Below are 56061 nucleotides of genomic sequence, written 5' to 3' on the forward strand. Positions count from 1 at the left end.
CACGGATGCGGCTCCGACCCGACGGTGTAGCAGAATTTCGTCCGCCGGGCCTGCGGGCTCCGGATCCCGCGCGTTTCACGGGAAACATCGGGTTCCGTTCACGCCAGATCTTCGATCCCGGCCCGAAGAACGCCCGGGATCATCACGGACCATCCCGCATGGACGATGGCGGATCGGCCGGGTCAGCCCCTGCGCGACCTGATGCCAGGCCGGACTTCGATCAGGCCTGCATCCCCCAGCGCCGGATGGTCCGCCGCTCGATCGTCTGGAAGATCAGGTTCTCGACCACGAGGCCGATCAGGATCACGGTGAGCAGGCCGGCGAACACGTTCGGGATGTCGAGCATGTTCTTGTTCTCGAAGATGAACCAGCCGAGCCCGCCCGCCCCGGAGCTGACGCCGAACACCAGCTCGGCGGCGATCAGGGTGCGCCACGCGAAGGCCCAGCCGACCTTCAGGCCGGTGAGGATTGAGGGAAACGCCGCCGGGATCAGGATCTTGGCGATCAGCCGCGGACCCGACAGGCCGTAATTGCGTCCGACCATCTGGAGCGTCCGGCTCACCGACAGGAAGCCGGAATGGGTGTTGAGCGCGATCGCCCAGGTCACCGAGTGGACCAGGACGAAGATCAGGCTGCCGTTGCCTAAGCCGAACCAGATCAGCGCCAGCGGCAGCAGCGCGATCGCCGGCAGCGGGTTGAACATCGAGGTCAGGGTCTCGAGGAGGTCGGTGCCGATCCGCGACGCGATGGCGATGCCGGTGAGCAGGGTCGCCAGCACGATGCCGGCGGCGTAGCCCATCAGCAGCACCTTCAGCGAGCTCCAGGCCCGGGCCGGCAAGGTGCCGTCGGCGACGGCCCGGAAGAACGCCTCCATGGTGGCCGAGAAGGTCGGGAACAGCAGGTCGTTGTCGAGGTAGCGCCCATATGCCTCCCAGATCCCCGCCAGCAGGACCAGGATCAGGATCTTGCGCAGCCAGGCCTGGTTGTAGAGGCGCTCGAAGGCCGAGAGCGGCTTCTCCACCACCGGGGCGCCGTGGGCCTGGCCGGTCTCCCGCACGATCTCGGGGCGGACCGGCTCAACGGCGGCCGGGCGCGGCGGCACGGCCGGGGGAGCATCGGTCAGAAGGGGCGCGCTAGACATTCTCGGCCTCTTGGATCTCCTCGGAGAACAGCATCTGCTGGATGCGGTTTTCGAGCCGCAGCGCCGCTTCCGGGGTGGCGGCGCTGTTGAGCTCGGCCTTGACCTCGCCGGGATGGGGCGAGAGCAGCAGGATGCGCGAACCGAGCTTGATCGCCTCGGGGATCGAGTGCGTGACGAACAGGACCGTGAAGCGCGTCTCCTCCCAGAGCATCATCAGCTCGTCCTGCATGCGCCGCCGGGTGAGCGCGTCCAGCGCCGCGAACGGCTCGTCCATCAGCAGGATGTCGGGCTCCATGGCCATGCCGCGGGCGATGGCGACGCGCTGCTTCATGCCCCCCGACAGGGTGTGCGGGTAGCTGTCGGCGAATTTCGTGAGATTGACCTTGTCGATGTAGAGGTTGGCCCGCTCCAGCGCCTCACGGCCTTTCAGTCGGCCCGAGGCTTCGAGGGCGAAGACCACGTTCTGCCGAACCGTCTTCCACGGCAGGAGCTGGTCGAATTCCTGGAACACCATCATCCGGTCGGGCCCGGGCTCGGTGACCGAGCGGCCCTTCAGCCGGATCTCCCCCTCGGTGGGCGCCATGTAGCCGCCCACCGCCTTGAGCAGGGTCGACTTCCCGCAGCCCGATGGTCCGAGCAGGACGAACCGGTCCCCGGGCCAGACCCGAAAACTCACCCGATAGGTGGCCGTGACGAGGTGGTCGGGCGTCTTGTAGCGAAGCGTGACGCCGTCGACCTCCAGCAGAGGCTGACCCGTACCCATCCATCCTCCCTGGCGCCGCGGCTTGGGCCGCGTGTCGCTGATCGCCCGGAGATGGTCCGGGCCTCACGGCAAAGTGTAGGGTCGATGCGGAGAGGCTGTAAAGCGGTGTATTCTTGATACACTAGGATTGCTGTCCGGATTGAGCCGGTTGTTTTGTCGATCTTGAGCTAATGCGTGGATTCGAAATCAGCCTCGATGCCGACGCGGACGCGTCGCTGAAGGCCGTGTTTCCTACGGCCGCCAGCCGGATCGCTCGGTCAATGATCCTACACCGTCATCGCGAGCGCAGCGAAGCGAGCCAGGGCAGCGTACGATCTCCGAAAGTAGCGTTTCCCTAGGTTGCTTCGCTGCGCTCGCAATGGCGGTGCAGTGTGAACCCTTCGGTGAGAAACCGCATCATCACCACGTCAAACCGGGTGCCACCACTTACCCCGCAGCACAACGCCCTCAGAAAAAATCCGCTGGGCGCCGGTCATGTGCTCGCCCCGCGTGTCCACGTAATCGAACGCCCCGTCCTGCACCGACAGCACGGTGGCGTCGCCGAGCGCCCCGACCTTCAGGGTGCCGTATTCCATCCGCTTCACCGCCACCGCGGCGTTGACCGTGGAGGCGGCGATGACGTCGTGCAGGCTCATGCCGAGGCAGAGCATCTTCGACATGGTGGTGACTTGGTCGAAGGCCGGCCCGTCGATGCAGAGCTGGTGCACGTCGGAGGAGATCGTGTCCGGCAAAAAACCGCCCGCCAGCATGGCCCGGGCGGTCTTGAACGCGAACGAGCCCTTGCCGTGGCCGATATCGAACAGCACGCCCCGGGCCCGGGCCTGGCGGAGCGCCGGCTTGACCGCCCCCTGCGCGGTCACGGGCGAGTTCGGGAACGGCCGGAACGCGTGGGTCAGCACGTCGCCGGGGCGGAGCATCGCCAGAACCTCCTCGTAGCTCGGCGGCGGCTCGTCGATATGGGCCATCAGCGGCAGGCCGGTCTCCTCCGCGACCTGGAGGGCGATGTTGAGCGGCGCAGTGCCCTGGTCGCCGGAGGAGTTGCGCCCGACCCGGACCTTGATGCCGATGATCACGTCGCGGTTGGCCTCGGCGACCTCCACGGCCTCGCGCGGCGCCATCAGCCGCGGATCCTGGCTCTCGCCGACCATAATCGTCTTCGAGAAGGCGTAGATGCCGGCGAACGACACGTGCAGATAGGCGAGGATGCGCGCCTCAGAGCGGTCGATCACGTGCTTGCGAAAGCCCGCGAAATTGCCCGGCCCGGCACTGCCGGTATCCACCGAGGTGGTCACCCCGGAGGTGCGGCAGAAATCGTCGGCGTCGATGCCGATCGAGGTGCCGCCCCAGTAGACATGGGTGTGCAGGTCGATCAGCCCCGGGGTCACGATCGCGCCGCCTATGTTCCGAACCTGCGTCCCCGGGCCCGCGACCAGGTCGCGGCCGAAGCCGGAGACGCGGCCCTCCGCGAAGGCGACGTCGCAGACGCCATCGTGGTTCTGCGACGGGTCGATCACCCGGGCGCCCTTGAGGATCAGGTCGTGCTGCACGGCGGTCTCCGGTGGGATGTCAGGCCGCGACCGCCGGCGCGGCCGCGTCGTTGAGGTGGCAGGCGGCCAGATGGCCGGCGCCGACGGTGTCGAGGCGCGGCTCCTCGACCCGGCAGCGGTCGAAGGCCTGCGGGCAGCGGGTGTGGAAGCGGCAGCCGCTGGGCGGGTCGATCGGGCTCGGAACGTCGCCCTTGAGCACGATGCGGGTGCGTCCGGCCCCGGGCTCCGGGATCGGCACCGCGGAGAGCAGCGCCTGCGTGTAGGGGTGCTTCGGCGCCAGGAACAGCGCCCGGCGCGGGCCGATCTCGACGATCTTGCCGAGATACATCACCGCCACCCGGTGGGTCATGTGCTCGACGATGGCGAGGTCGTGCGAGATGAACAGCATCGCCAGATCGAGCTCGCGCTGCAGGTCGCGCAGCAGGTTGACGATCTGGGCCTTCACCGAGACGTCCAGCGCCGAGACCGCCTCGTCGCAGATGATCAGGTCCGGCTCGGCGGCGAGCGCCCGGGCGATACCGATGCGCTGGCGCTGTCCGCCCGAGAACTCGTGGGGCCAGCGCCCCAAGGCCTCGCGCGGCAGGCCGACCCGCTCCATCAGGGCGGCGAGCTTCGCCTCGAGGTCGGCCGAGCCCTTAGCCAGCCCGAAATTGCGGATCGGCTCGGCCAGGATCGCCCGCACCCGCATCCGCGGGTTGAGCGACGAGAACGGATCCTGGAACACCATCTGCATCCGCCGCCGCAGGGGCCGCAAAGTGCCGGCCGAGAGATCGTCGATGCGCCGGCCAGCCAGCACCACCTGCCCGGCCGTGGGGGCGTAGAGGCGCATCAGCGCCTTGGCGACGGTGGACTTGCCGCAGCCGGATTCCCCGACCAGCGACAGGGTCTCGCCCCGGTCCACCGTGAAGGACAGGCCGTCCACCGCCTTGAGCACCCGGGTCGATCGGCCGAACAGGCCGCCGCCGAGCGGGAAGTGTTTTTTCAGGTCGTTGACCTGCAGGAGGGTGCGGGCGGTCGTCGTCACGGGCGGGTCTCCGTGACGAGACGAGGAAAGGCGCGCGCAGCGCGTCCCCTCCCCCCTCTGCGGGGGAGGGAGGACGCGCCGCGCGTTGCGCCAAGTCACGAAACAGCATACGGTTAGGGCGTGGTGCGGCGCCTGGCGGGGAGTGTGCAGGGGGACGGGCGGCGAGCTGGCGGCCTGGGATACAGGGTGGGCCACAACGGACGCTAGAGGGGGTCGGGAGAGGGGAGCGACGGTGCAGGATGAGGCGGTGGCCTTCATACCGGCTCGGCCTTGTCCTGAAGCCGGGTTCCCCTCTCCCGCCCCCTGCTGACGCAGGGGCCACCCTCCCCCGCAGAGGGGGGAGGGAAGACGCGCCGCGCGTTGCGCCAAGTCACAAAACATCATGCCGCGAGCGCCTCCTGCGGCGCGTAGTGGCAAGCGGCGAGGTGGCCCGGCGCCTTCGGCTCCAGGGCCGGGGCGTAGCTGCGGCACAGGTCGGTCACGTCCGGGCAGCGGCCCGCGAAGACGCAGCCCTCGATCCGCTGCTTCAGGCTCGGGACCATGCCGGGAATCTCGGCGAGCCGTTCGGTGGCGCCGTGCTCGACCGCGCCGAGCTTGGGCACCGCCCCCATCAGGCCGCGGGTATAGGGATGGCGCGGCGTCCGGAACAGGTCGCGGACCGAGGCCTCCTCGACCTTCCGGCCGGCATACATCACCACCACCCGGTCGGCGACCTCGGCGACCACGCCGAGATCGTGGGTGATCAGCATGATCGCGGCGCCGACCCGGCGCTTCAGGTCGCGCATCAGGTCGAGGATCTGGGCCTGGATGGTCACGTCCAGCGCCGTGGTCGGCTCGTCGGCGATCAGGAGTTTCGGCGAGCAGGCCAGCGCGATGGCGATCATGACCCGCTGGCGCATGCCCCCCGAAAGCTGGTGCGGATATTCCCGCACCCGGCGCACCGGCTCGGGGATGCCGACCAGCGTCAGCATCTCCACCGCCCGCGCCTCGGCCTCGCGCCGGCTCAGGCCCTGGTGCAGCCGCAGGGTCTCGCCGATCTGGTGGCCGACGGTCAGCACCGGGTTCAGGCTGGTCATCGGCTCCTGGAAGATGACGCTGATGTCGTTGCCGCGGATCTTGCGCATTGCCCGGATCGGCAGGTCGAGGAGGTTTTGTCCCTCGAACCGGATGGCGCCGGCGATGGCGGCCGGCGGCTCGGGCAGGAGCCGCAGGATCGACATCGCGGTCACCGACTTGCCGCAGCCGGATTCGCCGACGATCGCCAGGGTCTCGCCGGCCTGGATCGCGAAGGACACGCCGTCCACCGCCCGGTTGGCCCCGTCGGGGGTGCGGAAATGGACCTGCAGGCTCTCGATCGACAGGAGGGGGGTGCCGCTCACGCTGCTGGTCCTCATGCGTCTTTGGCCATGCGGGGGTCGAGGGCGTCGCGCAGGCCGTCGCCGACGAGGTTCACCGCGAGCACCGTCATGGACAGGAAGATCGCCGGGAACAGGATGATGTAGAACTTGACCTGCCAGAGGGCCCGGCCCTCGGCCATGATGTTGCCCCAGGACGGCGTCGAGGGCGGCACGCCCGCGCCGATGAACGACAGGATCGCCTCGGTGATCATCGCGGAGGCGCAGATATAGGTCGCCTGCACGGTCATGGGCGCCAGGGTGTTGGGCAGGATGTGGCGCCAGATGATCGCCGGCATGCGCGTGCCCGTGGTCACGGCGGCCTCGACATAGGGCTGCTCGCGCAGCGACAGCACGACGCCGCGCACCAGCCGGGCGACCCGCGGGATCTCCGCGATGGTGATCGCCACGATCACGTTCTGGACCGAGCCCCGGGTGAGCGCCATCAGGGTGATGGCCAGCAGGATCGGCGGGATCGACATCATCCCGTCGACGATCCGCATGACCAAGCCGTCGAGCCAGCGCACCATGCCCGAGATCAGCCCGACCGCGAGCCCAGCCACCGAGGCGAGGAGCGCCACGGAAAATCCGACGAGCAGCGAGACGCGGGCGCCGTAGACGACGCGCGAGTAGATGTCCCGGCCGAGCATGTCGGTGCCGAACCAGTACTGGGCCGAGGGCACGCGGGTGCGCTTGGCCGGAGCGAGCGCGGTCGGATCGACGGTGCCGAGATAGGGCGCCAGCAAAGCCATCAGGAACACGATCAGCAGCAGCAGGCCGCCGACCACGATGGTCGGGTTGCGGCGGACGTAGCCCCAGACCGGCCCCCGGCGTTTGCGCGCCGGGATCACGTCCGGCATTGGCGTGGCGACGGCGAGGCCCGCGGGGGGCGGCCCCTTGGGCGGCGGGTCCGTGGGCGACGGGTCCCTGGCGAGGGACGGACCGGAAAGAGGCGCGACGGTCGCGGTCAATAGCGGATCCTCGGGTCGAGCAATGTGTAGAACAGGTCGATGGCGAGGTTCACCAGCACGTAGACGAAGCTGAACAGCAGGACGACGCCCTGGATGACCGGGTAATCACGGCGCAGGATGGCATCGACCGTGAGACGACCGAGGCCGGGAATCGCGAACACCGTCTCGGTGACCACCGCACCGCCGATCAGGAGCGCGATGCCGATGCCGATCACGGTGACGATCGGCACCGCGGCGTTCTTGAGGGCGTGGATGAACAGCACCGGCCCCTGCGCCAGACCCTTGGCCCGGGCGGTGCGCACGTAGTCCTGGCTCAGCACGTCCAGCATGGTCGCCCGCGTCACCCGGGCGATCAGCGCGATGTAGACGAGGCCGAGCGTCACCGCGGGCAGGATCAGGTTCGAGAACCACGGCCACAGGCCCTGCTCGATCGGCGTGTAGCCCTGCACCGGCAGCCAGCCGAGTTCGAGGGCGAATACGTAGGCCAGCACGTAGCCGACCACGAAGACCGGCACGGAAAAACCCAGCACGGCGAGACCCATGACCAGCCGGTCGATCAGGCTGCCGGCCTTCCAGGCCGCCACGACGCCCAACGGCACCGCCACCACGATGGCCAGGACCAGGGTGACCAGCATCAGCGACACGGTCGGCTGGATCCGCTGCCCGATCATCGTGGTGACCGGCAGGTTGGTGAAGATCGAGGTGCCGAGATCCCCGTGGAGGATCTGCCAGGACCATTCGCCGAACCGCACCAGGAACGGCCGGTCGAGGCCGAGCGAGGCGCGGATGCGGGCGACGTCGTCCGGCGTCGCCTGATCGCCCGCGATGATCGCGGCCGGATCGCCGGGGGCGAAGTACAGGAGGCTGAAGACGAACAAGCCGACCACCGCCATCACCGGGATGGTGGCCAGGATGCGCCTGCCGATATAGCCGAGCATGGATCCTCCGCTATGGCGTAGGCTGGGTGTTGCGGTGGGCTCGACGCAGTCCCCTCCCCCCTTTGCGGGGGAGGGTGGCCCCCGAAGGGGGTCGGGAGAGGGGAGCGACGGCGCAGAACGAAGTGGTGGCCTTCATGAGGGCTGCACCCTTCCCGGCAGCCGGTTTCCCCTCTGCCGACCCCTGCTGACGCAGGGGCCACCCTCCCCCGCAGAGGGGGGAGGGAGCGCGCGGCACGCGTGCCACATGACAACCACCCGCCCCATCACGCCTTCGACACGCCCCAGGTGAACGGGATCGGCCCCTTGACGATGCCGGAGACGGTCTTGCGCCAGGCCTGGTAGCCGAGGAAGAACCCGGTCGGGACGTAGACCACGCCCTCGCAGGCGGCGGCGTTGACCTTGTCGATGGCGGCTTTCTCGGCGGCCGGATCGGCCGCGTCGAACCACTCGGTGATGGCCGCCTCCACGGGCGGGACGTTCGGCCAGCCGAACCAGGCCTTGTCGCCGCCGGCCCGGACCGCGGGGTAGCCCGCCGGGTTGATGCAGTCGGCGCCCGCGTGCCAGGTATGGAACATGTTCCAGCCGCCTTGGGCGGGCGGCGCCTTGGAGGCCCGGCGGGTGCCGGTGGTGCCCCAGTCGGTGGCGACGAAATCGACGTTGAAGCCCATCTGCTTCAAGAGGTCGGCGGTGATGTCGCCCTGCGCCTTGGTGATCGGCTGGTCCTGCGCCACGATGCAGACCACGGGCTCGCCCTTGTAGCCGGCTTCCTTGAGCAGCTTCTGGCCGAGCTTGATATCGCCCTTGCCGACCTGGGCACCGCCGGCGTCGCTGAACAGTGGCGTACCCGGAGTGAAGAAGCCCGGCAGCTTCTTCCACAGGCTGTCGTCGTCGCCGACGATCGCCCGCATGTAATCCTCCTGGCTCATGGCGGTGAGCACGGCCTGGCGGATCTTCGGGTTGTCGAAGGGCGGGTACAGGTGGTTCATCCGGAACGACCCGACATTGCCCAGCGGGTCGGCGATATCGACGTTGAGGTTGGCGTTCTTACGCAGGAGCGGCACGAGGTCGGAGATCGGGTTCTCCCACCAGTCGACCTCGCCGTTCTGCAACGCCGCCGAGGCGGTGGCGGCGTCGGGCATGATCACCCACTCGACCCGGTCGACCAGGATCTGCTTGCCACCCGCCAGCCAGGAATTCGGCTCGTCGCGGGGTTTGTAGTCGGCAAATTTCTGGAAGACGGCGCGGGCGCCCGGTACCCATTCGTTGCGCACGAAGGTCATCGGGCCGGAGCCGACATACTCGCTGATCTGCGTGAACGGATCGGTCTTGGCGATCCGCTCCGGCATGATCAGGGCCATCGGGGCATTGGTCTTGCCGAGCGCGTAGAGCAGTTTTGGGAACGGCTTCTTCAGGCGCCACCGGAAGGTCCGGTCGTCGACGGCGGCGAGGTCGTCCTGGATCGCCCGGATCATCAGACCCAGCGGGTCGCGGGCCATCCAGCGGGTCAGGCTCACCACGACGTCCTTGGCGAGCACCGGCTCGCCGTCATGGAATCTCAGGCCGGGACGCAGCCGGAAGGTCCAGTTCAGCTGGTCGCCCGAGAGCTCCTCGGACTCGACCATCTGGCGTTGCGGCTTCAGCTGGGCGTCGACCCCGTAGAGCATGTCCCAGACGAGGGTGCCGGCGTTGCGCACGACGTATTGCGTGCCCCAGATCGGATCGAAATTGGCGAGGTTCGCCTGAGGCACGAAGCGCAGCACCTTGGCGCCCTGCGCCAGAGCCGGCCTCGCGATCTGCGGGGCTGCCAGCCCGATTGCGGCCGAGCCCTTGAGGAAGGTCCTGCGGTCCATCGTGATCTCCCTGGCCGGTGCGGGCCTGCATCGCGGATGCGGCGTGTGACGGGTTCGACGGCGAAGGTGCGGTATCCCGGCCGTGGCTCAGGGCCAGGACAGGCTGAGTTTCACGGAAGCGGCAGCATGCGCCAGTTTCCCGCTATCGCAAGACGGTTTTGGAGAATCGAATTCTGGTTTTCCGCGTCAGGCACACGCCTTCGCGCCCGTCGGGGGCGGGACGACGGCTGAAACGGAAGGCGGGGCGCAGTCGGATCGGCGGTCATCATGCTCACGGACGCCGTCTCGCAAGCCTCGCGCCATCGGGAGCGAAAAAGAATTCAATATGCGGTGCGACCGCCCGGTCGGGTTCATGGGCTCACGCACCTGCGCCGGCAGCCGAAGGTTTGAGGGACGCGCCCCCTACCCCTTGTGGACTATCGGATCACACACCCCGGATGTCGCGCGGGTCCCCTCTCCCGCACGGGAGAGGGGGCGCGTGGCGCCTTTCGCAAGCCGTTGTGTGAAACAGCGTCGCTCTGCGGGGGCGGGAGAGGCGCGTCTGGCCCGGCTTCAGCCCACCTGGCGCAGGTGTGCGCCGCGGGTGCCGGCTTCGGCCTGCTGGGCGCGAATGAAGGCGGCGATCCGCGGGGCGATGACCGTGCGGTAGCGGGAGCCGTTGAACACCCCGTAATGCCCGACGCCGGCCTGGAGGTGATACGCCTTGCGGGCCTCCGGCAGGTTCGGCGTCAGGTCGAGGGCCGCCTTGGTCTGGCCGACCCCGGAGATGTCGTCGTTCTCGCCCTCGACCGCCAGGATGGCGCAGCGGCGGATAGCCCCGAGATCGACGCGGGTGCCGCGGTGGCGCATCCGCCCCTTGGGCAGGGCGTGGTCGACGAAGACCGTTTGCACGGTCTGGAGGTAGTATTCCGCGGTGAGGTCCATCACCGCCAGGTACTCGTCGTAGAAGTCCCGGTGCTTCTCGGCCGAGTCGCCGTCGCCCTTCACCAGATGGTCGAACATGTCCGAATGGGCGGTGACGTGGCGGTCGAGGTTCATCGCCATGAAGCCGGAGAGCTGCAGGAAGCCGGGATAGACCCGGCGCCAGGCACCCGGGAACACGGGAGGCACCAGGCTGATCGTGTTGCGCTCGAACCAGGCCTGGCCGCGCTCCTGGGCCAGGCAGTTCACCGCGGTGGGCGAGCGACGGGTGTCGATCGGGCCGCCCATCAGGGTCATCGAGGCCGGCACCATGGGTGCGCCCTTGGCTTCCAGGAGCGCCACCGCCGCCAGCACCGGCACCGCCGGCTGGCATACCGCCATGATGTGCAGGTCCGGCCCAAGGACGGCAAAGATCGCTTGGAGATAGTCGATATAGCTGTCGAGGTCGAAGCGCCCTTCCATGAGGGGCACCATCCGGGCATCGGTCCAATCGGTGACGTAGACCCGGTGGTTCGGCAGCATCGCCTCCACGGTGCCGCGCAGGAGCGTGGCGTAGTGGCCCGACATCGGCGCGACGATGAGCAGCTTCGGCTGTGGCTCGGCGGGCGGAGTGATGAAGGCGCGCTCGAACGCGACCAGGCGGCAGAACGGCCGCTCCCAGACGACGCGCTCCGTGACCGGGACGGCTGTCCCGTCGACCAGCGTCTCGGTGAACCCGAAGGCGGGCTTGCCGTAGCGGCGGGTGGCGCGCTCGAACATCTCGCAGCCGGCGCTGACCGCCCGGGCGTAGGGCCCGTAGGCGAGCGGATTGCCGGGCATCTGGAGGGCGTGGCGGGTCAGGTCCGCGGCGACCCGGGCAGGCGCCATCATGGCGCGGGCGCCCTCGAACATCGCGTAAGCCAGAAGCATCGCCACCTCCCGTCCCGCGGCTGCCGGCGTACCGCCGACAGGCGAAAAACCTGCGGCAACCAGGCCCGTAGGATAAGGTTCCACCCTGAACGATCACGGAACATCCCCGGCCCCGGGCGACTTGCCCGTGACCACGCCGTCGGCGCGACGGATCCGGCGCCTCGCCCGGACGCCGTGCCGCGGCCTTCATCGAAACACCCTGCGCCGGCGAGGCCTCACCGGTGCTGCACCGATGCCTGCATGCCCGACAGCAACCTCAACGGCCTCGTCCGCAACTCGCGCCATCTCCGGCTCGACACCTTCGTCCGCCTGCGCTGGCTCGCCATCACCGGCCAGAGCGCCGCCGTGGTCGGGGCGCAGTTCGGCCTCGGTCTGGCCCTGCCGTTCGGCTGGTGCTTCCTAGTGATCGCGACCTCGTCCTGGCTGAACCTGGCCCTGCGCATCCGCTTCCCGGCGAGCTACCGGCTGAGCGACGATTCCGCGGCCCTGCTGCTCGCCTTCGACATCGTGCAGCTCGCCGCGCTCCTGTTCCTCACCGGCGGCCTCCAGAACCCGTTCTCGTTGCTGTTCCTCGCCCCCGTGCTGATCTCCGCCACCGCGCTGCCGCCGGAGCGGACCCTGGCGCTCGGCCTGCTGGCCGTGGGGCTGGCGACGCTCCTCGCCCTGGTCCACCGGCCGCTGCCCTGGTTCTCGGACGGGCGGATCGAATTGCCGTTCCTCTACGTCTCGGGGGTCTGGACCGCGATCCTGCTGGGAACCGCGTTCACGGGCGTCTACGCGTGGCGGGTCGCCGAGGAGACCCGGCTCCTCGCCCAGGCCCTGGCGGCCACCGAGCTGGTGCTCGCCCGGGAGCAGCACCTGTCGCAGCTCGATGGCCTCGCGGCGGCGGCGGCCCATGAATTGGGCACGCCGCTCGGCACCATCATGCTGGTGACGAAGGAGCTGATCCGCCAGCTCGGGCCGACCGCCTCCCCGGCGGTGGCTGAGGACCTGAACCTCCTGCGCGAGCAGGTCGACCGCTGCCGGGGCATCCTCGGCAAGCTCACCTCGCTCGACGGCGACGGGGTCGGCTTCCTGGAGACGGTGACGTTCAGCCATCTGGTGGAGGAACTGGTGGCGCCCCAGCGCGCCCTCGGGGCGGTCCTGGACATCTCCAGCCAGGGCGACGGGCCGGAGCCCGCCTGCCGCCGCAATCCCGGGGTGATGTTCGGGCTGGCCAACATCCTCGACAACGCCGTCGACTTCGCCGATTCGCGCGTCGCCGTGGAAGGGCGCTGGACCCAGGAGCGGGTCTGGATCGAGATCCGCGACGACGGCCCGGGCTTCTCCGGCGAGGTCCTGCTGCGAGCCGGCGAACCCTACGTAACCACCCGCAGCGCCGACCGCTCGCAGACCGGGGGGACCGTGGGGGCCGGACTCGGCCTCGGCCTGTTCATCGCCAAGACCCTGATCGAGCGCTCGGGCGCCCAGATCGCCCTGATGAACGTCTCGGCGCCGGAGGCGCACGGGGCGATCGTGCGCGTTTCCTGGGCCCGGCACATCTTCGAGCGGGGGGCAGCCCCGCGCCATTCGCCGGAACTCAATATCCGCGCGCCCCTGCCCCCGGGCGATGTCGTGCCTATATGAGGATCAGACCAAGAACTGACTTAGTAATTCCCTGACAAAAACCCGAAAGGAGTGCCGGATGCTGACGCAGCCCGGGACCACGGCAGCGATCGACCCCGCCGTGATCAACGAAGCCGATCCGCTCGCCGCCTTCACCGACCGCAGCCTGCTGATCGTAGACGACGACAAGCCGTTCTCGACGCGGCTCGCCCGCGCCATGGAAAGCCGGGGCTACCACGTCCAAGTCGCCGACAGCGTGGCCGACGGGGTCTCGGCGGTCGAGGCCCGGCCGCCCGCCTTCGCGGTGATCGACATGCGGCTCGGCGACGGCAACGGCCTCGACGTGATCGCCCGCCTGAAGGAGCGTCGCCCCGAGGCCCGGGGCGTGATCCTGACCGGCTACGGCAACATCGCGACCGCCGTCACGGCGGTGAAGCTCGGCGCGTTCGACTACCTCGCCAAGCCCGCCGACGCCGACGAGATCCACGGCACGCTGATGGCGCAGCCCGGCGAGCGGGCCGACCCGCCCGAGAACCCGATGTCGGCGGACCGGGTCCGCTGGGAGCATATCCAGCGGGTCTACGAGCTGTGCAGCCGCAACGTCAGCGAGACCGCCCGGCGCCTGAACATGCACCGGCGGACGCTGCAGCGGATCCTGGCCAAGCGCGCGCCGCGCTGAGCCCGGACACCAATCCCGGGTCCCGCGGTTGCATAGCCCCTCGCCTCTGGGCTAGCTGCGCGGGTCCCGGGCTCGTTTCGTCCGGGATCTCGCAATCGACCGGGAGACGGGTCTCGTGAACGGGCGCAACGCCATCACCATCGTGAGCATGATGGTCCTCGTCGGCACCGAGGTGTTCGCCGTCGCCATCGCGGCCGGCTGGGCGCTCGCCGGCCTGTTCGATCTCGGCGACCGGGTCGGCCACGTCCTGATGGGCGTCTTCAGCCTGTTCGCGGCCTGGGTCATGCTCCAGCTCTGGCGCCGGGCGACCAGCATCGAGCCGATCCGGGCGCGGGCCGCGTCCCGGTAGCCGTACCCCGCCCGACACGGCGTTCGACAGGCCGGCGGCCTTCCTGCTAGGGAACGCGCGACGGCCGCCCGTGTAACGACGCCGCGGGTTGCGCCCACGTTTTCGGCTGCGCGTGAGACCGGAAGATCCATGAAAGCCCGTATCATCGTCACCCTGAAGACCGGTGTGCTGGACCCGCAGGGCAAGGCGATCGAGGCCGCGCTCCGGTCCCTGGGCATCGAGGGCGTCGACAGCGTCCGGCAGGGCAAGGTGTTCGACCTCGAAGTCTCCGCCGGTGACGGCGCGGCCGCCGAGTCCACCCTCCGGACGGCCTGCGAGAAGCTCCTGGCCAACACCGTCGTCGAGAATTACGCGATCGAGATCCTCTGATGCACGCTGCGGTCGTCGTCTTTCCGGGCTCGAATCGCGAGAGCGACGTCGCCCGGGCGCTGCGCCGGTCGGGCGCACGGGTCAGCATGGTCTGGCACGCGGATCCGGATCTGCCGGCCGGGACCGACCTCGCCGTCCTGCCGGGCGGCTTCTCCTACGGCGATTACCTGCGCTGCGGCGCCATCGCCGGCCGCGCGGCCGCCATGGATGCGGTGCGGGCGCATGCGGCCCGGGGCGGCCTCGTGCTCGGCATCTGCAATGGCTTCCAGATCCTGTGCGAATCGGGCCTCCTGCCGGGCGTGCTGATGCGCAATGTCGACCGCCGCTTCATCTGCCACCGGCAGACGCTCCGGGTCGAGCGCACCGACACCCGCTTCACCAGCGCCTACACGCCGGGGCAGGTCATCGACGTCTGCGTCGCGCACGGCGAGGGCAATTACTTCGCCGATCCCGTGACGCTGGCGCGGATCGAGGGCGAGGGTCGGGTCGCCTTCCGGTATTGCGACGCCGCCGGGACCATCACGGTCGAGGCCAACCGCAACGGCTCCCTCAACGCCATCGCGGGGGTCTATTCGGAGAGCGGCAACGTCCTCGGGATGATGCCGCACCCCGAAAACTTCGTCGAAGGCCTGATCGGCGGCACCGACGGGCGCGGCCTGTTCGACAGTCTCGCCGCGTGAGAACGCGACCAAAGATTGGTTTTTAACGGCCCGTTAATGATCGCAAGCTATCAAGAGGCATCCAGAGTTCTGGATATCGGGTTGGACACCTTCGTCCGCTCTGTTTGATGCCTCCCTGATGACTCTCCCAAGCCGCCCCCAACCGGGCGGCTTTTTTCTGTCTTCGGGTGCTTCGCAGCCGCCGCATTACCCGCTTTGTCATCCCGGGGCCGCGAAGCGGAACCCGGGATCCATGACCGCCGGCCGATCAAGTCCTTGCACCGTCGGCGGTTATGGGTTCCGGGTTCGCCTGCGGCGCCCCGGAATGACAGGGTGGTTCATCCTGCGGACGTTCCTCAATACAGTCCGCCCGCCTGTGCCGCGCGATCCGGGTCCGCCGGCACCGCCGCGGGGGCGGCACTCTGGCCGGAGGAGGCCGGGGCGACGTAGGAATCGGGCGGCGCGGTGCCGGGCTTGAACGCCTCCAGGATCGTGCCGGCGCCCTCCCCCGAACCGGCGCGGGTGCCGGAGGCGAGGTTGACGCGGATCAGCTTGATCCCGGGCGGCACCCGGAACGGCGTCGGCGGCTTGTCCTTGAGCGCCGTCTTCAGGAATTCGAGGGCGATCGGCGCCGCCAGGCCGCCGCCGGTGGCGCGGTCGCCGAGCGAGCGCGGCTTGTCGAAGCCCATGTAGATGCCGACCGCGAGATCCGGCGAGAAGCCCACGAACCACGCGTCCTTGGCGTCGTTGGTGGTGCCGGTCTTGCCGGCCAGCGGCTTGCCGATCTGCTTCAGCAGGGTCGCGGTGCCGCGCTGGACGACGCCCTCCATGATCGAGACCATCTGGTAGGCGGTGAGCGGATCGAGCACCTGCTCGGAATCGTCCACCAGCTTCGGCTCGTCCTGGCCGGACCACTTCTCCGCGTCGCAGCCGATGCACTTGCGGTTGTCGTGCCGGTAGATCGTCTCGCCGATCCGGTCCTGGATCCGGTCGATCAGGGTCGGCCGGATGCGGCGCCCGCCATTGGCGAGCATCGAGTAGGCCGTGACCATGCGCATGACCGTGGTCTCGCCGGCGCCGAGCGACATCGGCAGCACCGGCAGCAGGTCGTCGTAGACGCCGAAGCGGCGGGCATACTCGGCGATGAGCGGCATGCCGACATCCTTGGCGAGGCGGACCGTCATCAGGTTCTTCGAGTGCTCGATCCCATACCGCAGGGTGTGCGGGCCGCCGGACTTGCCGTCGTAGTTCGAGGGCGTCCAGGCCTCCTGGCCGGGCCCGGCCTCGATGGTGATGGGCGTGTCCTGGATGATCGACGCCGGGGTGTAGCCGTTGTCGAGGGCCGCCGAGTAGACGATCGGCTTGAACGACGAGCCGGGCTGGCGCATCGCCTGGGTGGCGCGGTTGAACTCGGATTCGTCGTACGAGAAGCCGCCGACCATCGCGTGGACGCGGCCGGTATTCGGGTCCATCGCCACGATGGCGCCGGAGACCTCGGGCTTCTGGCGCAGGCGGAACTGGCCCTTCCCGCCCTCGATCGCCTCGACATAAACCATGTCGCCAGCCTGCAGGTTCGGGCGTCCGGCCCAGCGCATCCCGTCCGGGGTGATCACGCCGGTCTCGCGGTCCTTGGCCACCTGACCCGACGCCTCGCGCTTCGGCTGGAGGCCGACCTGCACGCCGCCGCCACCATTGCCCAGCACCACGGCCAGCCGCCAGGGCGCCACGTCGCCGAGCGCCGGCACCTCGGCCGCCGCCATGCCCCAGTCGCGCCCGGTCAGATCGACCTTGGTGACGGCGCCGCGCCAGCCATGGGCCTGGTCGTAGCGCACGAGGCCGTCGACCAGCGCCTTGCGGGCCCAGGCCTGCATCTTCGGGTCGAGGGTCGCGCGCACCGAGAGGCCGCCCTCGTAGAGCTTCTTCTCGCCGTAGCGCTCGGAGATCTCGCGCCGGACCTCCTCGGTGAAGTAATTGGCGTTGGCGGCGTTCGGGAAGGCGACCCGCGGGTTGACCCCGAGCGGCATCTTCTTGGCGGCTTCCGCCTCGTCCTTGGTGATGTAGTTGTTCTCCGCCATCAGGCGGATGATCTCGTTGCGGCGGTCGAGGGCCGCCTGGGTCTTGCGGTAGGGGTGGTAGTTGTTGGGGCCCTTCGGCAGGGCGGCGAGATAGGCCGCCTCGTTGATGGTCAGCTCGTGGACCGACTTGCCGAAATAATCGAGCGCCGCGGCCGCGACCCCGTGCAGGTTCCGGCCCGGAACGATGGTGCCGAGGAAGATCTCGTTGAGGTAGAGCTCCAGGATCTTGTCTTTGGAGTAGGCTGCCTCGATGCGCAGCGCCAGCAGCGCCTCCTTGATCTTGCGATCGTAGGTCTGCTCGGAGGACAGCAGGAAGTTCTTGGCGACCTGCTGGGTGATGGTCGAGGCGCCCTGCCGCTTGCCCGACTTGGCGTTGGTCAGGAAGGCGCGCACGATCCCCTCGGGGTCGATGCCGCCGTGCTTGTAGAAGTTCTTGTCCTCGGCGGACAGGAAGGCCGCCACGACGATCTTGGGCATCGCCTGGATCGGCAGGTACAAGCGGCGCTCGCGGGCGTATTCGGCCAGCAGCGAACCGTCCGATGCGTGGATGCGGGTCATCACCGGCGGCTCGTAATTGGCGAGCGCCGCGTGGTCGGGCAGGTCCTGGCTGTACTTCCAGTAGAAGTAGCCGCCGGCCGCAGCGCCGACCACGAACAGCACCGCGGCGGCGCTGAACAGGATCCCGAAGAAACGAAGGATCAGACGCATCCGGTGTTCCGCTCGTCGCTGGCCCGGCCGCCTGCCGGGTTCGGCTCATCCGGCACGGGCGCCATGTTCGACGCGGTCGGCTCCCGGACGCTCCCGTGAAGCCCCCTCGGATTGCCGGTTCAGCGGCGGTGCGACGGGGCGTTCGGACGTCCCGTATCGACACTTACTCTATGGTAAAACTGGGGCGACGGCGGCCGACCGCCGCGTGATCGTCGGAGCTTTCAGCGTCGCGCGGTTGCCGAAGAACTGGTCGATCGCCTTGGCCATGGAGCCGGTGACGCCCGCCCGCCACTCCGGCGATTGCAGCATCTCGAGGTCGCGCTTGCTCGACAGATAGCCGAGCTCCACCAGCACGCTCGGCACGTCGGGGGAGCGCAGCACCATGAAGCGCGCCTCCCGGTGGGGCTTGGCGCTCATCTCCATGACCGGGGCGAGCTGGCCCATCAGGGTGCGGGCGAAGCCCGACGAGAAGCCGCGGGTCTCGCGCAGGGTCAATTCCTGCAGGATGTCGGCGATGTCCGGGGGCGCCTCGGCGGCCTCGGCGCCGGCTGCCGCATCGGCGCGGTTCTCGCGCTCGGCAAGCTTGGCGGATTCGATGTCGGTCGCCTTCTCGGCGTTGGTGTAGATCGTGGCGCCGCGAACCTGCGGGGCTGCCGAGATCGAATCCGCGTGGATCGACACGAACAGGTCGGCCCTGGCCTCCCGGGCGAGGCGGACGCGGTCGGCGAGCGGCACGAACACGTCCCGGTCGCGGGTCATCCGGATCCGGTAGCGGCCGCTCGATTCGAGCTTCTCGACCAGCGCCTGCGCGTAGCCGAACACGATGTCCTTCTCGAACACCCCGCCCACCGCGATCGCCCCGGGATCGGTGCCGCCATGCCCGGCATCGACCATGATCAGCGGGCGCTGGTCGGCGGGCTCGGGCGGGGCGCTGCGGGCCTGGGCGGGGGTCGGATCACTGGCGGCAGCCGCCTTGCGGAAGACCTCGCGTTCGACCCGCTGGAGCGGGATCGTGAGCAGCACGGCGCCGTCCTTGGCCCGGGTCACGGTCTCGATCCGCCCGATCGTGGCCGGCGCGGCGAGGTCGATCACCACCCGGGAGCGGCCGGGGGCGAACAGGCCGTAGCGGAAGGACTGGACCACGCCCTCGCGGCGGCGTCCGGCCGCGGAATCGAGCTGGAAATTGACCTCGGGCAGGTCGATCACCGCCCGGTCCGGCCGCTCCATCACGAAGCCGCGAGCCTCGACGGCCCGGGACAACGTCAGGGTCAGCCGGGTGGTCCCGGCCTGGCTCGCGAGATCCGCCCCGATAGCGATCGCGGGGGCCGGGCTGGCGGGCTTGTCGCCGTTCTGCGCGACGACGGGAGCCCCCGCCAGCGTCAGAGCGAGGCAGAGGCCGTGAACGGCAGAACGGATCAGGTGCGCGCGGCTCGGCATCGGTCCGGATTCATCTCCCGCGCCCTCCGATCAGGCATAGGAGCAACAGGGTTAATCGTTGGTTGCCCGGTGCGGTTCGATGCGGCCGCGCGAGTCGTCCCCATGCGATAGCCCGAACATGGCGATCGTGCGTCGGGGCGAGCCAGGTTCGGTGAGGTTTTCTGACGCCCGGCCGATCAACCGCTCTCGGGGCGTGCCACCGGTTCGGAATCCGCGCCCCACCATGTCGCCGGGTCGAAGGGGTTCACCAGCGGCACTGGCGAGGCCTTGAAATCCGATAGGTTTCGCGTCGCAATCCCATACCGATGCACGAGCGCCGTCGCGAGGATGGCCTTGTCGCCATCACGCAGGAAGGGAAACCGGACCAAGACGTCGGCCCAACGTTCGGCCACGTCGGCGTCGATCGCGACGATGCGGTCGGCGAATCGGGATCTCAGCTGTCCGTACCAAGCGGCCTTGATAGCGAGCACGGCCTGATCGCGCGTCTTTCAGGCGCTCGATCCGCACAGTCTCCAAGGCGAGCCCACGGCGAACCTCCGCGATGGTCACGGCGCTGATCCGGATCAGATGGGCGTTGCGCCGGATCCATTGCGATGCCGGCGGGTCCGGATCATCCTTCGTCGCGGGCGGCCGCGAGATCACGTCCGTGTCCACGATCCAGGCGGCCGGCGTCTCAGCCACCGGACAGGCTCATGCCCACATCCCTGTCGAAATCCGTCTCTTCCAGCGGCGAGGCGAGCAGAAAATTTGCGAACTCGGAATCGGCTTGAGCCTTGAGCCGCTCGTAGTACTCCATCGACAGCACGACCCCGACCGGCTCGGAGTGCCTGAGCAGCATCTGCGGACCTTCTTTGGCCGCATCAACCAGCCGGCCGAAATTCTGCTTGGCGTCGGCGGCCTGCCAGGATCGCATGGCGTCGCTTCAGATGAGACAGGTTGGACATTATGTCCGAACTGGCTGCTTCACGATCTGGGCGGAGCCGGGGCTCAAGCATGTATCCGCACGTCAGCGGAACGGGACGATGCGGCTCGCCTTGCGGATGACGTCGCTCCAGCAGGTCAGCGAGGCATCGGCTGCCCGCTGGACCTCGCTCATCTGCAGGCGCATCAGTTCGGTCGGCGAGCCGGCTTCCGACAGGGCGTTTAGATGCGCCAGGGCCGCTTTACCCTCTCCGCGCATGTAGCGGGCGATCGTCGAGCCGATGCCGACGCTGTCGCGGCGATCCGACGCGAACTCCGCTTGGCCGGCCGCGGCGACGGTGTCGTTCACGACAGGCGTGTCGGACGGAACCATGACGGGCGGGATCGTAACGGGTGGAACGAGGGCAGCCACCGGGACCTGGGCTTCTGCGGGAGCCTCCGGCTCGGCAGCGTCCGGGCTCTGCGTCGCGACCGCCTCCAGGCCCCTGGAAACGGCGGCGTCCGGGATGGCCGTGTCGGTGTGCGGCGGGACGGCGCGGAGCGCAGCGCCATCCGCACCCGGAGCCGGCTTCGGATCCCATCGGGAACGGGGCCCCTTCGGTCGACGCGGCTTGCTCATGGCGCGATCTCCTCCCTGTCCGCGTCGGGCTCCCTGACGGAGCGGCGGCCGGAGGGAAGACCGTCTTCGGTTTGCGATGTCCGACGGCGCCCGGCCACGTCGGGCCGGGCGCTGCTTTGATTGATCTGATCCACCTGTGGCGGACAGATCGGCCTTCAGCGGGCGATGTTCTGCTGCGCGAGGGCGCCGAAATCCTTGGCCTGGGCCTGGAGCGCGGCGAACTGGCTGCGGACGAACTCGGACTGCAGCTCGAACGCCTCGCGCAGGTCCTTGGTGCGCGCCAGCTTCTGGGCGAAGTCGAAGGTCGCGTTGGCATTGCTCTGCGCGTGCTCGAAGCCCTTCGAGACCGCCGCCGTCATGGTCGACTGGAAGGTCTGGCCCGAAACCTGGGCCTGCTCGGCCGCCTTCATGGCGTTCGCCATCAGGGAGCCGACGGCGTTGCGCGCCTGGTCGACGCTTTTCTCGGCGAAGTCGCGCATCTCGGTCGGGATCTCGAAATTCGGGGTCTGCATCGGAGTCTCCAGAACGCTGTCTCGGGGTGGGACGCCGATCTGCGTCCGCGGTGACGCGCCTCTATATGTTGCACTGCAACAAGAAGTCAAGTGCATGTTTGGGCCTTCGGCACGGACCCAAAAATCCGGATAAAATGCCGGAATCGGGTATCGGCGCAGTCTTCGTATCGCCAATCTGGCAACGCGATCGCCGACGATAAAGCTCGACCGTTACACGCCGCATCTTGGCGCGGTGATACCGACTCGATGCCTCTCTATATCAAACCTATCGGCTGTCTACAGGCGTAAGCCCCGGTTTGTAGACTTGTCGATCGATCTCATAGCGGCTCAACGCCTGGAGGCGCCACGGCCCCGGCATGGTGCAGCGCAGCAGCGGCGTCCCCGACGAGCCCGGCATAGAGGGACCGGAGCGCGGCGGCGTGAGTCGCAAGGGTCATCGGCGCCGCGCGGAACCGGGCCCGGGCCTTCGCCCCGAGGGTTGCGGCACAGGCATCGTCCCGCAGGGCCGAGAACGCAGCCGCCAGGGCCCCGATCTCGGGGGCGACCACGAAACCGGTCCTCCCGTCCCAGACCTTCTCGGCGGCCCCGGACCGCTCGGACGCGACCACCGGGATGCCGGCCGCCAGGGCCTCGTAGACCGTGAGCGGCCCGGTCTCGTACCAGCGCGACGGGGCGGCGAGCGCCCGGGCGCGGCGGCGCAACAGCGCCCAGACGGCATCGGGCGCCTGCCACCCGACCACCTCGACGCCGGGCCGGGCGCGCAGCTCCGCCTCCAGGGGGCCGGCGCCGACGAACAGGGCGGTGAGTCCCGCCGCCCGGGCGGCGTCCGCCACGAGGTCGGCCCCCTTCTCCCGGGTCAGGCGCCCGACATACGCGATGGCGTCGCCTCGGGCGGGATCGGCCGGCGGCCCGTCCGCGATCCGGACCGGGTTGTCGACCCGGTGATGGGTAACGGCGTAGCCGCCGAGCAGGTCGCCGAGCCGCCGCCGGCTGGCATCGCAGACATGGACGACGTGGAGCGGACGCCCGTGCAGCGCCTGCCGGAGCGCCCCCGCGCGGGCGACGCGCACGAGCTTGTGAACCCGGCTGCGGGGGTCGCAGGGCGCGGCCAGGCACGCGGGCGAGAGCGGCGCCAGCCCGCAGGGCTCGCCCCGGTCGAACCGGTAATAGACCCCGTTCGGGCAGGCCATGGCGTAATCATGCAGGGTGACGACCACCGGCACGCCGAGCCGGGACAGGACCGGGAAGATCGCCGGCGACAGGGCGCGGGTCCACTGGTGGAGGTGAAGGCAGTCCGGCGCCGCCGGCAGCTGTCGGAGCGCCGCCTCGAGCGCGCGTGCCGCGGCCGCGTGCCAGATCCCGGTGGCCGCCGCCTTGATGCGGCCCAGGGTCCAGATGTCGGGCAGGCCGAGTTCGACCCGCCGGATGTTTTCGTGGTCCAGCAGGGGATCGACCGGGCCCGGGATCGCCTGGATGTAGGTCACGTCGAGGCCGGCCTCGGCGAGCCCGCGGGCGGATTCCAGGGCGACCTTCTCCGCCCCGCCGCTGGCGGTCGCGAACTCGGCCAGGATCACGACGTGCATGCATTGTCTCGGCAGGACCCGTCGTGATGATAAGTGCAAGCGGGTTTACGGAGGATCAACCGCCGGCCGTTACAGGTCTCCGTCCCGGATCTGAGCGGCGGAACTTTTTGACGTGCACGTCGTCCTCGTCGCCGATCACGCCGCGATCAACGGCGGCCAAGCCAAAGTCGCGATCGAATCCGCCCTGGGCCTCGCCGCCCGCGGTTTCCGCGTCAGCCTGTTCGCCGCGGTGGGCCCGGTCGACCCGCGGCTGGAGGCTGCCGGCATCCGGGTGGTCTGCCTGGATCAGGACGACGTCACCACGACGCGCAACAAATTGGCTTTCGCGGCCCAGGCGATCTGGAACGGGCCGGCGGCCCGCGCGCTGGCCGCCGAACTCGCCGCCTGCGATCCGCGGGACACGCTGGTCCATGTCCACGCCTTCGCCAAGGCGCTCTCGCCGGCCATCGGGCCGGCCCTGCGGGCCTCCGGCCTGCCGTGCCTCTACACGATGCACGAGTTCTTCCTGGTCTGCCCGACCGGCGGATTCTACGCCTATCCGGAGCAGAAGATCTGCCACCGCGTGCCGATGTCGGCCTCGTGCATCCTGGCGAAATGCGATGCGCGCAGCTACCCGCGCAAGGTCGCCCGGATGATCCGCCATGCCGGCCTCGCGCATGTCGCCCGGCTGCCGGAGCTGTTCTCCCACGTCATCACGATCAGCGACCTGCAGGAGAGCGTGGTGCGGCCGCTGATGCCCGGCGGCACGGTGTTCCACCGGGTCGACAACCCGATCGCGGTGGCGCAGGCGCCTGTCCATGATGGCCCGCCGGGCGACTTTTTGTTCGTCGGCCGGATCTCCACCGAGAAGGGCGCGCCGATCTTCGCCGAGGCGGCCCGGCGGGCCGGGGTGCGGGCCATGTTCGTCGGCGACGGCTCGGAGCGGGCCGATCTCGCCGCCCGCTATCCCGAAGCGGTGATGCTCGGCTGGCGCGAACCCGCCGCCGTGCAGGCGCTGATGCGGCGGGCCCGAGCTCTGGTCTTCCCGAGCGTCTGGTACGAGGGACAGCCGCTCACGGTCTACGAGGCGCTGGCCTGCGGCACGCCGGTGATCGTCAGCGACGCCTGCGCGGGCCGGGAGGCGGTGATCGACGGCGAGACCGGGTTCTGGTTCCGCTCCGGCGATCCCGACGCGCTCGCCGCCCATCTGCGCAGCCTGTCCGACGACGCCCTCGCCGCCCGGATGGGCCGGGCCGCGCATGGCCGCTACTGGACCACGCCGCTGACGCCGGAGGTCCATCTCGACCGGCTGACCGGCGTCTACGAGACCGTGATGCGTGAAGCCGCGGCGCGCGGCCGGGCGGCGCACCTAAGGCCTGGCCCGGCGGTGGCGACGGCCTGACCGAGCCTACGGCACGGCCGGATTGATACCCTTTGCGATCGAAAAAACCGGAAACACCCGGGTTCCGTCGCGTTGACGCGCACAGGCACCGCGCGTGCACCCGTCACCGACGAGCGACAGACATGGCCGACGACCACAAGCTGAAGAACGAAACCAAGCCCGGCTTCCAGCAGGGCAGCGCCAAGCCGGACGACAAGGCCAATCCCGCCAACAAGCAGGACAAGATAGACGAGCGCCTCGACGACGCCCTCGAGGAGACGTTCCCGTCGAGCGACCCGGTCTCGGTGAAGATCACCAAGTAGCGCAATCCCAAAGGGCTCAGCCCTTTGGCGGGGCTATCGGGGCAGAGCCCCGATGCAGCCGGGCTCTGCCCGGCACCCGCACAAGGTCCCGGACCTCGTGAATCCGGGACTTTTTAGGCGGCTTCGAGCAGGCGCCGGGCGATGACCTGGGCCTGGATCTCGGCGGCGCCCTCGAAGATCGACAGGATGCGGGCGTCGCACAGGATCCGGCTGACCGGGTATTCCAGCGCGAAGCCGTTGCCGCCGTGGATCTGGAGGGCGTTGTCGGCGGCCGCCCAGGCGACCCGGGCGCCGAGCAGCTTGGCCATCCCGGCCTCCAGGTCGCAGCGCTTGCCGGCATCCTTCTCGCGGGCCGAGAAGTAGGTGAGCTGCCGGGCGATGTTGATCTCCACCGCCATCATGGCGAGCTTGTCGGCCACCCGCGGGAAGCTGACCAGCGCCTTGCCGAACTGGACCCGCTCCTCGGCGTAGCGCAGCCCCGCATCAAGGGCCGACTGCGCGACGCCGATGGCCCGGGCCGCGGTCTGGATGCGGGCCGACTCGAAGGTCTGCATCAGCTGGGCGAAGCCCTTGCCCTCGACCTCGCCGAGCAGGTTGGCGGCCGGAACCGCGAAGTCCTCGAAGGCCAGCTCGTATTCCTTCATGCCGCGGTAGCCGAGCACCTCGATCTCGCCGCCCGACAGGCCCTGAACCGGGAACGGCTCGTTATCCGTGCCCCGGGGCTTCTCGGCGATCAGCATCGAGAGGCCGCGATGGCCCTTCTCCTCGGGCTTGGTCCGAACCAGCACGGTCATGATGTCGGCCCGGACCGGATGGGTGATCCAGGTCTTGTTGCCGGTGATTTTCCAGGTGTCGCCGTCCTTCACCGCCTTCGTGCGTAGGCTCGCCAGATCCGAACCCGTGTTCGGCTCGGTGAACACGGCCGTCGGCAGGATGTCGCCCGAGGCGATCTTGGGCAGGAAGCGGTGCTTCTGCTCCTCGGTGCCGCCGCACAGGATCAGCTCCGCGGCGATCTCCGAGCGGGTGCCGAGCGAGCCGACGCCGATATAGGCCCGGGACAGCTCCTCCGAGACCACGCACATCGCGGTCTTGGGCAGGCCCATGCCGCCATACTCTTCCGGGATCGTGAGGCCGAACACGCCCAGCTCGGCCATCTTGGTGACGACCTCCATCGGGATGTATTCATTCTTCAGATGCCACTCATGCGCCTGCTCGACCACCTCGGCCTTGCCGAAGCGGCGCATCTCGGAGCGGATCGCCTCCATGTCCTCGTCGAGGCCCGAGGCTCCGACGGTGGCCGAGCCGCCGCCCTCGCGCATCAGCGCCACCAGGGCGGCGCGGTGCTCCGGGGTGTTGCCCTCGGCGATCAGCGTCTCGACCGCGTCGGTGCGGTACTGCGCCACCTCCTTGGCCGACAGGCCGAGCGAGCCGGTCGGCCGGACCATCTCGCCCTGGCTCATCGGGATGCCGGAGAACAGCTGGTCGAGATACTCGCCGGCGCCGATCCGCACGAGCAGCGTCTCGGTCTCGCCGAACCGGCCCTCGGCCTGGAGGCGCTCGGCATAGCCGCCGAGCTCGGCCACCGCCTCCGCGTAGGTCGCGAGCCAGGCCAGCCCATGGGCGGCGTGCTGCTGCGCCTCGAGCTTGCCGGCATCGATCCGCCCATCGGTGCCCAGGATGCGTGTCCGCACCCGCCGGGTGGCCTCGGCCACGAGGGCCTTCGCGCTCTCGCCGGCGGCCTTGGTGAGGCTGACGACGTCCTGCGGCTCGGTCTGGATGGCAGGGGATGCGGACATGATTTTTGCTCGCGTGGCGTTTTATTGGATCGTGTCTTCTAACCCGTCCGACGTCGAGGCCGAAGCAGATTTCATTTGCCGCGTCTTGAACTGAAGTTGAAGGCCGTCGGGTTTTGACGTGCGCGTTGACGCCAAACCGACCTCCACTTCAGCAACGAACGCTCGCGTTCAGTGCTTCTGCTCGCAGCGGGTCTTCACATAGGCGCCGTCCTCACCCTTGAAACCGGCATTGGCCGCCAGCACCGGTCCCTGAATCAGGCATTCCTGAAGCGTGTGGGCCGGGCCGGTGATCACGTCCAGGGCGGTGTCGCGCGAGCAGTCCGGGGCCTGGACGGAGGCGGCACAGATCAGGGCGACGACGACAATCGAATTCATGATGCCTCCCAGGAGGGCCCGGCTTCTCGGACGGCGGGCGGCGTTTGACCGAAGGATCGACCGCCAGAACTGGTTCCTTCAGCATGAAGGCGACCGTCCCGACGGCGCGATCCAGTACCGCTACGCCAAGCGGCCTCGCCCCGTCCTGGGGCTCATCGCCGCGCGCGCTGGCGGCACGCGGCGAAGCCGGCATCACACCAGGGCGGGGAGATCCGCGCCAGCCTCGATCGCTTCCGGGCTCGGCACCCGGCCCTCGCCCAACAGGTGCAGGAACGCCGTGAAGGCCGGGTTGCGCCCGATGCTGCAGGCGGCCACCGCCCGGTTCTCGCGGACGTAATAGGCGATGAAGTCCAGCGCCGCCGGATCGCCCTGCAGGATGATCCGATCGAAGCCGGGTGCGTAGCCGCCGTAATCCAGGCGCTTGTCACCCTGGTTGCTCCAGAAGAACGGCGCGCTGGAAAAGGCGTCCGTCGCGCCCAGGATCGTCTTGGCCACGTGAGTCCCGTGCTGCTGGGCCAGTCGCCAGTGCTCGATCCGGGCCGTCACCCCGGTGCCGCGCTCCGGAAAGGCCGCGATGTCGCCCGCGACCCAGACGCCGTCGGCGAGCTTCAGGTCGGCGCCCACCGGCAGGCCGCCGTGCGCGTCCGGCTCCACCCCGGCGACGAGGGCGGTCTCCGGCGCGGCGCCGGCGCCGATCAGCACGATGTCGGCCGGCAGCCGCGCGCCGTCCTCCGTCTCGACGGCCTCGACGGATCCGTCGCCGGCGATCCGCGCGACGTTTCCCGTCACAAAGGTGACGCCGGTGCCTTCATGATAGCGCTTCAGCGCTGCGCCCACGGCCTCACCGAAGCGCTTGGCGAAGGGCAGCGCCTCGCGGGACAGCACCGTCACGGACAGGCCGCGCTTGGTCAGGAAGGCCGCCGCCTCCAGGCCGATGAAGCCGGCGCCGACCACCACCACGCGCGCGGCACGCTCCGCCGCGTCGCTGAGCCGCACCGCATCGTCGAGGCTGCGCAGCGTCATGACGCCTTCGAGGTCCTTACCCTCGAAATCCGGCACCACCGCACGGCTGCCGGTGGCGATCAGCAGCGCGTCGCCGGCGAGCACACGTCCGTCCGCGAGGGTGACGCTGCGGGTGGCCGGGTCGATCCGGGTCGCCTCGGCCTCGATCCGCTCGATCTGGTGCGCGGCGGCGAAGTCCGGCTCCAACAGGGCCTTCTCGGCGGGCGTCGGCTTGGCCAGGAACTGCTTGGACAGCTTGGTCCGGTCGTAAGGTGGCTGGGCCTCGCGGCCGACCAGGGTGATCGTGCCGGAGAAGCCCTCACGCCGGAGCGTGGTGACGCAGGCGACCGCCGCCGCGCCGGTACCGACGATCAGGACCTGCCCGATGGTCGTCCCGGCGCGCTTGGCCGGGGCGGGCTCAGGAGTCAGCGTCGCCACCGCCTCGCCGCCCTCGATCCGGACAGGATAGCGGGTGAGCGCTTCCAGCGCCGGCGGCTCCTCCAGGCTGCCGTCGGCGAGCGCGAAGGCCGCCTTGTGCCACGGGCAATACAGGCGGCCGCCGCAGATCTCGCCCTTGGCGAGCGGCGCGCCAAGATGCGGGCACTTGGCCTGGAAGGCGCGCACGCCGTCCGCGTCGCGCACGAACAGCACCGCATCCTCGCCCGCCTTGCCCTCGGCCTTTCCGCCGAGGGGGATCGCGTCGAGGGCGAGGCGGATCTCGCGGGGCTTGTCCTGATCCATCCTCGCCTCGTGGTGCCGACCCGGGCCGTCAGGGCCCGCGCACCAAACCGCGAGGCCGGGAAGGGTTTCCGGGCCTTCGGTCGCAGGTCCGATCGCTCAGGCCCGACTCGCCACCGCGACGCCGAGCGCCGCCACCGCCATCCCGGCGACCTGCACCAGGGTAAGCACCTCGCCGAACAGCAGGTAGCCCAGCACGGCGGCGACCGGCGGGACCAGGAAGAACAGGGCGGCGACGCCCGCTACCGCGCCGCGCCGGATCAGCGCCAGCAGCAGAAGGATCCCGGCCACCGAGTTGATCAGGATCGCCCAGGCGAGCCCGAGCCACAGGGGCGCGACAGGGTCGATCTCGGTATGGCCGAAGGCCAGCGCCAGCGGGATCGCGCAGGCCATCCCACCCACGAATTGCAGCGTCGCGTTGGTCAGGAGGTCGCCACCGCCGCCGGTGCGCTTCTGCCAGAGGGTGCCCAACGTCAGGGCCAGGACCGCCACGAGGCTGACCGCCAGGGCCACCGGCGGGATGCCGGAGGGGTCGGCGGCGCCGAGCTTGGGGGCGAGCACCAGGCCGGCCCCGGCAAAACCCAGCAGGATCCCGAGCGCCCGCCGGCCGCTGACCCGCTCGCCGAGCAGCGGGCCGGCCAGGAGCGCCGTCAGCAGGGGCTGGAGGCTGCCGACCAGGGCGGCGATCCCGGCCGGCAGCCCCCGGCTCACCGCCCAGAACACCCCCGACAGGTAGATCCCCTGCATCAGGAAGCCCGCCACGATGGGATCGCGCCAGCCCGCCCGGGTCCCGGGCCAGCGCACCCGGGAGGCCGCCGCGATCAGCGCCAGCAGCAGGGCGACCCCGGTGAACCGGACCGCCGTGAAGCCCAGCGGATCGGCGTGCGGGATCACGGCCCGGGCAGATATGAAGCCGGTCGCCCAGATCGGGACGAACAGAACCGGCAGGGCGCTGGCCGCGTGGGTCGAATCGGCTGTGGGGGTGGGCATGGCGGCGCGGACGGAGCATGCCGGGGGGCAAATGGCAACGGCGATTCGGTTGCCGGGTCCGGTGATCGGGTCCGGCCCACCGCTCGGGTCGGCGTGGCCGCGGCGCGTCACCGGCCGGCGAACGGGACTGGACCGGCTCGGCGGCGTTGACGGGCCGGCCCGGGCGCCCTTCATCGGCGGGCCGGCACGAGGATCGTTGGACACCCGTGAAATCTCTCCGCAACGGATTCCAGGTCGCGGCCCTCGCGGCGCAGCGCTTCGTCGCCCATGACGGCTGGGCGATCGCCAGCCACATCGCGCTCTCGACCCTGACCTCCCTGTTCCCGTTCCTGATCCTGCTGGCGGCGTTGGCCGGCGTGTTCGGCACCCAGTCGCTGGCCGACGAGGCCGGGGTTCTGATCTTCGACGCTTGGCCCCGGGAGATCGCCAAGCCGATCGTCGGCGAGGTCCACCGGGTGCTCACCGAGCAGCGCAGCGGCGTGCTGACGCTGGGCGCCCTGTTCGCCCTCTACTTCTCGTCCTCGGGGGTCGAGAGCCTGCGGGTCGGCCTGAACCGCGCCTACGGGCTGCGGGAGGGCCGGCCCTGGTGGCTGACCCGGCTCGAATCGATCGGCTACGTGATCTGCGGCGCCTTCGCGATGCTGGCCTTCGCGCTGCTGGTGGTGCTGGGCCCCCTGATCTGGCGCAACGTCGTGCTGGTCGCGCCCGGGCTGGAGCCCCTGAGCCTGACGGTGGCGATCGGGCGGATCGCCGTCACGGCCCTGTTGCTGGCGGTGGTGCTGATCATCGCCCACAAGTTCGTGGCGGCCGGCCGGCGCTCGATCCTGTCGGTGCTGCCGGGGATCGGGGTGACGCTGGTGCTGTGGTTCTTCGCCGGCCTCGGTTTCGGGTTCTACCTGGACCGGTTCTCGAACGCCTACGCGTCGACCTACGGGGGCCTGGCCACCGCGATGGTGTTCCTAGTGTTCCTGTACTGGCTGGCCGCCATGTTCCTGTTCGGCGGCGAGATCAACGGCACGGTGATCGCCGCCCGCCGCAGCCGGCTGCAGGCGAAGATGCTGGCCCGGCGGGCCGAGATGGAGGGACGATGGACGGCCTCGAGCACCTGACGATCCGCGTGAACGGCGCGGATCTCCACGTCGCGCGCTGCGGCTCGGGTACGCCGCTGCTGCTGCTTCACGGCTGGCCGGAATACTGGCTGACCTGGGAACCGATAATGGCGCGCTTGGCCGCCCGCCACACCCTGATCGCCCCGGACCTGCGCGGCTTCGGCGACAGCGACAAGCCCGAAGGTGCCTTCGGGCCGCCGGAGCAGGCGGCCGACATGGCGGCGCTGCTGGAGGCGCTCGGCATCGACCGCGCCGGCATCGTCGGCCACGATGTCGGCGGCGCGGTGATCCAGGCGCTTGCCCGGGCCCATTCGGAGCGTTGCGCCGGCCTGTTCCTGTTCGACTTCGTCTATCCCGGGATCGGCCCCCGCCTCGGCGCCCCGGACCGCCTCAGCGAGATCTGGTACCAGTCCTTCAACCAGATGGACCTGGCAGTGACGCTGGTCGGCGCCAGCCGGGACAGCTGCGCCGCCTATATCGGCCACTTCCTGCGCCACTGGTCACACCGCAAGGACGCGTTCGATCCCGTGCTCGACGCCTTCGTGGACACGTTCCAAAAACCCGGAAACCTCGCGGGCGGCTTCGCGCATTACCGGGCGGCCCATGCCGGCCGGATCGCGATGCTCAAGGGCGAGGCCCCGTCCCTGCCGCCGATCACGGTGCCGACCTGCGTGCGCTGGGCCGAGCACGACCCGATCTTCCCCTATGCCTGGACCGACCGCCTGGGCGAGACGTTCTCGGATCTCGACCTCGCGCCGTTTCCGGGCGTCGGCCACTTCCCCCACCGGGAGGATCCCGACCGGGCGGCGGCCGAGATCGCCGGGTTCTTCGGGCGGATCGGGTGGGCGTGACATAACCGTCAGCGGGACTGGTTGCGATACACGCAGTCGCGCCCGCGATCCTCGTACCCGCCCGGACAGGCGGTGACGCAGGCGCCGGCCGCGAGCTTCTTCGGGGGCGGGCAGGCGCCGGCGACTTGCGCCTGGGCCGGGACGGCCGCGAGCAGCGCAAGGGCCAAGCCGGAGAGCCATGCGGCGCGGGGATTCGAGCCCCGGCGGTCGGTCGTCTTGCGTATCGGCATCCAGGGCCCTCCCGCGTCGACCGCCTGCAATCCACGAGAGGCCGCTCAGCGCCCGGGATTCGCTGCGGTGCCGGCGAGCAATCCGCCGTCGATGGTGATCTCGGTACCGGTCATATAGGGGGCCTCGTCGGAGGCGAGCATCACACAGACTGCCGCGACCTCCTCCGTTCTGCCGAAGCGCTGCAGCGGCGTGTCGGCGACCAGGGCGGCCATGCGCTCTGCGCGATCGGGGCCGTTCCCCAGCATCGGCTCCCACATCGGCGTCAGCACCGCCGCCGGGTGAACAGAATTGCAGCGTACGTTCAGGCCCTGGCCGGCGCAGTACAGCGCCACCGTCTTGGTGTGGTTCCGGACCGCCGCCTTCGAGGACGCATAGGCCGCCGCCATGGGAATGCCGACCAGGCCGGAGCGCGACGAGATGTTGACGATGGCGCCCGCTCCGGTGCGCCGCATCGCGCGGATCGCGTGTTTGCAGCCGAGGAAGACACCGTCGAGGTTGGTCACGTGCACGGCCCGCCAATCGGCGAGCGCGGCATGCTCCGGATCCTGCGCCACCGGCCCGTTCTCGAACCCGGTGACGCCCGCATTGTTGACGAGCACGTCGAGGCGGCCGTGCCGGGCGAGCAGGTCGGCCATGACGGCCGCCCAGGCCGCCTCGTCGCGCACATCGAGCGGCGCGAAACGGGCCCGATCGCCGATCGCTTCGGCAACGGCGCGGCCGCTGGGCGCATCGCGATCGGTGACGCACACGAATGCGCCCTCATCGGCGAAGGCCCGGGCCACGGCCTCGCCGATGCCGCGACCCGCACCGGTCACCAACGTCACCTTGTCCCGAAGCCGTTCCGACATCGCATGCCCCAGTCCTGAGATCCCAAAGGGCTCAGCCCTTTGGCCGGGTTCGGGGCAGAGCCCCGAGATGCTAGGGCTCCGCCCTGGACCCGCAAAAGGTCGCAGACCTTTTGAAACCGGGACTTTTCAATCCGCCAGCGTAGCCACGATCCGCGCGACCTCGGCCTCGGCGGCGGGAAAGCCTCGGCTCGTGTCGATCACGAAGTCCGCTCGCGCCCGCTTCTCGGCATCCGGCATCTGCTTGGCCAGGATCGCCGCGAAGGCGTCCTCGGTCATGCCGGGACGGGCCAGGACCCGGGCGCGCTGCACCTCGGGGGGCGCGCTGACCACCGCGACCGCGTCGCAGCGGGTCTCGCCCGCGGTCTCGTAGAGGAGCGGGATGTCGAGGACGACCAGCGGCGCCTGCGCGTGCCGGGCCAGAAACGCCGTGCTGGCCGCCCGGACCAGGGGGTGGACGATGGCCTCGAGCGCCGCCATCCGGTCGGCCGCGCCAAGCACCGCCGCGCGCAGGCGGGCGCGGTCGACGCCGCCCTGCGGGTCGAGCACGCCGGGAAAGGTTTGGCCGATTGCCGTAGCGGCCTCGCCCCCGGGACCGTAGAGGGCGTGGACCGCCGCGTCGGCATCGTGGACCGGGACGCCGAGCGCCGAAAACATCGTGGCGGTGGCCGACTTGCCCATGCCGATCGAGCCGGTCAGGCCGAGGATGATCGGGCGGCTGACGGAAGGCCCCTTGGTCATCCGGCGAGGTCCGCCACGATCCGGTCCCGTAGGCCCGGGCTGACGGCGGGGCGCAGGCCGAACCACGCCTCGAAGCCCGGCACCGCCTGATGCAGCAGCATGCCGAGGCCGTCGACCGCCGCGAGCCCCCGGCGGCGCGCCGCCGCGAGCAGGTCCGTCTCCAGCGGGGCGTAGACGATGTCGGCCACCGCGGCGGAGGCCGGCAGCGGGGTCAGGTCGAGAGCGAGGGGCGGCTGGCCCTTCATGCCCAGCGCGGTGGTGTTGACCAGGAGCCCCGTCCCGGCGAGCGCATCGGGCAGGTCGTCCCAGGCCAGGGCTTCACCGATCCCCGGCGCCAGGGCCGCGAGGGTCTCGGCCCGGGCGCGGGTGCGGTTGGCGATCAGGATCCGGCGCAGCCCGCGTTCGGCGAGGCCGACGACGATCGCCCGCGCCGCGCCGCCCGCGCCCAGCACCACCGCCGTGCCGCCGGCCCGCTCCGGCCAGCCGGCTCCGAGGCTGTGGTCGAGATGGGCGCAGAAGCCCGGTGCATCGGTGTTGTCGCCGCGGACCCGGCCGTCGGGCTCGACCACCAGGGTGTTCACCGCGCCGATTTTTTTTGCCCGCGGCGTCAGGGCGTCGGCCAGCGCGAAGGCCGCCTCCTTGTGGGGGATCGTGACGTTGCCGCCGCGGAAGCCCGAATCCGGCAGCGCCCGGAGGAAGCCGGCAAACGCCGCCGGGGCGACGTCCAGGCGCTCGTACGAGCCCGGGATGCCGTGCTCGGCCAGCCAGTAGCCGTGGATCAGCGGCGAGCGCGAATGCGCGATCGGGTGGCCGACCACGAAGGCCCGGGGGATCGGGGCCGCGCTCACGCGGCGCAAGCCTCGGCGAGGGGGCAGGCCGGGCCGCCGGCCGCCTCGATCTGCAGGGTCGCGTGGCCGATGCCGAAGCGGGTGCGCAGGCCCTCGGCGGTCTCCGCCAGAAAACCGTTGCCCGGATGGTCCTCGGCGATCACCAGATGGACCGTGAGGGCGACGCTGGTGGTGCTCATCGGCCAGATGTGCAGGTCGTGGAGGTCGATCACCCCGGGCCGGTCGCGCAGGAAGCCGGTCACCGCCTCCGGGGAGATCTCCGGCGGCACCGCGTCGAGGGACATCGCCACGCTGTCGCGCAGAAGCCCCCAGGTCGCCCAGACGACGAGAGCCGCGATGGCGAGGCTGACCGCGGGGTCGAGCCAAGCGAGCCCGGTGAGCTGGATCACCAGGCCGGCGACCACGACGCCCGCCGAGACCGCGGCATCGGCCAGCATGTGCAGGAAGGCGCCCCGGATGTTGATGTCGCCCTTGGCACCGCTGGCGAACAGCCACGCGGTGACGCCGTTGACCAGGATCCCGATGGCGGCCACCACCATCACGATGGTCCCGGCCACCGGCTCGGGATGGACCAGCCGGACCAGGGCCTCCCAGATCACCGCCCCCATGGCGATCAGCAGGAACACGGCGTTGAACAGCGCCGCCAGGATCGACGAGCCGCGATAGCCGTAGGTGAAGCGGGCGCTGGCCCGGCGGCGCACCAGGATCGCGGCGATCCAGGCCGCGGCGAGGCCCAGCACGTCGGAGAGGTTGTGGCCGGCATCGGCCACCAGCGACATCGAGTTGCTGATGTAGCCGTAGGCCGCCTCGACCACCACGAAGCCGGTGTTGAGCACGATGCCGATCGCGAAGGCCGGCCCGAAATTCTTCGGCGCATGCGCGTGGCCGCCATGGCCGCCGTGGCCACCATGGGAATGGGATCCGTGGGAATGATCGTGCCCGGCCAAGACGATGCTCCGTTCGATCGTAGTTTCAAAAGGTCCGGGACCTTGTGCGGGTGCAGGGCGGAGCCCTGCAAGCCTCCGGGCTCCGCCCCGGAACCCCGCCAGAGGGCTGAGCCCTTTGGAAACCCTGATTAGAAATCCAGGTAGCCGGCATCACGCAAGCGGGCGAGCAGCGGCAGCAGCGGCAAGCCGAGCACCGTCGAATGATCACCGGCGACCGATTCGAACAGGTGGATGCCCGGTCCTTCCAGCTGGTAGCCGCCGACGCTGGCGCATACCCTGTCCGCGCCGGCGCAGTCCACATAGGCGGCGATCGCCCGGGCATCGAGGGGGCGGAGCGTCAGCCGGGCAGTCTCCACGAAGCCGTCGCTGACGGCGCCGGCCAGCGCCACCGCGGCATGCAGGGCGTGGGTGCGGCCGGCGAGGCGCGCGAGCTGGGCTCGGGCCTCGTCCAAATCCCGGGGCTTGTGGAACACCGTGCCGTCGAGCTCGAGCACCTGGTCGGCGCCGATCACGACGCGCCCCGGATGGCGGGATGCCATTGCCTCCGCCTTGGCGCGGGCCAAGCGCAGGGCGAGGTCGGGCGGCGACAGGTTTTGGCTCGACGCCTCCAGGGCGCGCTCGTCGATGTCGGGGGGCGCAGTCTCCACCGGCAGGGCCGCGCTCTCCAAGAGCAGGCGCCGGGTCGGGCTGGTGGAGGCGAGGAGGAGCGGATCCGGACGGAGCCAGGGCGAGCGGGGCATCGCGCCAGTGTCACGGATCGCGCTTGCGAAGCAAGGCTGCGACGAGCCCCGCCGCCGGGATGAACCGGCCGGCGGGGCTGTCGCGGAGCCGATACGCAACCTGGCTCCCAAAGCCGAGAATGGCAGCGGCCGGTTAGGAGAAGGTCAACGCGGCCCCGGGTTTCCGAAGGGCCGAGCCCTTCGGCGGGGTTCGGGGGCGGAGCCCGTGAGAAAGGCCCCGGACCCGATCAGGTGTTCATCGAGTCGAAGAAGTCGCTGTTGCTCTTGGTCTGGCGCAGCTTGTCCATGAGGAACTCGATCGCGTCGGTGACGCCCATCGGGTTGAGGATGCGGCGCAGCACGTAGGTCTTCTTGAGGGCGTCCGGCGGGACCAGCAGCTCCTCCTTGCGGGTGCCGGAGCGGGTGATGTCGATCGCCGGGAAGATGCGCTTGTCCGAGACCTTGCGGTCCAGGATGATCTCCGAGTTGCCGGTGCCCTTGAACTCCTCGAAGATCACCTCGTCCATGCGCGAGCCGGTATCGATCAGCGCGGTGGCGATGATCGAGAGCGAGCCGCCCTCCTCAATGTTGCGGGCGGCGCCGAAGAAGCGCTTGGGCCGCTGCAGGGCGTTGGCGTCGACACCGCCGGTGAGCACCTTGCCGGAGGACGGCACCACGGTGTTGTAGGCGCGGCCCAGCCGGGTGATCGAGTCCAGCAGGATGACGACGTCGCGGCCGTGCTCCACCAGGCGCTTGGCCTTCTCGATCACCATCTCGGCGACCTGCACATGGCGAGTGGCCGGCTCGTCGAAGGTGGAGGCGATGACCTCGCCCTTCACCGAGCGGATCATGTCGGTGACCTCCTCGGGCCGCTCGTCGATGAGCAGCACGATGAGGTAGCATTCCGGGTGGTTGAGGGTGATCGACTGCGCGATGTTCTGCATCAGCACGGTCTTGCCGGTGCGCGGCGGCGCCACGATCAAGGCGCGCTGGCCCTTTCCGATCGGCGCGACGATGTCGATGATCCGGGGCGAGAAATCCTTCTTGGTCGGATTCTCGAGCTCGAGCTTGAACCGCTTAGTGGGGAACAGCGGCGTCAGGTTGTCGAAATGGACCTTGTGCTTGATCTTTTCAGGGTTCTCGAAGTTGATCGTGTTGACCTTCAGCAGCGCGAAGTAGCGCTCGCCGTCCTTGGGGCCGCGGATCGGGCCCTCGACGGTGTCGCCGGTGCGCAGGCCGAAGCGCCGGATCTGGGTCGGCGAGATGTAGATGTCGTCCGGGCCGGGCAGGTAGTTCGAGTCGTTCGAGCGCAGGAAGCCGAAGCCGTCCTGCAGCACCTCGACGGTGCCGGCGCCGATGATCTCGACTTCCTTGGCAGCGAGCTGCTTCAGGATCGCGAACATCAGCTCCTGCTTGCGCATGGTCGAGGCGTTCTCGACCTCGACCTCCTCGGCGAAGGCGATCAGGTCGGTCGGCGTCTTGGCCTTGAGGTCGAACAGCTTGACCTCGCGCACGCCCTCGAGGACGGCGATGGTACCGGTCCCTTGACCCGCCCCTTGGGTGGCGGGCGCGTCGGCCGGATCCGCAATCTCGGGATCGGCCAGGGGATCGGCGAAGGCGTCGGGATGTGGCGTCATGGGGTGTCTTGCAACCGACGGAGAAGGTGGGAGGGCCGGTTCTGCGCCAAGCAACCCGGGGGACGGGCGCCGGAGAGCGGGCCGCGCTGGAAGCGAGGGGCCCGAAGATCGTCTTGGCTGGACCGTTTTCGGCAGGACCCTCGCGGCTCACGGGCGCGCTGCGGCGCTGACCTTGTGAAGAGGGCTCGGAAGAAATAACGCGTTTTTCCACCGCACTCAAGGGGCAGGCCCGATCGAGGGCGCCGGGGGCGGCGCGGGATCGGTGACGATGGACACGTATCGTCGCCGGATGGGGGCAGTGTAGAACGACACCCGCACCCGTCCCTCACCCCGCAGAGGAGGAGGGAGACGCGCCTCGTCTTCGAAACGTCGGTGGGCCGCGGGAACGTCCGAACCCTCGCCACGATCAGTTGAACACGCCATCCGCAGGCCGGACCTCGCGGATTTCCTGCGGCGGCGCTAAAGCGCTCGGCGCGGAACCGGGGTCCCGCGGGGCCGTTCCCCGTCCCGGCGCCGCAGCGCAGCAAACCCTCACCCCGAGAGCCCGGCCCCACCGACATGCGCGACGATGCCACCGGACGTACCATCACCGCGCACGAGCCGCGCCGGATCCCTTGGCTCGACATCGTGTTCGGCTTCGGCCCGATGGTGCCGATCGCCGTCGGCGCCGCGGCGGCCTGGTGGCTGAACGGGCAGCCCCTCGACTACCTGGTGGCCCTGTTCACCCTGCTCTACGCCGCCTCGATCCTGCTGTTCCTGGCCGGCGTCCACCGGGGCGTCAGCTTCCGCACCGAGGGCGGCCCGCGACTCTCCCAGATCGCCACGATGCTGATCCTGTACGCGCTCGGCCTGTTCAGCCTGTTCGCGGCGGTGATGGGCAAGGCGGTGCCGGCGCTGGCCATGCTGATCCTCGGCTACGCGGCCATCGCGATCCTGGATCCGCTGGCGGCCCGCGCCGGTGCGGTGCCCCTCGCCCATGCCCGCCTGCGCCCCCTGCAGATGCCGATCGCCGTGGTGAGCCTCGCGGTGCTGCTCTGGCTCAAGCTGACGGCACCGTATTGAGGACGGGGTGAGCAAGCCGGAAACCGAATTCCCCTTTCGGCCGTCATGCTCTAGAGCCCGGCCCCAGGATCTCCGCCGCCCCGGAGACGACTCACACCGGATCCGGGCTCCGGGTCCGCGGGAAGCGAACGCGCTGACATGTCCAAGCCGGAAACCGCGAAGGCCGAAAGCCGGGCCGAAGTCCTGAAGCCCCGCCTGCCCCGCGGCTTCGTCGACCGCCGCGCCGACGAGATCGCCGCCCAGGGGCGGATGCTGGAGACGATCCGCAAGAGCTTCGAGCTCTACGGCTTCGAGGCCCTGGAGACCCCGTTCGTCGAATACACCGAGGCGCTCGGCAAGTTCCTGCCCGACCTCGACCGCCCGAATGCGGGCGTGTTCTCGTTCCAGGACGACGACGAGGCTTGGCTCTCCTTGCGCTACGACCTCACCGCGCCACTCGCCCGGTTCGTGGCCGAGAACTACGACGCCCTGCCCAAGCCCTATCGCAGCTACCGGGCCGGCTATGTCTTCCGCAACGAGAAGCCGGGGCCGGGCCGGTTCCGGCAGTTCATGCAGTTCGATGCGGACATCGTCGGCGCCGGCAGCGTCGCGGCCGATGCCGAGACCTGCATGCTGATGGCCGACACCCTCGACCGGCTCGGGCTCGGCGGCCGGTACGTGGTCAAGGTCAACAACCGCAAGGTGCTCGACGGGGTCATGGAGGCGATCGGCCTCGCCGGCCCCGACAAGGCCGGCCAGCGGCTGACCGTCCTGCGGGCGATCGACAAGCTCGACCGCCTCGGCGTCGACGGCGTGCGCGACCTGCTCGGCCCCGGCCGCAAGGACGAGAGCGGCGACTTCACCAAGGGTGCCGGCCTCGACGCCACCGCGGTGACGCGGATCCTGGCCTACGTGTCGTTCCAGGCCGATGCCGCGGACGGCGCCGACAAGATGGCGTTCTGGGAAAAGTTCTTCGCCGGCTGGCACGAGGCGGTGGGCGAGTCCGAGACCGGCCGCGAGGGCATCGCCGAATTGCACGCGATCATGCGGCTCTGCGCCGCCGCCGGCTACGGCCACGACGTGATCCGGGCCGATCCGAGCGTGGTGCGCGGGCTCGAATACTATACCGGCCCGGTCTACGAGGCCGAGCTGACCTTCCCGGTCACCAACGAGGACGGCCAGACCGTGCGCTTCGGCTCGGTGGCCGGCGGCGGGCGCTATGACGGCCTGGTCGGACGTTTCCGGGCCGAGCCGGTGCCGGCCACCGGCTTCTCCATCGGCGTCTCGCGGCTGTTCTCGGCGCTCCAGCTGGTGAAGAGCCCGCTGCTCGCTGGCACCGAGACCCCCGGCCCTGTGGTGGTGCTGGTCCTCGATCGCGAGAACATGGCCGATTACCAGCGGCTGGTCGCGCTGCTGCGGGCGGACGGGATCCGGGCCGAACTCTATCTCGGCGCCGCCGGCATGAAGGCGCAGATGAAATACGCCGACCGCCGCCGTGCCCCGGTGGCGATCATCCAGGGCTCGAACGAGCGCCTGGCCGGCGAGGTCCAGATCAAGGACCTGATCGAGGGCGCCCGCGCCGCCGAGAGCATCGGCAGCAACGCCGAGTGGAAGGCCGCCCGCCCGGCGCAAGTGTCCTGCCCGGAGGCCGACATGGTCGCCCAGGTCCGCGCTGTGCTGAGCCGGCATTTTTCCGCCGTGGACGGCTGAGCCGGCGGCCCGAGATCAAGCCGCCCGCAGGCCGGACAGGAACTGCTCCACGGCGGCGCCGAGCTGTCCTGATTCGCGCGATAGGGCGTTCGCCGAGGCCAGGACCTGGGCGGCGGCTGCACCGGTCTCGTCGGCGGCGCCCGCCAGGCCCGCAACGTTGCCGGTCACCGCGCTGGTCCCGGCAGCGGCCTCCGACACGTTGCGGACGATTTCCTGGGTGGCCGCACCCTGCTGCTCCACGGCAGCGGCGATCGAGGTCGCCACGCCGCTGATCTCCTGGATGCGCGCGGTGATCGAGCCGATCGCCCCGACGGCCTGGCCGGTGGAGGCCTGGATCCGGCCGATCTGCCCGGTGATCTCCGCGGTGGCCCGGGTGGTCTGCTCGGCCAGGGCCTTCACCTCGGAAGCGACCACGGCGAAGCCCCGGCCGGCGGACCCGGCCCGGGCCGCCTCGATGGTCGCGTTGAGGGCCAGGAGGTTGGTCTGCGCCGCGATGCCGGAGATGAGGGCGACCACGTCGCCGATCCGGGACGCGGCGCTGCTGAGGTCCTCCACGAGGGCCGCGGTCTGGCCGGATTCCGCGACGGCCCCCTGCGCCATGCTGGCCGAAGCCTGAACCTGCCGGCCGATCTCCTGAACCGAGGCACCGAGTTGCTCGGCGGCGGCCGCCACCGTGCCGACATTGCCGGCGGCTTCCTCGGCCGCCCGGGCGACGCCCCCCGACCGGGCCGAGGCCCGGGCGGCGATCGTGCTCATGCTTCCGGCGGTGGTCTGGAGTTGGGCGGCAGCGGCCGTCACGGCGACGATCACCCCGCCGACGCTGCCCTCGAAGGCCGCCGCCATGCTCTGCATCGCTGCCCGACGCTGGGCCTCGGCGCCGGCCCGGGCCAGGGCGGTCTCGGTCTCGAGGGCGCGATTGCGCTCCAGGCTCGCCCGGAAACTGAGGGCGGCCCGGGCGATCTCGGCGATCTCGTCCCGCCGCTCGGTGCAGGGCACCTCAACCTCGGCATTGCCGGCGGCCAGCTCCGTCATGGCGGCGGCAACCCCCAGGGCGCGCCCGGCGATGTCCCGGGCGAGCCATGCCATCAGGGCCAGAGCCAGGGCCGTACCGAGGCCGGTGCCCACCAGGATCGTCGTCACCGCGGTCGCGCTGGCGGCGCGCGCCGCTCCGGCGGCGGACCGGGCCGCCCGGCTCGAGGAACCCTTCAGGGCATCGAGGCTCTTCCAGGCGGTGTCATACAGCTTGTTGGCCGGACCGTTGAAGGCGGCCCGGGCTCGGATGGCATCGCCTCCGGCCGACAGAGCGAAGGCCTCGCGCTGCGCATCCAGATAGGCCTGCCATTGCCCGGTGAAGGCGGTGACGGACGCAGTCGTCTCGGGGCTCGCCGACAGCAGGGCGGTGACGTCCCGGATCAGGCCCTGCATCTCGACGATCCGGGCGTCGTTGCGCTCCCGGGCTTGGCCGAGGGCGCCGGGTTCGGTCTCGTCGAGCACCCGGGTGGCCCCCAGGCGCACCCGGGTCATGGTCGCACGCAGATCGCCCAGCAGGTCGACGACCGGCAGGAGCCGGTCGCCGATCTCTTCGGTGGTCGCGGCGCTCTGCCAGACCCGCAGGGCGGCCTGAGTGCCGACCGCGATGACGATCGCCCCGATCAGGCCGGCGAGCACCAGGAACTGCGTCCTGAGGCGGAAGGGAAGATGCACGGGCGGCTCACCGATGACAGGGCCTGACGCGGCTTCTGTACCGGACTGCCGTTGCAGGTTCGTAAAGGTTATTGGTCGGCGGACCGCGCCTGCGCAATCCCGTGTGCCGCATCGGGCGGACACACCGCGCGCGCGTGTCGCCAAGCGCGGCTGCGGCTGCTACGGAGCGCCCGCGAGGATGGACACCATGACACGACCGGAGGCGGGTGAGACGGGGGCGGGCGACGCAGCGCGGACGCGGCTGCTCGCGCATCTGGCGGCGGCCGGCTACCGGCCGGTGACGCCCCCGGTGCTGCAACCGGTGGAGCCGTTCCTGGAACTGTCCGGCGAGGATATCCGCCGCCGGATCTTCGTCACCCAGGACGCGGCTGGGGCCGAGCTGTGCCTGCGGCCGGAATTCACGATCCCGGTCTGCCGCCTGCACCGGGCCCAGGCCGACGGACAGGTGGCGGATTACAGCTATTGTGGTCCGGTCTTCCGGCTCGCGGCCGACGAGCCCGACGAGTTCTTCCAGGCCGGCATCGAGTCGATCGGCCGCACCGACACGCCCGCCGCCGATGCCGAGGTGCTGGGGCTGGCGCTCGAGGGCCTCGCTTTGTTCGGCCGGACCGACCCCAGGGTGCGGCTCGGCGATATGGGCCTGACCGTGGCTTTGCTCGACGGCCTCGCCGTGCCGCCGGCGGCCAAGCGCCGGACCCTCCGGGCGCTCGCCGCCGGGCGCTCCCTCGACGCGGTCACCAATGGCGGCGCGGACGCCCGCCCCGAGGATCCCCATGCCGGCCTGCTGGCCGCGATCCAGGGCCAGGACCCGCAGGGCGTGCGCGCCTTCGTGGAGGATGTGCTGGCCATCGCCGGCATCTCGGCGGTGGGCGGCCGCAGCGCCGGCGAGATCGCCGAGCGCTTCCTCGGCAAGGCGGCCGCGCAGGCCAATGGCGGCGCCGGGCTCAATTCCGAGAATCGCGCGATCCTCGACCGCTACCGAACGATCGCCGGCCATCCGGACGCGGCCGCGCGCGACCTGCGGGGGCTGGTGGCCGAGGCGGGCCTGCGCCACGACGCCCTCTTGACCGCCCTCGACCTGTTCGAGGAGCGCACCGGCTTCATCGCCGCTCGGGGCCTGCCGATCGAGCGCTTCCGCTTCCAGGGCAGCTTCGCCCGCAACCTCGACTACTACACCGGCTTCATCTTCGAGGTGAACGAGGGCGACGGGCCGATGCTGGTCGGCGGCGGCCGCTACGACGGCCTCCTCGGGCATCTCGGCAGCCCGACGCCCCTGCCTGCGGTGGGCTGCACCTTCTGGGTCGAGCGCGTGGCGGGAGCCGGACGATGAGCGGTTCCGAGACAAGCCTGATCCTCGCGGTTCCGTCCAAGGGACGCCTCCAGGAGAATGCCAGCGCGTTCTTCGGCCGGGCCGGCCTGCGGCTGGCCCAGGGCGCCGGCGCCCGCGACTATCGCGGCAAGCTCGTCGGCGTGCCGGGGGTCGAGGTGCGCTACCTCTCGGCCTCGGAGATCGCCGCGCAGCTCGCCTCCGGGGCCGCCCATCTTGGGGTGACCGGCGAGGATCTGATCCGCGAGACCCTGCCGGACGTGCGCGGCCAGGTCGAGCTGCTGACGCCGCTCGGCTTCGGCAACGCCACCGTGGTGGTGGCCGTGCCCCAGGCCTGGATCGACGTGCGGGCCATGGCCGACCTCGACGAGGTCGCGGCGCTGATGCGCACCCGCCACGGCCGCCGCCTGCGGGTGGCGACCAAGTATGTGAACCTGACCCGCCGGTTCTTCGCCGAGACGGGCGTCGCCGATTACCGGATCGTCGAGAGCCTGGGCGCCACCGAGGGCGCGCCGGCGGCGGGCTCCGCCGAGATCGTGGTCGACATCACCACCACGGGGGCGACGCTCAGCGCCAACGCCTTGAAGGTGCTGGACGACGGCATCATCCTGCGCTCCGAGGCCAACCTGGTCGCCTCGCTGAAGGCACCCTGGGGCGAGGGCCAGCGCGCGGCTTTGCGTACCGTGCTTGGCCGGATCGCCGCCGAGGAGCGCGCCCGCACCACCCGGGAGGTCCGGGCCGCCCTGCCGGAGAGCGGCGCCATCGACCTCGCCACCATCGCGGGCCTGCACGAGGCCGAATTGCCCTACGGCGCCCCGCGGGGGAGCGACGGCGAGATCGTGATGCGCTGCCCGGAAGGCGCGGTGTTCGAGCTCGCCGGCGCCCTGGTAGAGGCCGGCGCCCGCGCCGTCACGGTGCGGCGGGTCGACTACGCCTTCGCGGCCGAGAACTTGTTGGCGGAGCGGCTGCTGGCGCGGTTGTGATGGAGGGCCCTCAGGCGAATGGCCGGCACGACCCCGTCACGCGCCCGCCTCCCGTGGTCTGACGACTGGAAAATTCACGCGCCGAGGTGTATCTTTTCCTGCGTGGGTGACACGGTGACATTCTGCCTGCCGTAGCACCGTTGTCTTTGCAGATGACGGGAGCGCCATGCGGGGTTCCGGCAGGCCCCGCCCCACAGCGTCAGGAGGCTTCGGCCTCCTTTCGCGTTTTCAGGATCCGGGTCGAAGAACCGGATAGGGTTTTCGCAGCTCTCGCCGGAGGTCCCGTCCGCGCATCATCAGGAACGAGACGAGATAGAGTTCGTGCCCGGCCTGCGTCGCCTTGATGTAAGCACGGAAATGCGCACCGAAGATGCTCTGGTCCGTGTACAGGACCACTGCCGACCGTGGGCTATCCTGGTGATATGAACCCCGTCTGAGACAGGGTCCCGCGCAGCGATAGGCGCTGATCGGCAAGTCTGCGTGCCGCCGCAACTGTTTTCGGATTGTTTCGGCTGAAAGGAAGACATGGCACGTCCGAGCACCAAGCGCTCGGGCTATGAAAGAATCAATATCGGCGATCGCGAGCGGCTCGCGGCGCAAACCCGTGTGTAGGCCCAGCAGATGCTCGAAATCCATGCCGTAGTCGAGATCTGCCGATCTTGACCTCGCTTGCCATATCCGGAGGTCAGATGTCGAGTGAGGAAGAGGGATCGCAGCAACTGGGCGGACAGGTTATCGTCACCCCCGAGATCATTCAGGATGTCTGCGAATGGCTCGATCTCAAAATGGGCACCGGGCGTTACACGTTCGGCTTGGCGTTCGAACTTGCCTACCACATGGTGGCACGTTTCTATCACGTTCATCTCATCTACGACGAGATCGGTATATTGGAGGGGACTGATCCGCGATCCAGCCGGACGAAGGATGCAGCTCCGTTTGAGAAGCCTCCCTTACTTGGCTTTTGGCATAAACATCATTTTCAACCTTATTTTATCGGAAAAAATCTCAGAAACGAACTCAAGTATTCATTCAAAAAGTCGATTAAAAAATGCATCGGATCTAAAGGCGAGGATTTTGCCGGCATTTTATCGTACGATCTTTCGATTGGTGCTTATCGTGATCGTAGTGACCGAATGGAGCTTACAGGCGAATGGATCGTCTTTGAAAAAGACATTAAAGACAAAAAATTTTACCTATCGTTAGGCGAACATAGAGATAGAAAGGACGACGTTCTTTTGCGGAAGAAGGTCACTCGCTATAAAATAATTGATATTCTGATTTCCATGGATATATATACTATACCAAAGTAGGAGTATGTCTACTGCGGCCCCTGCTTGGCGAATTCCGACAGCACCCCGCGCAGCACCTTGAGCCGGGTCTCGTAGAGGCCGCGCAGGCAGGCGACATCGGCGTCGCAGGCGTGGCGCTCCTTGAGCCAAATCTCCTGGTCGTCGCGCAGCTTGGTCTGGCCGCCCATCGGCAGGACGTCCTTCAGGATGGCGAAGCGGGTCGCCATCTCGACATCCATGTCGTTGAGGGGGAGGTGTGCGCAGATCGCCGTCTCGTCGGGGGTCTCGGCCTTGTCGCAGGCGAAGCTCGCGGCCCGGGCGGGGGCGGCGGCCGACAGCGCCAAGAGTGCCAGCGGCGGGACGAGGGCGAACAGCTTGGTCATGGCCCCCCAACGGTCCGGCCGGCGAAAGGCTCCGGGGATGCCGTCGCCGCGGTGAACCGGAACCGGATCACAGGATCCCCGGATCAGAAGCCCGGCTTGACGATCGCCAGGATGACGATGCCGATCATCAGGAGCGTCGGCACCTCGTTGAGCACCCGGTAGAACCTGTGCCCGCGTGTATTCCTGTCGGCCGAAAAATCCTTGACCATCCGGGCGAGCCAGCCGTGGATGCCCGTCATCGCCACCACCAGCACGAACTTCGCCTGGAGCCAGGGGCTCGCGTAGAAGCCGCTCATCCAGGCCAGCGTCAGCCCGAACGCCCAGGTGGCGATCAGGGCCGGGTTCATGATCGCCTTGAGCAGGCGGCGCTCCATCACCTTGAAGGTCGCCGATTGCGTCTCCGAGCCCGGCGGCAGGCTCGCGTGGTAGACGAACAGCCGCGGCAGATAGAGCATGCCCGCCATCCAGGCGATCAGGCTGATTACGTGCCCGGCCTTGAGCCAATCGTAGAGCACGGCCTACCTGCGCAGCCGCGCGAGCATCCGCTCGACATGGGCTACCGGCGTCTGCGGGGTGATGCCGTGGCCGAGGTTGAACACATGCGGCAGGTCCGCGGTCGCCTCCAGCACCGCGTCGACCCCGGCATCGAGGGCGTTGCCGCCTTCGATCAGCGTGTCGGGATGCAGGTTGCCCTGGGTCACCATCGCGGCCGGGATCTGCCGGCGCAGGGCCTTCAGGTCAACCGCCCAGTCGACGCCGACGGCGTCGGCCCCCGTCTCCGGCACCACCCGGGCATGGCCGTCGAGGCCCGAGCCGCGGGCGAACACGATGATCTTGGCGTGCGGCACCCGTGCCCGGACGCCGGCGATCATCCGGGCGATCGGGCGGAGCGACCAGCGGGTCAGGGCGTCCATCGCCGCATCATCCGGCAGGGCGCTCTCGGTGACGTCGCCGACCGGCTCGACGATGTCCCCGGAGGCCGGCACGGCGCGCGGCAGGGTGCCGGCATGGGATTCGAAGATCTGCACCGCGTCGGCGCCGGCCTCGATCTGGCGGACGAGATACGCGGTCTGCACGGTGACGAGGCGGTCGATCAGGCTGTCGACCAGGGCCGTGTCGCCCTCGGCCAGCGCCCGGGCCGGAGCGAGGTCCGGGGTGCCCCGGCCGCCGATCATGTAGCTCGCCACCGTCCAGGGCGCGCCGCAGAAGCCGAGCAGGGTCGTTTCACCGGGCAATTCGGAGCGCAGCCGCTTCACGGTCTCGAAGACCGGAGCCAAATGCGAAAAGATCGCCGGATCGCCGGCCTCGCGCAGCCGCCCGAAAGCGTCGCGGCCGTCGAGCGGATCGAGGCGCGGCCCTTCTCCTTCGACGAAGCGCACGTCCTGGCCCAGCGCATGGGGGACGACCAGGATGTCCGAGAACAGGATCGCGGCGTCGAAGCCGAAGCGGCGGATTGGCTGGAGCGTCACCTCGACGGCGAAGTCCGGGCTGTAGCAGAGGTCGAGGAAGGAGCCGGCCTCGGCCCGGCTCGCCCGGTATTCCGGCAGGTAACGGCCGGCCTGGCGCATCATCCAGGCGGGCGGCGGTCCGATCGCCTCGCCCTCGAGGACGCGCAGCACCTTGCGTTCGGATTTGCGCTCCGTCCCCGTCATCGTCGCTCCCATTCCGTCCCCGTCATCCGGCATGCCCGTCGACGCGCCTCCTGTCGAGTCGAGGCGCGCCGGATCCCCACACAGGCCCCTCTCGAAAAGAAAAGAGAGATTCTGAGACTCTGTTTTTTCTATTGGAGGGCCTCAACACGGTGGTGCAAGCGGGTCCACAGGCCGTCCCCGCCGCCGCGCCGTTAACGAGGCTTTAAAGGATTCGCTCCATGTTGCGAGAACGGCCAAGCCCGACAGCGGCTTGCGAGCGCCGAGTCCGGTACGCACCCCTGTAGCGTCCCGGATTCTCCCAGGCGCCCGGATTCCGCGTGCCCTTATGGCGGACCTGTGAATGGCGGAGTCGATAAAGCGCAGGCCCTGCGCCCTGGACCTGCCCGAAGCCGCATCCTATCCACACTCATCGACTCCCCTGGCGGCCGGCGGTGGATAACCCGATTGCCTGAGGCGAAGGAGACCGGATGGGCCGCAGCTACTTCCACCTCCACCTCGTCTCCGACTCCACCGGCGAGACGCTGATCAATGTCGGGCGGGCCGCGGCCGCGCAGTACGAGGGCGTCTCGGCGATCGAGCACGTCTATCCGCTGGTGCGCTCGGCGGCGCAGCTCGACCGGGTGATCTCGGAGATCCGGGCAGCCCCGGGCCTCGTGCTCTACACCCTGGTGGGCGGCGACCTCGGCGAGCGGCTCGAAGAGGTCGCCCGGGAGACCGGCTCGCCCTGCCTGTCGGTGCTGCGGCCGGTCCACGACCTGCTGCGCGCCTATCTCGGCGCCGAGACGACGGCCCGGCCGGGCGCCCAGCACATGCTCAACGCGGAGTATTTTAAGCGCATCGACGCGATGAACTTCACCTTGGCCCACGACGACGGCAACCTGCCCGAGGACCTGGAGGATGCCGACGTGATCCTGCTCGGGGTCAGCCGGACCTCGAAGACGCCGACCTCGATCTACCTCGCCAATCGCGGGCTCAAGACCACGAACCTGCCCCTGGTGCCGGGCATGCCGCTGCCGCCGGCGATCGAGCGCGCGCGCAAGCCCCTCGTGGTCGGCCTGTTCGCCTCGCCCGAGCGGATCGTGCAGATCCGCCAGAACCGGCTGTCGAGCCTCAACGCCGACGAATCCTCGATGTATGTCGACCGCTCGGCGGTAGCCGACGAGATCACCATGTCCCGCCGGCTGTTCACCAAGAACCGCTGGCCGACCATCGACGTGACCCGCCGATCGATCGAGGAGACCGCGGCGGCGATCGTCGACCTCTACCGCGACCACCGGCTGAAGTTCATCGCGGACTGAGAAAAGTCCGGGATCCCAAAGGGCGAGCCCTTTGGCGGGGTTCGGGGGCAGAGCCCCTGAGACACCCCAGGGCTCTGCCCTGGACCCGCACAAGGTCTTGGACCTTGTGAAACCATTACTTTTTCAGAGTGCGCGAATCAGGGCCATGCCGGCGATGAGGCCGAGCAGGCCGCCCGCCACCGAGACCGCCACGTAGAGGGCGGCCAGGGCCGGCTCGCCGCGCTCGTACAGGCTGATCGCGTCGAGCGAGAAGGTCGAGAAGGTGGTGAAGCCACCCAGGATCCCGGTGGTCAGGAACAGCCGCGCCGGATGGCCGGCCGCACCGCGCAGGGCGAAGCCCTCGGCCAGCACGCCCATCAGGAACGAGCCGAGCACGTTGATGACCAGGGTCGCGAGGGGAAACCCGAAGCCGGGCAGCAACCGGGCCACCGCGACGTTGATGCCGTGACGGACCCCGCCACCGAGCCCGGCCCCGAGGATGACGATGAGGGTGTTGATCATGCCTGCCCTTCCTGTTCGGTCGGGCGGCGTCGGCACATGCCCCACCGCGGACGACCGGAGCGCCCGTGCGGTAGGAGCCATCAGCCCGGCAGGGCTGTCACGATGCCGGGCGGTTATCGGGGAGCTCCATCCCCATCCCGGGCAGATCTAGCGCAGGATGGGCATGAGTGGAATCCGGTTTCCGGATCCCCCTGCACGATCACACGTGTCGGGGGGCTATTGCACCGTCGCGAAGTGGCTGCGCTGCTCGATCTGGGCGGCGTAGAAATCCTCCACGACCTCCCGGACCACCTCGGCCAGCTCGGTGCCGCGGTGCTCGTCGAGATGGATGTCGCTGCCGACGCTGCGGCCGCTGGCGGCGCCGGCCGCGCCCGGGACCAGGCGCTCGTTGTAGCGCTGATTCAGGCCCGAGACCGAGATGTAGTTGCTGCCGCCGAGTTCGGGGCCGTACTTGATCTTGATCTTCTGCTCAGTGTCGGTCCCGCGCAGCTTCGCGCACAGGCTGATGAAGTTGTCCTGGTCGATCCTGGCCTCGAGCCCGGTGATGCTGCCGTGGACGTTGTCCTCCTCGTTCAGCACCTCGGCCATCAGGTTCAGGACGCCGACAACCGGCTCGAGGGCGCGGGTGCCCTCCTCCAGCAGCTTCCGGCGGAAATCGTTGCTGCGGGCGTCAGCATCCTGCAGCCGGGCGCGGAACCGGTCCTTGACGTCGTTGGCGCGTGTCATGACGCTCCTCCCTGATGGTTCGTCTTGAGTCTTCATTGCTCAACCATCGAAGACTACGAAGCGAATTCAGGTGATGCAAGACAGTGCAAAATATTGATGCCTGCTCAGAACATGGGCCGTTGCACAGGAACAGTACGTGCTCAGACACTGTGCAGCGGCAGGGACGCATCGTCCCGAAAGGATGCCGGCTTCCGGGAACAGGGGATGGGCAAGCGAAGAGCGCGTGTAGGTCTCGGAGGCGATATCCGGGACCTACGCGCGGTCGAGCTTATTTCAGCAGCTGCAGCAGGCTCCGGCCGGCCGGGGTCTTCAGCTCCTTGGCGTCGAGCTTGCCGTCGCCGTCGGGATCGGCGGCCTTGAAGCGGGTCTCGACCAGGGCGAGGTATTCCTTGCGGTCGAGGGTGCCGTCGGCATCCGTGTCGGCGGCCTTCAGGTCCTTCTTGCTGAGCCGGCCCTTCAGCTCCTTGGCGTCGACGCTCCCGTCCTTGTCGGTCTCGGCGGCGTCGAAGACCTTTCCGGCCGCCGCCTGAGCCTCGGCCAGGTCGATGGTCCCATCGTGATCGGTATCGACCGCCTTCAGCGTGCGCTCGGTGCCGGAGGCGCGGGCGAAGGCCGGCCCCGATGCTGCGGGCAGGACGAGGGCGAGGGCCACCGCGCAGGCGGCCAGACGAGCGCGGTGGTGCCGGGTCGGATACAGGGATCGAAGCATGCGCGATATCTCCGTCTGAGCGTCATCCCGAAAGGTGGGCGCCGGCTTTCGGGATATGAGGGTGCAAAACCAACGACCGGGCGCCGCGCCTCGGATCGGAGAAACGGAACGCGGCGCAAGTGATCGGCGCCGCCAGCCCAAGCCGCCATGAGGCCGCCCGTTCCCGGGCAGCCGTTCACAAGGCGCCGAGGGGCGATGGTGAATCAGCGCGCCGGGCCGTCCAGGGGGGCCAGCCGCTCCGGCCCGGGCAGGGCGGCGATGAATTCGGGCCGCGACAGGGCGCGGGCGAGGGCCGGCAGGTCCGGAGCAGGCGCGCCCGCCGTTCCGAACACCGCCCGGTCGAGGGCGGCGAGGGGCGCGGCGAGATCGGGCCGCGTCCGCCAGATCCGGGCGAGCGCAGGCACTTCCCGACGAGCCGCCTCCAGGGCGGCGCGGAACCCGGCCGGATCGCCCGCGCGGGCCGCCCGGTGCAGGCTCCTTCGGGTGGCCGCGGAGAGGCGCAGGCGCGGGCGGCCCGTGCCGTAGCCGATCAGCGCCAGACCCAGCCCGAAGGCGGCGAGCGCCGCGGCGGCGGCGACCAGCGGCGACGGGACAGGCGGCGGTGCCCGGTCGCCCTCCCGGTCGGGCAGGCCGCCGCCGATCTGCCGGGCGGGTATCTCGGCCTCACGCATGGTGCGGGTGTTGGTGTCGAACCACGGGATCGCGATGGCGTCGAGGGGGATCACCTCGGGCACGCCGGGCTTCACATCCCATTGGTAGGTCGCCCGGGCCACGGGTCCCGAGGGGGTCAGCAGGGTCTCGCGGGTGACCGGGCCGGCGAAGGTGAGGATGCCACGGGTGCGCATCACCGGCCGGGGCGGCAGGCCCTCGGCGACCATGCCCTGGACCTCCAGGGTGACGATCCGCCGGGTGGTCTCGCCGAGCTTCACGGTCTCGGGATCCGGGCTCCAGGAATCTGTTACCGCCACGTCGCCGGCCGGCAGCCACCACGGCTCCTTAACGTCCGGGCCGCCGGTGACCGCGGTCCAAGCCGCCACCGGGAACGGGATCGGCTTCGAGCGCACTTCGACCACCCGCCGCTCGCCGACATCGTTGACCGTCAGCTTGTGCGTGAAGGGCTCGATGACGAAGTCGCCCGCATGGTGCGGGAACACCGCCACGGTGCGGTCGAACGCGATGGCGCTCTGGCCGTCCGGGAGCTTGGTCTTGCTCCAGTGGTCGCGGCCGAGCTGGGTCCAGGAGAAATTGGCGAGCGAGGGCTGGACCACCTCCTCCAGCAGGATCGGCTGCTTGTAGACCCCCCGGATCTTCAGGAGCACCATCTCGCGGGCGAAGGGCGCGCTGTTGCCGTTGAACTCCGCGGTGACCGTGAGTGTCAGGTCGCCGGGCTCGATCTCGGCCCGGGCCGGCAGGGGGGCGAGGAGGGTGAGAACAAGGGCGGCCAGGATGCGCGCCCTCCCTCCCCCCGCTGCGGGGGAGGGTACCCTGCGGAGCAGGGGGGGAGAGGGGAGCGCCGCTTCAAGCATGGTCTCGCCCGACATGACGGGCTCAGCCCGCTCCGGAAGCCGGGCTCCCCTCTCTCGACCCCCTCCGGGGGCCACCCTCCCCCGCAGAGGGAGGAGGGCAATCGCGCATCGCGGAAGACTCGAAAGAATCACCACGGGTTGCTCCCGGCGGGAATTCCGGTGCCGGCTTCGACCCGGCGGGTCTGCTCGGCGCGCAGGCGCAGCTTGAGGAAGCGGCCGGGATCGTCCGGCAGGGTCTGGAGCCAGAGCCGGTCCGGGCGGATCTCGTGGGCCTCGAAGCTCTTCGTCACCCGGCGAACTTCGCGCTCGGGCGCTTCCGCGACCATGGCCGAACCGCCACCGGTGCGCCCTCGCCCGGCCGCGTCGCCGGCCGAGCCCCGGGCCTGGCCCTTGCCGGCATCGATCGATTGCTGCTCGGCCTTGCCCCGGCGGGCGACCTTGCTGTTGCCGGGCAGCGACGCGCTGGCATTGGATTCCTTGTTGCCGGCCAGGCCCTCGCCGCTCGAGGCGGCGTTGATGTCGTTGTTCTGGTCCTGGTTGGTCGTGTTGTTGTAGCGGGCACCGTATTGCGCCGTGCCGTTGGCGATGCCGCCGCCGGGGCCGCGGTCGATCACCTCGGCCTGCATCCGGGCGACCAGCGAGCGGTTGGCCTGGGCGTCGGCGTCGCGCGGGTCGAAGCGCAGGGCCTCGTCGTAGGCGGCGAGCGCCCCGTCGAGGTCGCCCGAGCGCGCCAGGGCGTTGCCGAGATTGTAGCTCGCCCGCCGCCCGCCGGTGCGGAACAGCTCGATCGCCGCGTCGTAGCGGCCGGCCTCGTACAGGGCGGCAGCGCGCCAAGCCGGATCGACGATCAGATCGGCGGCGAGCCCGGGCAGGCCCAGCGCCATCAGCAGCCGTCCGAACCCGGTGCGGGGCTGCGAGACCGCGAGCAAGGCCACGAGGCCGAGCCCGGCGAGCGCCAGCCCGGCCATCCGGGCGAGCCGCCGCCAGCCGGCGGGCAGACCGACGCGGATCGGGACGGCGGGGCCGACGATCCTCGGAAAAAACCGCTCCATCACGCGCTCCTGCGGAACAGGGCGAGCGCCGGCAGGGCCGCGATCAGCAGCAGCCAGCGCCCGAGATCCGCGTAGGCCAGCACGCCGTAGCCGCCGGCGGCGAGATGCTGGGCGGTCCCGGCCCCGACGGCGTCGAGCACCGGGCCGGGCGCGGCGATGTCGGCGATATTTCCGCCGCCGGCCCGGACCAGGGCGTCGAGGGCGGCCCGGTCGGGTTTCGGGGCGCCGGGCGGCAGCGGCTTGTCGGCGGGGACGAACAGGGCCTGAAGGCGCCAGCCACGGTCGGCGAGCGCCCGGGCCTCCCGGTCGGCCGCCGCGCCGATGCCGTCGCCATCGGTGATCAGCACCACGTCGGCCGCGACCACGTCGGCCTCCGCGAGGGTGCGGTGGGCCAGCGCCAGCCCGCGCTCGGGATGGCTGCCGCGGTCCGGCACGGTGTCGGCGTCAAGGGCGAACAGGGTCGTACCCAAGCTGTCCCGGTCGGTAGTCGGCGAGGCGGCGAGATAGGCATCCCCGGCATAGACGACGAGCGACACGGCCCGGGTGCCGGCGGCCTCGGCCACGGCGGCCGCGGCCTGACGGACGCCCTGAAGGTTGCCGCCCTCCGTGACCGAGCGGGACAGGTCCAGGACGATCACGGTCTCGTCGAGGTTGCGGAAGGTTGCGGTCTCCTGGCGCTCCACCGCCGGCCCGGTCAGCGCCAGCGCGATCGCCCCGGCCGCCAGGGCGGCGGCCCGGTTCGCCTGCCGTTTTCCGCCGAGCACGGCGCCGGCGCGGGCGAGATGGGCCATCAGTGCCGGATCGACCGCCCGCCCCCAATCGCCCAGCGGCGCCGCCCGCCAGGCGGCGCGGAGCGCCAGCAGGGCCACGACCGGGATCGCCAGGAACCACCAGGGGCGCAGGACCGCGAAGGCGTCAAGGGCGCTCATGCGGGCTGTCCTCCCGCCCGCATCGTCATCCTGAGGTGCCGAAGCGCAGCGGAGGCCTCGAAGGAGGTCTCCAGGGATCGCGCGGCTGGCCGGAGCGCTCCTTCGAGGCCGCTGACGCGGCACCTCAGGATGAGGGTGTGGATTGGGGAGGCCGTATTCGGACGCATCACACCCCCCTCCGGCTCGCCAGCAGGGCCGCGGCGGCGGCCAGCGCCAGGGCGGCGGGCCAGGGCCAGAGGTCCCGGCGCAGCGGCAGGGGCGGCGCCAGGGCGCGGCCGCCCTCCAGGCGGTCGATGGCGCCGGCGACCCGGACGAGGTCGTCGGTGGTGCGGACGCGGAACGCCTCGCCGCCGCTGGCCTGGGCCATGTCGCGCAGGGTCTCGGTGTCGACCACGTCCTGCTCGCCATCGGCATCAGCCATGTCCCGGGGGCCGAGCGCGATCGTGTAGATCTTGATGCCCAGCTCCTTGGCCAGGGCGGCCACGTCCTTGGGGGCGGTCTGGCCGGCATTGTTGGCGCCGTCCGAGAGCAGGATCACGGCCTTCGCCGATGGCGCCGCCGCGCCGTCGGTGGGTGTCCCGGAGTCCTTCGGGTCGAGGCGGCGCAGGGCGAGGCCGAGGCCGTCGCCGATGCCGGTGGAGCGGCCGCTGATGCCGATGGTCGCCTCGTCGAGGGCGCGGGCGACCGCGGCGGTGTCGAAGCTCGGCGCGGCGGCCACGTAGGCCTGGTCGGCGAAGATCACCAGGCCGATCCGGTCCCCGGCCCGGCGCCGGATGAAGTCGGTGCCGACGCGCTTGACCGCGGTGAGCCGGGTCACGGTCTCGCCGTCCAGCGAAAAATCGCGGCGCTCCATCGAGCCGGACAGGTCCATGGCGATCATGATCTCCCGGCCCGAAGCGGGGAGCGCGGCCGCCGGCATCACCAGGCGGGGGCCGGAGAGCGCGATCACCAGCGCCGCCCACAGGGTCCAGACCAGGGCCGCGCGGCGGCGGCCCCGGGCTGCGAGGTCGGCGCCGGAGCGCGCCGTGCCGACCAGGGTCCCGGGCACCAGCAGGGCACCGCTGCCGCCCTCCGGCTCGGCCGGGAGCAGGCGCGCGGCGAGCAGCGGCAGCGGCAAGGCCAGCAGGATCCAGGGCGCTGCAAAATCGAAGGCCGAGGTCAAGGCCGAGAGCTGCGCCGTGAGCCAGGCGGGGAGGAGGCCGCTCATGTCCGCAACCGTCCGATCAGGCGGCCCAGCTCGGCGTCGAGCCCGTCGAGGTCGGGCTCCTGGCGCCGGTAGAGCCCGTCGGCCAGGACCTGGCCGGATCCGCGGGTGAAGAAATCGGTCGCCAGGAGCGTGTCGAGGCGGCTGGCCCAGGCCGCGCCGGTCTCCCGGGCGGCTTCGTCCCCCACGAGCGTCCGGGCGAGGCGGCGCAGCAGGCGGGCCTGGGCCACGAGACGGGAATCCGGATCGAGGCCGCGGGTGCCGGCGAGCTCGGCCAGCGCCGCCCGGCGCAAGCTCGCCCGCGCCCGTCCGCGCAGGTAGCGGACGAGCCCGACCAGCAGGGCGGCGAGGAAGCCCAACACCGCCGCCGCGACGACCTCCCCCTGCACCGCCCCGGCGGCACCTCCGGGCAGGTGCAGGCCGCGGAGCTGGTCGAGGGATGGGGCGATCGCGGCGGGATTCATCGGCCCGTACCCGGGCGGCAGGGATGCGGTCCAGCCTCACAGCACCGCATCGAGGCGCTCCATCAGAGGCGCGTAGG

At 70.0% G+C, this 56061-nt stretch carries 55 protein-coding genes and 1 riboswitch (1 of these 56 only partly in view); of the genes, 15 read left to right on the forward strand and 40 right to left on the reverse strand.

Annotation, left to right across the window (positions count from 1 at the left end; translation table 11 throughout):
• Positions 1-220: 220 nt before the first annotated feature.
• From MKL11_RS22935 to MKL11_RS22975, 9 genes are all read right to left on the reverse strand, one after another.
• Positions 221-1141: an ABC transporter permease gene (locus MKL11_RS22935; RefSeq protein ID WP_243947586.1), complete on the reverse strand. Its 921-nt coding sequence runs from the start codon at positions 1139-1141 to the stop codon at positions 221-223.
• Positions 1134-1904, reverse strand: a complete 771-nt coding sequence (locus MKL11_RS22940) for an ABC transporter ATP-binding protein (protein WP_243947588.1) — start codon at positions 1902-1904, stop codon at positions 1134-1136. Before MKL11_RS22940 ends, MKL11_RS22935 begins: the two co-directional genes overlap by 8 nt.
• A 407-nt stretch (positions 1905-2311) precedes the next feature.
• Positions 2312-3451: an amidohydrolase/deacetylase family metallohydrolase gene (locus MKL11_RS22945; protein ID WP_243947589.1), complete on the reverse strand. Its 1140-nt coding sequence runs from the start codon at positions 3449-3451 to the stop codon at positions 2312-2314.
• A gap of 19 nt (positions 3452-3470) precedes the next feature.
• Complete coding sequence (locus MKL11_RS22950) at positions 3471-4475, reverse strand: ABC transporter ATP-binding protein (RefSeq protein WP_243947590.1); 1005 nt, start codon at positions 4473-4475, stop codon at positions 3471-3473.
• A gap of 380 nt (positions 4476-4855) precedes the next feature.
• Complete coding sequence (locus MKL11_RS22955; RefSeq protein ID WP_243947591.1) at positions 4856-5869, reverse strand: ABC transporter ATP-binding protein; 1014 nt, start codon at positions 5867-5869, stop codon at positions 4856-4858.
• Positions 5866-6840, reverse strand: a complete 975-nt coding sequence (locus MKL11_RS22960; RefSeq protein WP_243947592.1) for an ABC transporter permease — start codon at positions 6838-6840, stop codon at positions 5866-5868. Before MKL11_RS22960 ends, MKL11_RS22955 begins: the two co-directional genes overlap by 4 nt.
• The gene (locus MKL11_RS22965) at positions 6837-7778 is read right to left on the reverse strand and encodes an ABC transporter permease (RefSeq protein ID WP_243947593.1); all 942 of its coding nucleotides are present in this window, start codon (positions 7776-7778) and stop codon (positions 6837-6839) included. The genes MKL11_RS22960 and MKL11_RS22965 overlap by 4 nt, the downstream gene beginning before the upstream one ends.
• Before the next feature lie 263 nt (positions 7779-8041).
• On the reverse strand, positions 8042-9628 hold the full coding sequence (locus MKL11_RS22970) for an ABC transporter substrate-binding protein (RefSeq protein ID WP_243947594.1): 1587 nt from the start codon (positions 9626-9628) through the stop codon (positions 8042-8044).
• 552 nt (positions 9629-10180) lie between these two features.
• Complete coding sequence (locus MKL11_RS22975; RefSeq protein WP_279600665.1) at positions 10181-11458, reverse strand: polyhydroxyalkanoate depolymerase; 1278 nt, start codon at positions 11456-11458, stop codon at positions 10181-10183.
• Between the two features lie 240 nt (positions 11459-11698).
• On the opposite strand from MKL11_RS22975, the gene MKL11_RS22980 reads away from it, so the two are divergent.
• From MKL11_RS22980 to purQ, 5 genes are all read left to right on the forward strand, one after another.
• Positions 11699-13084: an ActS/PrrB/RegB family redox-sensitive histidine kinase gene (locus tag MKL11_RS22980; RefSeq protein ID WP_243947595.1), complete on the forward strand. Its 1386-nt coding sequence runs from the start codon at positions 11699-11701 to the stop codon at positions 13082-13084.
• Positions 13085-13142: 58 nt separating this feature from the next.
• Positions 13143-13742, forward strand: coding sequence for an ActR/PrrA/RegA family redox response regulator transcription factor (locus MKL11_RS22985; protein ID WP_243947596.1), 600 nt, complete (start codon positions 13143-13145; stop codon positions 13740-13742).
• Positions 13743-13857: 115 nt separating this feature from the next.
• Positions 13858-14091: a hypothetical protein gene (locus tag MKL11_RS22990; protein WP_243947598.1), complete on the forward strand. Its 234-nt coding sequence runs from the start codon at positions 13858-13860 to the stop codon at positions 14089-14091.
• Positions 14092-14220: 129 nt separating this feature from the next.
• Positions 14221-14460 carry a phosphoribosylformylglycinamidine synthase subunit PurS gene (purS, locus tag MKL11_RS22995; protein ID WP_243947600.1) on the forward strand — a complete coding sequence of 80 codons (240 nt, stop codon included), beginning with the start codon at positions 14221-14223 and terminating at the stop codon, positions 14458-14460.
• Positions 14460-15140: a phosphoribosylformylglycinamidine synthase subunit PurQ gene (gene purQ / locus MKL11_RS23000; protein WP_243947602.1), complete on the forward strand. Its 681-nt coding sequence runs from the start codon at positions 14460-14462 to the stop codon at positions 15138-15140. Before purS ends, purQ begins: the two co-directional genes overlap by 1 nt.
• A gap of 335 nt (positions 15141-15475) precedes the next feature.
• Here the strand turns inward: purQ and MKL11_RS23005 are convergent, their stop codons facing one another.
• From MKL11_RS23005 to MKL11_RS23035, 7 genes are all read right to left on the reverse strand, one after another.
• On the reverse strand, positions 15476-17902 hold the full coding sequence (locus tag MKL11_RS23005; protein ID WP_243947604.1) for a penicillin-binding protein 1A: 2427 nt from the start codon (positions 17900-17902) through the stop codon (positions 15476-15478).
• Between the two features lie 168 nt (positions 17903-18070).
• Complete coding sequence (locus tag MKL11_RS23010; protein ID WP_243947606.1) at positions 18071-19339, reverse strand: N-acetylmuramoyl-L-alanine amidase; 1269 nt, start codon at positions 19337-19339, stop codon at positions 18071-18073.
• A 176-nt stretch (positions 19340-19515) separates the two neighbouring features.
• Positions 19516-19809, reverse strand: a complete 294-nt coding sequence (locus tag MKL11_RS23015) for a hypothetical protein (RefSeq protein ID WP_243947608.1) — start codon at positions 19807-19809, stop codon at positions 19516-19518.
• Between the two features lie 203 nt (positions 19810-20012).
• Positions 20013-20252, reverse strand: coding sequence for a type II toxin-antitoxin system Phd/YefM family antitoxin (locus tag MKL11_RS23020; protein ID WP_243947609.1), 240 nt, complete (start codon positions 20250-20252; stop codon positions 20013-20015).
• 93 nt (positions 20253-20345) lie between these two features.
• Positions 20346-20879: a hypothetical protein gene (locus MKL11_RS23025; protein ID WP_243947610.1), complete on the reverse strand. Its 534-nt coding sequence runs from the start codon at positions 20877-20879 to the stop codon at positions 20346-20348.
• A 155-nt stretch (positions 20880-21034) separates the two neighbouring features.
• Positions 21035-21391, reverse strand: coding sequence for a phasin (locus tag MKL11_RS23030; RefSeq protein ID WP_243947611.1), 357 nt, complete (start codon positions 21389-21391; stop codon positions 21035-21037).
• 317 nt (positions 21392-21708) lie between these two features.
• Complete coding sequence (locus MKL11_RS23035; RefSeq protein WP_243947612.1) at positions 21709-22974, reverse strand: glycosyltransferase; 1266 nt, start codon at positions 22972-22974, stop codon at positions 21709-21711.
• Positions 22975-23086: 112 nt separating this feature from the next.
• On the opposite strand from MKL11_RS23035, the gene MKL11_RS23040 reads away from it, so the two are divergent.
• On the forward strand, positions 23087-24355 hold the full coding sequence (locus MKL11_RS23040; protein ID WP_243947613.1) for a glycosyltransferase family 4 protein: 1269 nt from the start codon (positions 23087-23089) through the stop codon (positions 24353-24355).
• Positions 24356-24477: 122 nt separating this feature from the next.
• Positions 24478-24657, forward strand: a complete 180-nt coding sequence (locus MKL11_RS23045) for a hypothetical protein (protein ID WP_243947615.1) — start codon at positions 24478-24480, stop codon at positions 24655-24657.
• 113 nt (positions 24658-24770) lie between these two features.
• Here MKL11_RS23045 and MKL11_RS23050 read toward each other — a convergent pair whose 3' ends face one another.
• From MKL11_RS23050 to MKL11_RS23065, 4 genes are all read right to left on the reverse strand, one after another.
• Positions 24771-26453: an acyl-CoA dehydrogenase family protein gene (locus MKL11_RS23050; RefSeq protein ID WP_243947617.1), complete on the reverse strand. Its 1683-nt coding sequence runs from the start codon at positions 26451-26453 to the stop codon at positions 24771-24773.
• A gap of 168 nt (positions 26454-26621) precedes the next feature.
• A complete protein-coding gene (locus tag MKL11_RS23055) occupies positions 26622-26828 on the reverse strand; it encodes a hypothetical protein (RefSeq protein WP_243947619.1) in 207 nt (68 codons plus the stop codon).
• Between the two features lie 192 nt (positions 26829-27020).
• Positions 27021-28571: an FAD-dependent oxidoreductase gene (locus tag MKL11_RS23060; protein WP_243947621.1), complete on the reverse strand. Its 1551-nt coding sequence runs from the start codon at positions 28569-28571 to the stop codon at positions 27021-27023.
• 96 nt (positions 28572-28667) lie between these two features.
• Positions 28668-29558, reverse strand: coding sequence for a DMT family transporter (locus MKL11_RS23065; protein WP_243947622.1), 891 nt, complete (start codon positions 29556-29558; stop codon positions 28668-28670).
• Between the two features lie 206 nt (positions 29559-29764).
• On the opposite strand from MKL11_RS23065, the gene MKL11_RS23070 reads away from it, so the two are divergent.
• Positions 29765-30667, forward strand: a complete 903-nt coding sequence (locus MKL11_RS23070) for a YihY/virulence factor BrkB family protein (protein ID WP_243947623.1) — start codon at positions 29765-29767, stop codon at positions 30665-30667.
• Entirely contained in the window at positions 30646-31518 is an 873-nt protein-coding gene (locus tag MKL11_RS23075) for an alpha/beta fold hydrolase (protein ID WP_243947624.1), read from the forward strand. Before MKL11_RS23070 ends, MKL11_RS23075 begins: the two co-directional genes overlap by 22 nt.
• Positions 31519-31526: 8 nt before the next feature.
• Here the strand turns inward: MKL11_RS23075 and MKL11_RS23080 are convergent, their stop codons facing one another.
• The 7 genes from MKL11_RS23080 to rho all read right to left on the reverse strand — a co-directional run bounded on the left by MKL11_RS23080 (position 31527) and on the right by rho (position 37486).
• Complete coding sequence (locus tag MKL11_RS23080; protein ID WP_243947625.1) at positions 31527-31748, reverse strand: hypothetical protein; 222 nt, start codon at positions 31746-31748, stop codon at positions 31527-31529.
• Between the two features lie 45 nt (positions 31749-31793).
• A complete protein-coding gene (locus tag MKL11_RS23085; RefSeq protein ID WP_243947626.1) occupies positions 31794-32597 on the reverse strand; it encodes a glucose 1-dehydrogenase in 804 nt (267 codons plus the stop codon).
• Between the two features lie 126 nt (positions 32598-32723).
• Positions 32724-33335 carry a dephospho-CoA kinase gene (gene coaE, locus MKL11_RS23090; RefSeq protein ID WP_243947627.1) on the reverse strand — a complete coding sequence of 204 codons (612 nt, stop codon included), beginning with the start codon at positions 33333-33335 and terminating at the stop codon, positions 32724-32726.
• On the reverse strand, positions 33332-34183 hold the full coding sequence (locus MKL11_RS23095) for a shikimate dehydrogenase (RefSeq protein WP_243947628.1): 852 nt from the start codon (positions 34181-34183) through the stop codon (positions 33332-33334). The genes coaE and MKL11_RS23095 overlap by 4 nt, the downstream gene beginning before the upstream one ends.
• On the reverse strand, positions 34180-35130 hold the full coding sequence (locus MKL11_RS23100; protein WP_243947629.1) for a cation diffusion facilitator family transporter: 951 nt from the start codon (positions 35128-35130) through the stop codon (positions 34180-34182). The genes MKL11_RS23095 and MKL11_RS23100 overlap by 4 nt, the downstream gene beginning before the upstream one ends.
• 128 nt (positions 35131-35258) lie before the next feature.
• Complete coding sequence (locus tag MKL11_RS23105) at positions 35259-35870, reverse strand: Maf family protein (protein WP_243947630.1); 612 nt, start codon at positions 35868-35870, stop codon at positions 35259-35261.
• 227 nt (positions 35871-36097) lie between these two features.
• Positions 36098-37486 (reverse strand): transcription termination factor Rho, encoded by a 1389-nt coding sequence (gene rho, locus MKL11_RS23110; RefSeq protein ID WP_243947632.1) that lies wholly within the window; start codon positions 37484-37486, stop codon positions 36098-36100.
• Between the two features lie 558 nt (positions 37487-38044).
• Between rho and MKL11_RS23115 the strand changes: the two genes are divergently transcribed.
• Complete coding sequence (locus MKL11_RS23115; protein WP_243947634.1) at positions 38045-38548, forward strand: DUF3429 domain-containing protein; 504 nt, start codon at positions 38045-38047, stop codon at positions 38546-38548.
• Between the two features lie 138 nt (positions 38549-38686).
• Complete coding sequence (hisS, locus tag MKL11_RS23120) at positions 38687-40237, forward strand: histidine--tRNA ligase (protein WP_243947636.1); 1551 nt, start codon at positions 38687-38689, stop codon at positions 40235-40237.
• Positions 40238-40252: 15 nt separating this feature from the next.
• On the opposite strand, the gene MKL11_RS23125 is transcribed toward hisS, so the two are convergent.
• Positions 40253-41941, reverse strand: coding sequence for a methyl-accepting chemotaxis protein (locus tag MKL11_RS23125; protein WP_243947638.1), 1689 nt, complete (start codon positions 41939-41941; stop codon positions 40253-40255).
• Positions 41942-42128: 187 nt separating this feature from the next.
• Here MKL11_RS23125 and MKL11_RS23130 point away from each other — a divergent pair, with 187 nt between their 5' ends.
• The 3 genes from MKL11_RS23130 (at position 42129) to MKL11_RS23140 (ending at position 45561) form a co-directional block, all read left to right on the forward strand.
• Entirely contained in the window at positions 42129-43271 is a 1143-nt protein-coding gene (locus MKL11_RS23130; RefSeq protein WP_243947640.1) for an ATP phosphoribosyltransferase regulatory subunit, read from the forward strand.
• Positions 43268-44251: an ATP phosphoribosyltransferase gene (hisG, locus tag MKL11_RS23135; RefSeq protein WP_243947642.1), complete on the forward strand. Its 984-nt coding sequence runs from the start codon at positions 43268-43270 to the stop codon at positions 44249-44251. Before MKL11_RS23130 ends, hisG begins: the two co-directional genes overlap by 4 nt.
• A 659-nt stretch (positions 44252-44910) precedes the next feature.
• The gene (locus MKL11_RS23140) at positions 44911-45561 is read left to right on the forward strand and encodes a hypothetical protein (RefSeq protein WP_243947644.1); all 651 of its coding nucleotides are present in this window, start codon (positions 44911-44913) and stop codon (positions 45559-45561) included.
• Between the two features lie 8 nt (positions 45562-45569).
• Here MKL11_RS23140 and MKL11_RS23145 read toward each other — a convergent pair whose 3' ends face one another.
• From MKL11_RS23145 to MKL11_RS23155, 3 genes are all read right to left on the reverse strand, one after another.
• Entirely contained in the window at positions 45570-45923 is a 354-nt protein-coding gene (locus tag MKL11_RS23145) for a lysozyme inhibitor LprI family protein (RefSeq protein WP_243947646.1), read from the reverse strand.
• 83 nt (positions 45924-46006) lie between these two features.
• Positions 46007-46438 carry a protoporphyrinogen oxidase HemJ gene (gene hemJ / locus MKL11_RS23150; RefSeq protein WP_243947648.1) on the reverse strand — a complete coding sequence of 144 codons (432 nt, stop codon included), beginning with the start codon at positions 46436-46438 and terminating at the stop codon, positions 46007-46009.
• Between the two features lie 3 nt (positions 46439-46441).
• Entirely contained in the window at positions 46442-47587 is a 1146-nt protein-coding gene (locus MKL11_RS23155) for a uroporphyrinogen decarboxylase (protein ID WP_243947650.1), read from the reverse strand.
• Between the two features lie 455 nt (positions 47588-48042).
• On the opposite strand from MKL11_RS23155, the gene MKL11_RS23160 reads away from it, so the two are divergent.
• Positions 48043-48873, forward strand: a complete 831-nt coding sequence (locus MKL11_RS23160; RefSeq protein ID WP_058190745.1) for a pyruvate, water dikinase regulatory protein — start codon at positions 48043-48045, stop codon at positions 48871-48873.
• A gap of 123 nt (positions 48874-48996) precedes the next feature.
• On the opposite strand, the gene crcB is transcribed toward MKL11_RS23160, so the two are convergent.
• The 9 genes from crcB to MKL11_RS23205 all read right to left on the reverse strand — a co-directional run.
• Positions 48997-49374 carry a fluoride efflux transporter CrcB gene (gene crcB, locus MKL11_RS23165; RefSeq protein ID WP_243947652.1) on the reverse strand — a complete coding sequence of 126 codons (378 nt, stop codon included), beginning with the start codon at positions 49372-49374 and terminating at the stop codon, positions 48997-48999.
• Between the two features lie 64 nt (positions 49375-49438).
• A riboswitch (Fluoride riboswitch) is annotated at positions 49439-49517 on the reverse strand.
• A gap of 73 nt (positions 49518-49590) precedes the next feature.
• Entirely contained in the window at positions 49591-50100 is a 510-nt protein-coding gene (locus tag MKL11_RS23170; RefSeq protein WP_243947653.1) for a hypothetical protein, read from the reverse strand.
• Positions 50101-50368: 268 nt separating this feature from the next.
• Positions 50369-50809, reverse strand: a complete 441-nt coding sequence (locus MKL11_RS23175; RefSeq protein ID WP_243947655.1) for an EF-hand domain-containing protein — start codon at positions 50807-50809, stop codon at positions 50369-50371.
• A gap of 203 nt (positions 50810-51012) precedes the next feature.
• Positions 51013-52350 (reverse strand): hypothetical protein, encoded by a 1338-nt coding sequence (locus MKL11_RS23180; protein WP_243947657.1) that lies wholly within the window; start codon positions 52348-52350, stop codon positions 51013-51015.
• A gap of 113 nt (positions 52351-52463) precedes the next feature.
• On the reverse strand, positions 52464-53387 hold the full coding sequence (locus MKL11_RS23185; RefSeq protein WP_243947659.1) for a tetratricopeptide repeat protein: 924 nt from the start codon (positions 53385-53387) through the stop codon (positions 52464-52466).
• Positions 53387-54316: a VWA domain-containing protein gene (locus MKL11_RS23190; RefSeq protein ID WP_243947661.1), complete on the reverse strand. Its 930-nt coding sequence runs from the start codon at positions 54314-54316 to the stop codon at positions 53387-53389. Before MKL11_RS23190 ends, MKL11_RS23185 begins: the two co-directional genes overlap by 1 nt.
• A 166-nt stretch (positions 54317-54482) precedes the next feature.
• On the reverse strand, positions 54483-55523 hold the full coding sequence (locus MKL11_RS23195) for a VWA domain-containing protein (protein ID WP_243947663.1): 1041 nt from the start codon (positions 55521-55523) through the stop codon (positions 54483-54485).
• Entirely contained in the window at positions 55520-55984 is a 465-nt protein-coding gene (locus MKL11_RS23200) for a DUF4381 family protein (protein WP_243947665.1), read from the reverse strand. The genes MKL11_RS23195 and MKL11_RS23200 overlap by 4 nt, the downstream gene beginning before the upstream one ends.
• 36 nt (positions 55985-56020) lie before the next feature.
• A protein-coding gene (locus tag MKL11_RS23205) for a DUF58 domain-containing protein (protein WP_313900777.1) crosses the window boundary here: on the reverse strand, positions 56021-56061 show its 3' portion. It continues 817 nt past the right edge of the window; the window shows 41 of its 858 coding nt (coding positions 818-858); its start codon lies beyond the right edge, outside the window; the stop codon is at positions 56021-56023.

Origin of the sequence: Methylobacterium sp. J-077, from assembly GCF_022829365.1 — a bacterium.
GTDB lineage: Bacteria > Pseudomonadota > Alphaproteobacteria > Rhizobiales > Beijerinckiaceae > Methylobacterium.

Excerpts from the sequence above, each read along its gene's own strand:
- MKL11_RS23035 (WP_243947612.1), bottom strand. The coding sequence starts at position 22,974 with ATGCACGTCGTGATCCTGGCCGAGTTCGCGACCGCCAGCGGCGGGGCG.
- crcB (WP_243947652.1), bottom strand. The coding sequence starts at position 49,374 with ATGATCAACACCCTCATCGTCATCCTCGGGGCCGGGCTCGGTGGCGGG.
- MKL11_RS23105 (WP_243947630.1), bottom strand. The coding sequence starts at position 35,870 with ATGCCCCGCTCGCCCTGGCTCCGTCCGGATCCGCTCCTCCTCGCCTCC.
- purS (WP_243947600.1), top strand. The coding sequence starts at position 14,221 with ATGAAAGCCCGTATCATCGTCACCCTGAAGACCGGTGTGCTGGACCCG.
- MKL11_RS23175 (WP_243947655.1), bottom strand. The coding sequence starts at position 50,809 with ATGCTTCGATCCCTGTATCCGACCCGGCACCACCGCGCTCGTCTGGCC.
- MKL11_RS22935 (WP_243947586.1), bottom strand. The coding sequence starts at position 1,141 with ATGTCTAGCGCGCCCCTTCTGACCGATGCTCCCCCGGCCGTGCCGCCG.
- MKL11_RS22965 (WP_243947593.1), bottom strand. The coding sequence starts at position 7,778 with ATGCTCGGCTATATCGGCAGGCGCATCCTGGCCACCATCCCGGTGATG.
- MKL11_RS23075 (WP_243947624.1), top strand. The coding sequence starts at position 30,646 with ATGGACGGCCTCGAGCACCTGACGATCCGCGTGAACGGCGCGGATCTC.
- MKL11_RS23180 (WP_243947657.1), bottom strand. The coding sequence starts at position 52,350 with ATGTCGGGCGAGACCATGCTTGAAGCGGCGCTCCCCTCTCCCCCCCTG.
- purQ (WP_243947602.1), top strand. The coding sequence starts at position 14,460 with ATGCACGCTGCGGTCGTCGTCTTTCCGGGCTCGAATCGCGAGAGCGAC.
- MKL11_RS23160 (WP_058190745.1), top strand. The coding sequence starts at position 48,043 with ATGGGCCGCAGCTACTTCCACCTCCACCTCGTCTCCGACTCCACCGGC.
- MKL11_RS23185 (WP_243947659.1), bottom strand. The coding sequence starts at position 53,387 with ATGGAGCGGTTTTTTCCGAGGATCGTCGGCCCCGCCGTCCCGATCCGC.
- coaE (WP_243947627.1), bottom strand. The coding sequence starts at position 33,335 with ATGACCAAGGGGCCTTCCGTCAGCCGCCCGATCATCCTCGGCCTGACC.
- MKL11_RS23050 (WP_243947617.1), bottom strand. The coding sequence starts at position 26,453 with ATGTCCGCATCCCCTGCCATCCAGACCGAGCCGCAGGACGTCGTCAGC.
- MKL11_RS23045 (WP_243947615.1), top strand. The coding sequence starts at position 24,478 with ATGGCCGACGACCACAAGCTGAAGAACGAAACCAAGCCCGGCTTCCAG.
- MKL11_RS23080 (WP_243947625.1), bottom strand. The coding sequence starts at position 31,748 with ATGCCGATACGCAAGACGACCGACCGCCGGGGCTCGAATCCCCGCGCC.
- MKL11_RS23155 (WP_243947650.1), bottom strand. The coding sequence starts at position 47,587 with ATGGGAGCGACGATGACGGGGACGGAGCGCAAATCCGAACGCAAGGTG.
- MKL11_RS23145 (WP_243947646.1), bottom strand. The coding sequence starts at position 45,923 with ATGACCAAGCTGTTCGCCCTCGTCCCGCCGCTGGCACTCTTGGCGCTG.
- MKL11_RS23085 (WP_243947626.1), bottom strand. The coding sequence starts at position 32,597 with ATGTCGGAACGGCTTCGGGACAAGGTGACGTTGGTGACCGGTGCGGGT.
- MKL11_RS23020 (WP_243947609.1), bottom strand. The coding sequence starts at position 20,252 with ATGCGATCCTGGCAGGCCGCCGACGCCAAGCAGAATTTCGGCCGGCTG.
- MKL11_RS22940 (WP_243947588.1), bottom strand. The coding sequence starts at position 1,904 with ATGGGTACGGGTCAGCCTCTGCTGGAGGTCGACGGCGTCACGCTTCGC.
- MKL11_RS23130 (WP_243947640.1), top strand. The coding sequence starts at position 42,129 with ATGACACGACCGGAGGCGGGTGAGACGGGGGCGGGCGACGCAGCGCGG.
- MKL11_RS22980 (WP_243947595.1), top strand. The coding sequence starts at position 11,699 with ATGCCCGACAGCAACCTCAACGGCCTCGTCCGCAACTCGCGCCATCTC.
- MKL11_RS23010 (WP_243947606.1), bottom strand. The coding sequence starts at position 19,339 with ATGCCGAGCCGCGCGCACCTGATCCGTTCTGCCGTTCACGGCCTCTGC.
- rho (WP_243947632.1), bottom strand. The coding sequence starts at position 37,486 with ATGACGCCACATCCCGACGCCTTCGCCGATCCCCTGGCCGATCCCGAG.
- MKL11_RS22975 (WP_279600665.1), bottom strand. The coding sequence starts at position 11,458 with ATGCTTCTGGCTTACGCGATGTTCGAGGGCGCCCGCGCCATGATGGCG.
- MKL11_RS22970 (WP_243947594.1), bottom strand. The coding sequence starts at position 9,628 with ATGGACCGCAGGACCTTCCTCAAGGGCTCGGCCGCAATCGGGCTGGCA.
- MKL11_RS23115 (WP_243947634.1), top strand. The coding sequence starts at position 38,045 with ATGCGCGACGATGCCACCGGACGTACCATCACCGCGCACGAGCCGCGC.
- hisG (WP_243947642.1), top strand. The coding sequence starts at position 43,268 with ATGAGCGGTTCCGAGACAAGCCTGATCCTCGCGGTTCCGTCCAAGGGA.
- MKL11_RS23055 (WP_243947619.1), bottom strand. The coding sequence starts at position 26,828 with ATGAATTCGATTGTCGTCGTCGCCCTGATCTGTGCCGCCTCCGTCCAG.
- MKL11_RS23030 (WP_243947611.1), bottom strand. The coding sequence starts at position 21,391 with ATGCAGACCCCGAATTTCGAGATCCCGACCGAGATGCGCGACTTCGCC.
- MKL11_RS23195 (WP_243947663.1), bottom strand. The coding sequence starts at position 55,523 with ATGAGCGGCCTCCTCCCCGCCTGGCTCACGGCGCAGCTCTCGGCCTTG.
- hisS (WP_243947636.1), top strand. The coding sequence starts at position 38,687 with ATGTCCAAGCCGGAAACCGCGAAGGCCGAAAGCCGGGCCGAAGTCCTG.
- MKL11_RS23190 (WP_243947661.1), bottom strand. The coding sequence starts at position 54,316 with ATGAGCGCCCTTGACGCCTTCGCGGTCCTGCGCCCCTGGTGGTTCCTG.
- MKL11_RS23005 (WP_243947604.1), bottom strand. The coding sequence starts at position 17,902 with ATGCGTCTGATCCTTCGTTTCTTCGGGATCCTGTTCAGCGCCGCCGCG.
- MKL11_RS23065 (WP_243947622.1), bottom strand. The coding sequence starts at position 29,558 with ATGCCCACCCCCACAGCCGATTCGACCCACGCGGCCAGCGCCCTGCCG.
- MKL11_RS23060 (WP_243947621.1), bottom strand. The coding sequence starts at position 28,571 with ATGGATCAGGACAAGCCCCGCGAGATCCGCCTCGCCCTCGACGCGATC.
- MKL11_RS23200 (WP_243947665.1), bottom strand. The coding sequence starts at position 55,984 with ATGAATCCCGCCGCGATCGCCCCATCCCTCGACCAGCTCCGCGGCCTG.
- MKL11_RS23025 (WP_243947610.1), bottom strand. The coding sequence starts at position 20,879 with ATGAGCAAGCCGCGTCGACCGAAGGGGCCCCGTTCCCGATGGGATCCG.
- MKL11_RS22955 (WP_243947591.1), bottom strand. The coding sequence starts at position 5,869 with ATGAGGACCAGCAGCGTGAGCGGCACCCCCCTCCTGTCGATCGAGAGC.
- MKL11_RS23170 (WP_243947653.1), bottom strand. The coding sequence starts at position 50,100 with ATGACACGCGCCAACGACGTCAAGGACCGGTTCCGCGCCCGGCTGCAG.
- MKL11_RS22985 (WP_243947596.1), top strand. The coding sequence starts at position 13,143 with ATGCTGACGCAGCCCGGGACCACGGCAGCGATCGACCCCGCCGTGATC.